The sequence below is a fragment of the Paenibacillus sp. FSL R5-0713 genome (genome assembly GCF_037973325.1).
Classification (GTDB): Bacteria; Bacillota; Bacilli; order Paenibacillales; family Paenibacillaceae; genus Paenibacillus.
The window spans coordinates 6,457,547-6,515,217 of sequence record NZ_CP150229.1; the positions used below are offsets into that span (position 1 = coordinate 6,457,547).

Annotated in this window: 53 protein-coding genes (2 of these 53 running past the window's edge); 21 read left to right on the forward strand and 32 right to left on the reverse strand. The window is 47.3% G+C overall.

The window, feature by feature from the left end; genetic code table 11:
* A protein-coding gene (locus MKZ12_RS28720) for an NADH:flavin oxidoreductase/NADH oxidase (RefSeq protein WP_339257899.1) crosses the window boundary here: on the reverse strand, nt 1-165 show its beginning. It extends 870 nt beyond the left edge of the window; the window shows 165 of its 1,035 coding nt (coding positions 1-165); it begins with the start codon at nt 163-165; the stop codon falls past the left edge of the window.
* A 44-nt stretch (nt 166-209) separates the two neighbouring features.
* Nucleotides 210-404, reverse strand: coding sequence for a 2-hydroxymuconate tautomerase family protein (locus MKZ12_RS28725; protein WP_253441854.1), 195 nt, complete (start codon nt 402-404; stop codon nt 210-212).
* Nucleotides 405-722: 318 nt separating this feature from the next.
* Between MKZ12_RS28725 and pepT the strand changes: the two genes are divergently transcribed.
* The gene (gene pepT / locus MKZ12_RS28730; protein WP_339257900.1) at nt 723-1,961 is read left to right on the forward strand and encodes a peptidase T; all 1,239 of its coding nucleotides are present in this window, start codon (nt 723-725) and stop codon (nt 1,959-1,961) included.
* Between the two features lie 144 nt (nt 1,962-2,105).
* Here pepT and MKZ12_RS28735 read toward each other — a convergent pair whose 3' ends face one another.
* The gene (locus MKZ12_RS28735; RefSeq protein WP_339257901.1) at nt 2,106-2,798 is read right to left on the reverse strand and encodes a cyclic nucleotide-binding domain-containing protein; all 693 of its coding nucleotides are present in this window, start codon (nt 2,796-2,798) and stop codon (nt 2,106-2,108) included.
* 283 nt (nt 2,799-3,081) lie between these two features.
* Between MKZ12_RS28735 and MKZ12_RS28740 the strand changes: the two genes are divergently transcribed.
* Complete coding sequence (locus MKZ12_RS28740; protein WP_339257902.1) at nt 3,082-3,921, forward strand: methyl-accepting chemotaxis protein; 840 nt, start codon at nt 3,082-3,084, stop codon at nt 3,919-3,921.
* A gap of 148 nt (nt 3,922-4,069) precedes the next feature.
* On the opposite strand, the gene MKZ12_RS28745 is transcribed toward MKZ12_RS28740, so the two are convergent.
* Nucleotides 4,070-5,506 (reverse strand): alanine/glycine:cation symporter family protein, encoded by a 1,437-nt coding sequence (locus tag MKZ12_RS28745; RefSeq protein WP_339257903.1) that lies wholly within the window; start codon nt 5,504-5,506, stop codon nt 4,070-4,072.
* A gap of 330 nt (nt 5,507-5,836) precedes the next feature.
* Here MKZ12_RS28745 and MKZ12_RS28750 point away from each other — a divergent pair, with 330 nt between their 5' ends.
* Nucleotides 5,837-6,766 (forward strand): response regulator, encoded by a 930-nt coding sequence (locus MKZ12_RS28750; RefSeq protein ID WP_339257904.1) that lies wholly within the window; start codon nt 5,837-5,839, stop codon nt 6,764-6,766.
* A gap of 839 nt (nt 6,767-7,605) precedes the next feature.
* On the forward strand, nt 7,606-8,004 hold the full coding sequence (locus tag MKZ12_RS28755; RefSeq protein ID WP_339257905.1) for a hypothetical protein: 399 nt from the start codon (nt 7,606-7,608) through the stop codon (nt 8,002-8,004).
* A gap of 408 nt (nt 8,005-8,412) precedes the next feature.
* Here the strand turns inward: MKZ12_RS28755 and MKZ12_RS28760 are convergent, their stop codons facing one another.
* Nucleotides 8,413-8,589 carry an aspartyl-phosphate phosphatase Spo0E family protein gene (locus MKZ12_RS28760; protein ID WP_339238663.1) on the reverse strand — a complete coding sequence of 59 codons (177 nt, stop codon included), beginning with the start codon at nt 8,587-8,589 and terminating at the stop codon, nt 8,413-8,415.
* Between the two features lie 435 nt (nt 8,590-9,024).
* Here MKZ12_RS28760 and MKZ12_RS28765 point away from each other — a divergent pair, with 435 nt between their 5' ends.
* A complete protein-coding gene (locus MKZ12_RS28765; RefSeq protein ID WP_091012490.1) occupies nt 9,025-9,648 on the forward strand; it encodes a GPR1/FUN34/YaaH family transporter in 624 nt (207 codons plus the stop codon).
* 208 nt (nt 9,649-9,856) lie between these two features.
* Nucleotides 9,857-10,369, forward strand: coding sequence for an acyl-CoA thioesterase (locus MKZ12_RS28770; RefSeq protein ID WP_339261552.1), 513 nt, complete (start codon nt 9,857-9,859; stop codon nt 10,367-10,369).
* 35 nt (nt 10,370-10,404) lie between these two features.
* Here the strand turns inward: MKZ12_RS28770 and MKZ12_RS28775 are convergent, their stop codons facing one another.
* On the reverse strand, nt 10,405-11,481 hold the full coding sequence (locus MKZ12_RS28775) for an anthranilate phosphoribosyltransferase (RefSeq protein ID WP_339238664.1): 1,077 nt from the start codon (nt 11,479-11,481) through the stop codon (nt 10,405-10,407).
* 18 nt (nt 11,482-11,499) lie between these two features.
* Nucleotides 11,500-12,093 carry an ANTAR domain-containing protein gene (locus MKZ12_RS28780; RefSeq protein ID WP_339238665.1) on the reverse strand — a complete coding sequence of 198 codons (594 nt, stop codon included), beginning with the start codon at nt 12,091-12,093 and terminating at the stop codon, nt 11,500-11,502.
* Between the two features lie 591 nt (nt 12,094-12,684).
* On the opposite strand from MKZ12_RS28780, the gene nirB reads away from it, so the two are divergent.
* The 4 genes from nirB to cobA are packed head-to-tail and all read left to right on the forward strand — an operon-like array spanning nt 12,685 to nt 17,145.
* On the forward strand, nt 12,685-15,126 hold the full coding sequence (gene nirB / locus MKZ12_RS28785) for a nitrite reductase large subunit NirB (protein WP_339257906.1): 2,442 nt from the start codon (nt 12,685-12,687) through the stop codon (nt 15,124-15,126).
* 15 nt (nt 15,127-15,141) lie between these two features.
* Complete coding sequence (nirD, locus tag MKZ12_RS28790; protein WP_074092734.1) at nt 15,142-15,459, forward strand: nitrite reductase small subunit NirD; 318 nt, start codon at nt 15,142-15,144, stop codon at nt 15,457-15,459.
* 37 nt (nt 15,460-15,496) lie between these two features.
* A complete protein-coding gene (locus MKZ12_RS28795; protein ID WP_339257907.1) occupies nt 15,497-16,378 on the forward strand; it encodes a formate/nitrite transporter family protein in 882 nt (293 codons plus the stop codon).
* Complete coding sequence (cobA, locus tag MKZ12_RS28800) at nt 16,375-17,145, forward strand: uroporphyrinogen-III C-methyltransferase (protein WP_339238668.1); 771 nt, start codon at nt 16,375-16,377, stop codon at nt 17,143-17,145. Before MKZ12_RS28795 ends, cobA begins: the two co-directional genes overlap by 4 nt.
* A 271-nt stretch (nt 17,146-17,416) precedes the next feature.
* Here cobA and MKZ12_RS28805 read toward each other — a convergent pair whose 3' ends face one another.
* Nucleotides 17,417-18,055: a TetR/AcrR family transcriptional regulator gene (locus tag MKZ12_RS28805; protein WP_339257908.1), complete on the reverse strand. Its 639-nt coding sequence runs from the start codon at nt 18,053-18,055 to the stop codon at nt 17,417-17,419.
* Between the two features lie 196 nt (nt 18,056-18,251).
* Between MKZ12_RS28805 and MKZ12_RS28810 the strand changes: the two genes are divergently transcribed.
* Nucleotides 18,252-19,019, forward strand: coding sequence for an SDR family oxidoreductase (locus MKZ12_RS28810; protein WP_076332059.1), 768 nt, complete (start codon nt 18,252-18,254; stop codon nt 19,017-19,019).
* Nucleotides 19,020-19,446: 427 nt separating this feature from the next.
* Here MKZ12_RS28810 and MKZ12_RS28815 read toward each other — a convergent pair whose 3' ends face one another.
* The 3 genes from MKZ12_RS28815 to MKZ12_RS28825 all read right to left on the reverse strand — a co-directional run bounded on the left by MKZ12_RS28815 (nt 19,447) and on the right by MKZ12_RS28825 (nt 21,984).
* The gene (locus MKZ12_RS28815) at nt 19,447-19,701 is read right to left on the reverse strand and encodes a hypothetical protein (protein WP_339261554.1); all 255 of its coding nucleotides are present in this window, start codon (nt 19,699-19,701) and stop codon (nt 19,447-19,449) included.
* A gap of 259 nt (nt 19,702-19,960) precedes the next feature.
* Nucleotides 19,961-21,307 carry a HAMP domain-containing sensor histidine kinase gene (locus tag MKZ12_RS28820; protein ID WP_339257909.1) on the reverse strand — a complete coding sequence of 449 codons (1,347 nt, stop codon included), beginning with the start codon at nt 21,305-21,307 and terminating at the stop codon, nt 19,961-19,963.
* Complete coding sequence (locus tag MKZ12_RS28825) at nt 21,307-21,984, reverse strand: response regulator transcription factor (protein ID WP_339243244.1); 678 nt, start codon at nt 21,982-21,984, stop codon at nt 21,307-21,309. The genes MKZ12_RS28820 and MKZ12_RS28825 overlap by 1 nt, the downstream gene beginning before the upstream one ends.
* Before the next feature lie 253 nt (nt 21,985-22,237).
* Between MKZ12_RS28825 and MKZ12_RS28830 the strand changes: the two genes are divergently transcribed.
* The 3 genes from MKZ12_RS28830 to MKZ12_RS28840 are packed head-to-tail and all read left to right on the forward strand — an operon-like array spanning nt 22,238 to nt 26,065.
* Entirely contained in the window at nt 22,238-23,062 is an 825-nt protein-coding gene (locus MKZ12_RS28830; RefSeq protein ID WP_091013215.1) for a polyphosphate polymerase domain-containing protein, read from the forward strand.
* Entirely contained in the window at nt 23,055-23,735 is a 681-nt protein-coding gene (locus tag MKZ12_RS28835) for a DUF4956 domain-containing protein (RefSeq protein ID WP_091012463.1), read from the forward strand. The genes MKZ12_RS28830 and MKZ12_RS28835 overlap by 8 nt, the downstream gene beginning before the upstream one ends.
* 26 nt (nt 23,736-23,761) lie before the next feature.
* Entirely contained in the window at nt 23,762-26,065 is a 2,304-nt protein-coding gene (locus MKZ12_RS28840; RefSeq protein ID WP_339257910.1) for a carbohydrate-binding domain-containing protein, read from the forward strand.
* A 163-nt stretch (nt 26,066-26,228) separates the two neighbouring features.
* On the opposite strand, the gene MKZ12_RS28845 is transcribed toward MKZ12_RS28840, so the two are convergent.
* Together MKZ12_RS28845 and MKZ12_RS28850 are read right to left on the reverse strand one after the other, a co-directional pair.
* Nucleotides 26,229-26,807 carry a class I SAM-dependent methyltransferase gene (locus MKZ12_RS28845; protein WP_339257911.1) on the reverse strand — a complete coding sequence of 193 codons (579 nt, stop codon included), beginning with the start codon at nt 26,805-26,807 and terminating at the stop codon, nt 26,229-26,231.
* A gap of 26 nt (nt 26,808-26,833) precedes the next feature.
* Complete coding sequence (locus tag MKZ12_RS28850; RefSeq protein WP_339238674.1) at nt 26,834-27,505, reverse strand: FHA domain-containing protein; 672 nt, start codon at nt 27,503-27,505, stop codon at nt 26,834-26,836.
* Nucleotides 27,506-27,919: 414 nt separating this feature from the next.
* On the opposite strand from MKZ12_RS28850, the gene MKZ12_RS28855 reads away from it, so the two are divergent.
* Nucleotides 27,920-28,075, forward strand: coding sequence for a hypothetical protein (locus MKZ12_RS28855; RefSeq protein WP_192135259.1), 156 nt, complete (start codon nt 27,920-27,922; stop codon nt 28,073-28,075).
* 328 nt (nt 28,076-28,403) lie between these two features.
* Here MKZ12_RS28855 and MKZ12_RS28860 read toward each other — a convergent pair whose 3' ends face one another.
* Together MKZ12_RS28860 and MKZ12_RS28865 are read right to left on the reverse strand one after the other, a co-directional pair.
* Nucleotides 28,404-30,992: a DUF2339 domain-containing protein gene (locus MKZ12_RS28860; RefSeq protein WP_339257912.1), complete on the reverse strand. Its 2,589-nt coding sequence runs from the start codon at nt 30,990-30,992 to the stop codon at nt 28,404-28,406.
* A gap of 192 nt (nt 30,993-31,184) precedes the next feature.
* Nucleotides 31,185-32,228: an LCP family protein gene (locus MKZ12_RS28865; RefSeq protein ID WP_339257913.1), complete on the reverse strand. Its 1,044-nt coding sequence runs from the start codon at nt 32,226-32,228 to the stop codon at nt 31,185-31,187.
* Nucleotides 32,229-32,561: 333 nt separating this feature from the next.
* Between MKZ12_RS28865 and MKZ12_RS28870 the strand changes: the two genes are divergently transcribed.
* Nucleotides 32,562-33,536, forward strand: coding sequence for an aldo/keto reductase (locus MKZ12_RS28870; protein WP_339261557.1), 975 nt, complete (start codon nt 32,562-32,564; stop codon nt 33,534-33,536).
* 144 nt (nt 33,537-33,680) lie between these two features.
* On the opposite strand, the gene MKZ12_RS28875 is transcribed toward MKZ12_RS28870, so the two are convergent.
* The 3 genes from MKZ12_RS28875 to MKZ12_RS28885 all read right to left on the reverse strand — a co-directional run bounded on the left by MKZ12_RS28875 (nt 33,681) and on the right by MKZ12_RS28885 (nt 35,342).
* Nucleotides 33,681-34,142 (reverse strand): MarR family transcriptional regulator, encoded by a 462-nt coding sequence (locus tag MKZ12_RS28875; protein ID WP_339238681.1) that lies wholly within the window; start codon nt 34,140-34,142, stop codon nt 33,681-33,683.
* 130 nt (nt 34,143-34,272) lie between these two features.
* A complete protein-coding gene (locus MKZ12_RS28880; RefSeq protein ID WP_339238682.1) occupies nt 34,273-34,950 on the reverse strand; it encodes a TIGR00266 family protein in 678 nt (225 codons plus the stop codon).
* Complete coding sequence (locus tag MKZ12_RS28885; RefSeq protein WP_017691613.1) at nt 34,947-35,342, reverse strand: winged helix-turn-helix transcriptional regulator; 396 nt, start codon at nt 35,340-35,342, stop codon at nt 34,947-34,949. The genes MKZ12_RS28880 and MKZ12_RS28885 overlap by 4 nt, the downstream gene beginning before the upstream one ends.
* A gap of 164 nt (nt 35,343-35,506) precedes the next feature.
* Between MKZ12_RS28885 and MKZ12_RS28890 the strand changes: the two genes are divergently transcribed.
* The gene (locus MKZ12_RS28890; RefSeq protein ID WP_339257914.1) at nt 35,507-36,721 is read left to right on the forward strand and encodes an MFS transporter; all 1,215 of its coding nucleotides are present in this window, start codon (nt 35,507-35,509) and stop codon (nt 36,719-36,721) included.
* Nucleotides 36,722-36,915: 194 nt separating this feature from the next.
* Nucleotides 36,916-37,773, forward strand: a complete 858-nt coding sequence (locus MKZ12_RS28895; RefSeq protein WP_339257915.1) for an aldo/keto reductase — start codon at nt 36,916-36,918, stop codon at nt 37,771-37,773.
* A 154-nt stretch (nt 37,774-37,927) separates the two neighbouring features.
* Here the strand turns inward: MKZ12_RS28895 and MKZ12_RS28900 are convergent, their stop codons facing one another.
* The 9 genes from MKZ12_RS28900 to MKZ12_RS28940 form a co-directional block, all read right to left on the reverse strand.
* The gene (locus MKZ12_RS28900; RefSeq protein ID WP_339257916.1) at nt 37,928-40,027 is read right to left on the reverse strand and encodes a glycosyl hydrolase family 18 protein; all 2,100 of its coding nucleotides are present in this window, start codon (nt 40,025-40,027) and stop codon (nt 37,928-37,930) included.
* Nucleotides 40,028-41,599, reverse strand: coding sequence for a glycosyl hydrolase family 18 protein (locus MKZ12_RS28905; protein WP_339257917.1), 1,572 nt, complete (start codon nt 41,597-41,599; stop codon nt 40,028-40,030).
* A 375-nt stretch (nt 41,600-41,974) separates the two neighbouring features.
* The gene (locus MKZ12_RS28910) at nt 41,975-43,036 is read right to left on the reverse strand and encodes a pectinesterase family protein (RefSeq protein ID WP_339257918.1); all 1,062 of its coding nucleotides are present in this window, start codon (nt 43,034-43,036) and stop codon (nt 41,975-41,977) included.
* Nucleotides 43,033-44,145, reverse strand: a complete 1,113-nt coding sequence (locus tag MKZ12_RS28915; RefSeq protein ID WP_339257919.1) for a glycoside hydrolase family 88 protein — start codon at nt 44,143-44,145, stop codon at nt 43,033-43,035. The genes MKZ12_RS28910 and MKZ12_RS28915 overlap by 4 nt, the downstream gene beginning before the upstream one ends.
* Before the next feature lie 71 nt (nt 44,146-44,216).
* On the reverse strand, nt 44,217-45,185 hold the full coding sequence (locus tag MKZ12_RS28920) for a LacI family DNA-binding transcriptional regulator (RefSeq protein ID WP_339257920.1): 969 nt from the start codon (nt 45,183-45,185) through the stop codon (nt 44,217-44,219).
* 39 nt (nt 45,186-45,224) lie between these two features.
* The gene (locus MKZ12_RS28925; protein ID WP_339257921.1) at nt 45,225-46,820 is read right to left on the reverse strand and encodes an extracellular solute-binding protein; all 1,596 of its coding nucleotides are present in this window, start codon (nt 46,818-46,820) and stop codon (nt 45,225-45,227) included.
* Between the two features lie 68 nt (nt 46,821-46,888).
* Entirely contained in the window at nt 46,889-47,770 is an 882-nt protein-coding gene (locus MKZ12_RS28930) for a carbohydrate ABC transporter permease (protein ID WP_124116782.1), read from the reverse strand.
* A gap of 29 nt (nt 47,771-47,799) precedes the next feature.
* A complete protein-coding gene (locus MKZ12_RS28935) occupies nt 47,800-48,717 on the reverse strand; it encodes an ABC transporter permease subunit (RefSeq protein ID WP_036612224.1) in 918 nt (305 codons plus the stop codon).
* Between the two features lie 353 nt (nt 48,718-49,070).
* Complete coding sequence (locus MKZ12_RS28940; RefSeq protein ID WP_339257922.1) at nt 49,071-49,874, reverse strand: helix-turn-helix domain-containing protein; 804 nt, start codon at nt 49,872-49,874, stop codon at nt 49,071-49,073.
* Nucleotides 49,875-49,991: 117 nt separating this feature from the next.
* Here MKZ12_RS28940 and MKZ12_RS28945 point away from each other — a divergent pair, with 117 nt between their 5' ends.
* Complete coding sequence (locus MKZ12_RS28945; RefSeq protein WP_339257923.1) at nt 49,992-51,218, forward strand: MFS transporter; 1,227 nt, start codon at nt 49,992-49,994, stop codon at nt 51,216-51,218.
* 75 nt (nt 51,219-51,293) lie between these two features.
* Complete coding sequence (locus MKZ12_RS28950) at nt 51,294-52,076, forward strand: ABC transporter ATP-binding protein (protein ID WP_339257924.1); 783 nt, start codon at nt 51,294-51,296, stop codon at nt 52,074-52,076.
* Nucleotides 52,077-52,265: 189 nt separating this feature from the next.
* Here the strand turns inward: MKZ12_RS28950 and MKZ12_RS28955 are convergent, their stop codons facing one another.
* From MKZ12_RS28955 to MKZ12_RS28975, 5 genes are all read right to left on the reverse strand, one after another.
* On the reverse strand, nt 52,266-52,994 hold the full coding sequence (locus tag MKZ12_RS28955) for a class I SAM-dependent methyltransferase (RefSeq protein ID WP_339257925.1): 729 nt from the start codon (nt 52,992-52,994) through the stop codon (nt 52,266-52,268).
* Between the two features lie 152 nt (nt 52,995-53,146).
* Nucleotides 53,147-54,442, reverse strand: a complete 1,296-nt coding sequence (locus tag MKZ12_RS28960) for a glycosyltransferase (protein ID WP_339257926.1) — start codon at nt 54,440-54,442, stop codon at nt 53,147-53,149.
* Nucleotides 54,443-54,597: 155 nt separating this feature from the next.
* Entirely contained in the window at nt 54,598-55,473 is an 876-nt protein-coding gene (locus MKZ12_RS28965; RefSeq protein WP_339257927.1) for a diguanylate cyclase, read from the reverse strand.
* A gap of 128 nt (nt 55,474-55,601) precedes the next feature.
* Entirely contained in the window at nt 55,602-56,708 is a 1,107-nt protein-coding gene (locus MKZ12_RS28970) for a glycosyl hydrolase family 8 (RefSeq protein WP_339257928.1), read from the reverse strand.
* 84 nt (nt 56,709-56,792) lie between these two features.
* Nucleotides 56,793-57,233, reverse strand: coding sequence for a MarR family transcriptional regulator (locus MKZ12_RS28975; protein WP_339261559.1), 441 nt, complete (start codon nt 57,231-57,233; stop codon nt 56,793-56,795).
* 224 nt (nt 57,234-57,457) lie between these two features.
* On the opposite strand from MKZ12_RS28975, the gene MKZ12_RS28980 reads away from it, so the two are divergent.
* Nucleotides 57,458-57,671: the beginning of a GNAT family N-acetyltransferase gene (locus MKZ12_RS28980; protein WP_339257929.1), read on the forward strand. The gene runs 227 nt beyond the window's last position; the window shows 214 of its 441 coding nt (coding positions 1-214); its start codon is at nt 57,458-57,460; its stop codon lies beyond the right edge, outside the window.

Below are 57,671 nucleotides of genomic sequence, written 5' to 3' on the forward strand. Positions count from 1 at the left end.
GAGTCCAGTACCACCAACCGCACGGCTTACATAGTGGACCTGGTGCCAATCGTTTGGAATGCCATCCTTCGCAGTGACAGAATATTGGCACATCGGTGCCATAACGACACGGTTATTCAATTGCAAGCTTTTGTATTGATAAGGCGAAAATAATTGCTCAGTCATTGTTGCTGCATCTCCTGTTCCTTGATCATGATATATATGAAGCCTTACTTATTGTCTAAATCCGAAAACAGTTTACCATTCTTGCCGTAATTGTCCTTCTCCAAATCCTCAATGAAGATAAAGACTTTGCTCGGATCAACATCCAGTGTCTCACAAGCCACCTGAGTCATACGTTCAATCAACTGACGTTTTTGCTCAACCGACTTGCCTTCCAGTACCTTAACCGTGATAAATGGCATGTCTAGAACCCATCCTTTCTTCATCATTCATTATGAACCTCAGTTATAGAAATACAAGTACGTACATTTTTGTGACCTAGTACCCTTTTTGATACCTAGTTATCCTCATATATCGCTCTGTCCCATTCTGGAAATCCCTGCAAAACGTGATATGATAACCTTAGAGAGCCACAATAATTAATATACCCAATTTACATAAGTTGCGACGAACGGATACACGATAAACAGCGATCACAAGGTTATTCTGGACTCGTAGTGGATCAGTGTAAAACAAAGTAGCTCAACTTATACACTACTCAAGCTAGGGAGAGAAAATAGATGAAAGATATATTAATTCAAAGACTGAGTACTTATGTTCAGATGGATACCCAATCCGATGAAAATAGTGAGACATGCCCTTCCACACCCGGCCAACTGGCCTTGGGCAAACTGCTCGTTGAAGAGTGCACCTCCATTGGTCTGCAAGATGTAACGATGGATGAGAACGGTTATGTCATGGCTACCCTGCCATCCAATACCGACAAGGATGTTCCCGTCATTGGTTTCCTGGCTCACCTCGACACAGCGACCGACTTTACTGGCAAAAATGTCAAACCACAGGTTATCGATAACTATGACGGTGCTGATATTGTGCTGAACTCGGAACTGGATGTCGTGCTGTCCAACAAGGATTTCCCGGAACTGCACGAATATAAAGGCCACACCCTGATCACAACCGACGGTACAACGTTACTTGGTGCAGACAATAAGGCAGGCATTGCCGAGATTATGACCGCGATGGCCTATCTGATTGAGCACCCGGAAGTGAAACACGGTAAGATTCGGGTTGCTTTTACCCCGGATGAAGAGATTGGCCGTGGACCGCACAAATTCGATGTAGGTGCTTTTGGAGCCAAATATGCGTACACAGTTGATGGCGGACCACTTGGCGAGCTCGAATACGAGAGCTTTAATGCAGCAGCCGCCAAAATTACCGTACGAGGCACCAATGTACATCCCGGAACAGCGAAGGATAAGATGGTGAATTCTTTGAAAATTGCGATGGAATTGAATCGACGCCTGCCTGTGGAGGAAGCTCCTGAATTCACGGACGGTTATGATGGTTTCTACCATCTGTTGTCTCTGGAGGGTGACGTTGAACTGACTAAGATGAGTTACATCATCCGTGATTTCAACCGGGAGAAGTTTGAAGAGCGCAAAACAAATCTGCTCCAGATCGCGAACGAACTGAAGACCAAGTATGGAGAGAAAAGCATTACGGTTGAGTTGAGTGACCAGTACTATAACATGCGCGAGAAAATTGAACCCGTACGCCAGATCGTCGACATTGCTCATGAAGCCATGACCCGACTGGATATCGAACCTGTTATTCGTCCCATCCGGGGAGGAACAGATGGTTCCCAGCTATCCTATATGGGCATGCCAACACCAAATATCTTCACTGGCGGCGAGAACTACCATGGCAAATTCGAATATGTATCGGTAGACAATATGGTGAAGGCAACCCATGTTATTGTAGAGATCGCTCAATTGTTCGAGCAGCGCGGAGATATCTAATCCACTTGACGTGCAGTGCACAAAGAGCACAAAGAGTACCCCTTCGTATATTCGGGAGGGTGCTCTTTGTTATGCCATATTGTATTTTGTTGTACCGCGTCATGTCGTACATATATGCTGGCTTGATCTTTATTTTAGATGCCATCACTCATATATATTGCCCCCCGCGATGGCACGCAACTGTTCCAGATCACAGATCAGAAGCTTACGCTGCACCTTGCGAATAATATTTCGATTACACAGATCTTGAACGACTCTATTAAGATGTCTATAGCTGGTACCCAGCATATCGGCGAGTTCGGTGAGCTTGGAGGTCTGGATTTCTTCCGAAGAGGAATCGTCCTGGCCCATTGTGGACAGCAGATAACTGGCAAAGCGACTCTCGACCGGGTATAACATATTCAGACTCGACAGGTTAGAAAAGGTATACAATTTGTGTGTAACTTGACTCAGCATGAAGTGGAGAAATTTAGGGTTCTCTGCATACGTATTCTGGAGAGAACGATAGCTGATACCCAGCAACAGGCTTTTACTCACAGACTCTACCGTATTCATAGCCTCCTTGCCATTCACCAGTTCCAAATCTCCCACGAGCGCAAGTGGTGTACTGAAACGAAGCAACAGAGACTTTCCGTTAGGCAGGGTAGTATAGATCTTGAGCTTGCCCTGCACGAGAAAATACAATCGCTCGGGTCGCTCACCTTTGGAACAGATCATCTCGCCCTTTGCAGCCTCAAGTAGTCGCAACTCAGCGAGTGCAGACTCGTCCAGCACCTGATCCAACCCATTCTCACGGGCGAGTTGTCGCACTAGTCCAAAGTCCATGATTTCTTTCATTCCGACGTCCCCTCCGTTATCGTATATAACGTACACAAAGGGACATATGTCCCATAATTGATATACACTCGTACAAATATCTTGATATAAAAATAGTTACAGCTAACACTTATATCCAGTAAATCATTTCAAATGGTAAATATTTTAAAATTTAATCATAAAATGTTCATTCATTCGTGCAAAATGCCGTTCACGAAACGCACTTTCTGTCCGATGAAAGATAGAGCATTCCATAGATCGTTATATATATTACATTCAAATATTGAAAGGATGGTCCTCTTCCATGAACGTTGTAGATGCCCTGCTTAAAGTAATGCCTTATATCAGCAAGATCCTTAGAGAACCAGCCAGTTTAACTGTATATGATCACGAAAAGGTATTGGAGGTTATAACCACCGACAAGTTTGACCTTGGTTTTGAAAAAGGAATGGCGCTCTTGGACTCATTCCAGAACTTCGCCGTCTTGAAAAACGGAAGAGAAGCCAGTCTTTCCACGATTCCCAAGGAGGTTTTTGGTATTGAACTTGATACCCTGAATATTCCGATCTTTGATGATAACCAAAATGTTGTTGCTGTTTTCTGTGTATCTTACGACCAATCCAATCAGAACCAGCTTGAAGACATTATACAAGAAAATCAAACCATCAATGGAAACCTCGTTGATATGGTGCAGCATGTCTCCGCCCATGCCGAAGAATTGCAAGCAACCAGTGAACAGATCTTGCAGAACACAAGACTTGCTGTTCAGAACTCTTCCCAAATCAACAAGGTAGCCGGATTCATTCGTGAAATCTCTGAACAGACCAATTTGCTTGGTCTGAATGCCGCTATTGAAGCTGCTCGTGTTGGTGAAGCTGGTGCCGGCTTCGGCGTGGTGGCTTCGGAAGTACGCAAACTCTCTGTGGATGCCAAACAGGCTACAAGTGATATCGATACCAGCCTGAGAGATGTACAACAGGTTATCAAACAGATGGAAGTTGAAGTCTCCCAGATTGCTGCCTCTTCACAGGAACAAGCAACGCTTGTATCATCCTTCACGGATGTGATTGAGCAGCTTAATGAAACAGGTGCACGAATGAAAGCTCTGTCCGAGCAACTGATCAGCTATTCGGTTAATAAATAAATTATATGTATATCCAGATGAACTTCAACTCGTGTGAAGATACATCTTATATGCAACAAACAGGACTCGGGTTGCCCATGATGGATAATCCAAGTCCTGTTTTTTGTTATGTCCATTTGTATATGACCAACGATATTCAGATGAAATCTTAATTGGCTACATGTATTGATTTATCTCCAATAACTTCTTCTTCCGACTGCCAGCACTCCACTTCACCCGGAATATGAATCCGGTCACGCGTAAAGACGGGGTCACGTCCTTCAGCCTTCTGCTTCTTGTAGTCCTTCAATGCTTCAAAGGTGACCTTGGACAGCATCAGGATGGCAATCAGGTTCACCACCACCATCAGCCCCATGAACAGGTCAGCCAAATCCCACACTAGCTGAACTTTGGCAACTGCGCCAAACACCACCATCGCGATGACGCAAATGCGGTATACCCACAGCCAAACTTTGTTGGATTTGATAAACTCAATGTTGGTTTCCCCGTAGTAATAATTTCCGATGAGTGTACTGAAGGCAAACAGGAACACCATAACCGCCAGGAATCCCGATGCCCATGAACCAATATGAACACTTAATGCAGCCTGAGTTAACTCAATGCCACCCAGACTGGAGCCTTTGTACACTCCTGATAGCAAAATAATCATGGCGGTACTTGTACATATTACCAACGTATCTGTCAGTACGCCAAACGCCTGAATGAGTCCCTGTTTCACCGGATGTGTTGTATCTGCTGTTGCAGCCGCATTCGGGGCACTACCCATACCTGCCTCATTGGAAAACAATCCGCGTTTCACACCGTTCATCAGTGCCGCGCCCAACGTTCCGCCAGCCACCTGTTCGATGCCGAAGGCACTTTTCACAATTAACGCAATCATGGCCGGAAGCTGGGTAATGTTCGCCAGCACCACAAAAGCCGCTACCCCAATGTACAATACAGCAAGCACAACGACGATGTATTCCGAGGCCTTTGCAATCCGTTTGACACCGCCCATAATAATCCCAGCAAATATCACAGCCATAATGATCCCTACCGTTAACCGATCCGTACCAAATGAGTTTTGGAATGCTACGGTAATGGTGTTGGACTGCACCGCATTAAAGACCAAACCGAATGAAAGCGTAATGAGAATGGCGAATAAAACCCCCATCCAGCGTTTGCCCAGCCCACGCTCCATATAATACGCCGGACCCCCACGGAATCCACCCTTATCCTTCACTTTATAGATCTGAGCGAGCGTACTCTCCACAAAACTGGAGGCTGATCCGATAATTGCAATGATCCACATCCAGAATATAGCACCAGGTCCCCCCAATGCGATAGCCAATGCTATACCGGTAATATTCCCTGTACCTACACGGGCCGCCATACTGATACAGAACGCCTGAAAAGGGGAAATTTTGCCTGGCTCCTTGCTTTTCCGCTCTAGAAGCACCTTCACCATATCTCCAAGCATGCGGAATTGCATGAATCGGGTCTTGGTGGTGAAGTATATACCACATACTACCAATAATATAATTAACACTTTGGACCATAGAAAATCATTGAAAATGCCGACAATATCTTGTATTGTTTGCTCCATCGGTATGCCCCTTTTATGGTGTATTTCAATTACAGAGATGGTTCACGCGAAAAGTTTGTACCATTCTGCACAATACTTGCCCCGGAGTTGGGGATGTTACTTATACTACAAGGGCATCTACGAAAATCGACAAATACCTACATGCAATTTCAATATTTAAATTTAAAAATGTTCTTTGATCGCCCAATCATTGTCATTTAACCTAACATGTCAGGTTCTATACAAGAGGGAACGGAACGATTACACTGGAACGAGAGTTCATGGCGGAGTTAACCGCCTTTACCATAGATTTATCAATCACACCATTCGCAGAGAAAGGGAATGACTGACATGCGTTATTTTATCGTGGATGATGATCCTGGCGTTCGTTCCATGCTGATGGATATTATTGAGGATGAAGGCCTTGGCGATATTGCCGGGGAAGCTGAGGACGGAGCACATATTCACGCGGAACTGATGGAACTGCATAAGGTGGATGTCCTGCTGATTGATCTGCTGATGCCACAACGAGACGGGATTCAGACCGTGCGGGCGCTCGAAGGAAGGTTCGAGGGCAAGATCGTCATGATCTCCCAGATCGAATCGAAAAATATGATCGGCGAAGCCTATTCGCTAGGCATTGAATATTATATTACAAAGCCCATTAACCGATTGGAGATCCTATCTGTTCTGCGGTTGGTCAGCGAAAGAGTTCGAATGCAGCAATCCATCGCAGATATTCAGCGGACGTTGCAGGGATTGTCCGGTTTGCATCTGAATGAGCGTACTACGGCTCCGGTTCCGGACAAAACAATCACGACAGCAGGACACTTCCTGCTGTCCGAGATGGGCATGATCGGCGAAGCGGGCAGCAGGGATCTGCTGGACATGCTGGAATATCTGGAGCAGGTAGAGACCGATGAGCATAAGCTGTCCCCCTATATGTTCCCGTCTCTCAAAGACATCTTTCATAACGTAGCGATCCGCAAGTTGGGAGAGAACGCTTCAATCGCAGAGATTAACAAGGAGATTAAGGCATCGGAACAACGGGTTCGCAGAGCCATCTTCCAGACACTGAGCCATGTGGTGTCTCTTGGATTAACCGATTATACACATCCCAAGTTTGAGAACTATGCATCCAAATTTTTTGATTTCACCGAAATTCGCAAGAAAATGCTGGAGCTGCAAAACAATGTGGAACCTTCCCTGTCCCAGACACGCATCAATACGAAAAAATTCGTACAGGTTCTATATTTGGAAGCCAAACGAATGCTGCATTAGACAGATGAGCTATTACCAAATAACAAAGAACACATCTTATCTTAAATGGCAAGCTTACATTGGTGAAAAAGTTACTGAACAAGACAATCTGTATTTCATAAATCGTAGGTTTACAAAGGAGAAATGGCTATTTACTCAACTTAGAGATACGTTATTCACCGGCTTCCGCTGGATGCCTCATATTACTTCTACCGGATATAAATGGAATGATGTTGTTCTCAAAGAAACTGAAGTACCACAATGTGCTTTGAAGGAAAGTTATATTATTGTCAGTATCGCAGAAGGAAGATAACTCATTTTATATGAGATCTGTAAATTCATTTCAAAGAATTTACAGATCTTTTTTTTGCATGAACGACTCTCTTGTGGAACAACGTTTATGATAATGCTTTGCTATGCCTCCCTCCTAATTTTATTCGGAACACCCTCGGCCTTAACTCCGTGCGGGGTACTAAGCAAGGCACAAATAGATAATCAAGATTATTTCCTAACCAAGCTCTATAGGATTTCCATAAACGCTTAACGTGCTGCTTTCAAGATTGACTAAAATATTGCTTAAAATCATTAACAACTACTTTGACTTAATACTTAAAATTTCAATTAATTGTAAAAATATTGATATAAATATCATTATATGATAATATTTACTTGTAAAATAAATACATATTTTGAAGGAGAGTGTGCTATGAAAAATAAACTTTAGTAGTTACATCTCTAATTTACTTTAGTTTCTTAGTGATTTGTTTATTGATTTTTTTAAATCAATTTGTGAAAAAAAACACATACTAATCATTACTAACTTCTTTTTGATACCAATATATTTAAAGGAGATGTTCACGTTGAAGAATATCAAAAAAATATCTATGTCTAGTTTGGCTACTCTATTGATGATTCTAACACCTACACAAGCAATTTTCGCTGATGAAGTTTTGACAAACACTACGGTACAGTCACAAGAAACGCAACTCTTAGGTAATGTTACTTTACAAGGAACAGAATGGGCGGCGGTTGGACAGGAAACCAAACCTATTTACATGAATGGGGAAATAAAAATTGTGTTTAATGGTTCATTTGGACAATCTTGCTATGCATACGCCGCTGATCAATATAATAATAAAATTTCCTTAGGACGAATAGATTATGATGGTTACTTAAAAGTTAAACTGTATGGTTACTACAAAATCGGATTAGACTTTATCACCCCTTCAAGTGGATCTTCTTTTTACGTCATTTATTAGTAATTTAATATACCAAAAAGACTTTAGGAGACAAACTGGCGTCAGTACTGTACCGACGCCAGTTTTTTAGATTTTGTTGTGACCGTTTCGGTTGTTATAACATCATTTTTCGATTATTCTTTAAATTTTGGTACGTTACCTATTTCTTGTTGTTCGTATTCTCTTATTATTTTGTAAAAAGTATTTTGAAAGGTCCCAAGTGAGATTAGCCCCTACATGACTCAAATACCATCCCATAGCAAGATGTATACGATGCAAAAACAAACGGACATGAATATGACGCCGGTAGGATACCGCCTCTTCAACTGAGGCTGTTTATACCGGCTATATTCATGCCCGTCTGTACGATCAAGTGTCACTTATCTATGTGATTCGTTCTGTATATAAAATTAAAATCCCTTCGGGGGTTCAGGCCCGTGAATGGTTTCGGCTAATTCGGTTATACTCATTAATCAATTCGTCCAATGCCATAGACTGCCGAATCACATCGGGATGTCCAAGACCACCCTTGTTATGCTCTACCAGCATATAAAGGTTATGTCTGGCCTTTTCTATTTTATTTTTCAAATCCAAACTCATAACCATAACCCCTGATACCTCCTTATTCTGTGAACCATTTTAGTTTTTCCTGTCAATCTATAGTGGGATTAACATATGGCATAGGAGACAAGGATGTTTTGTATTCTTCTCCATTTTTTGATAAAGAATATTTTATCATACAAGTGCTTATCCGAAAATGGCTGATATGACGCAATTTTAGCGGTAATCACGAGGGCTTTATTCTTATATCCGACCTCATCATTCACGGCCAGAATGGATTGTGTCGTAAATGTGTATATTAGAAAAACAAAAAGTCTATTGGTTCAAAAGGTAATAAAATCCCTTTCCATAATGGGGTCATTCAGGTACAATAGGGCGATGTGTGTGTCCGGACCCGGCGGATACAAATGATGTAATTTAGAGGACGGCCAACGACGGCCATTGATCCTGATTTGATATTATTGGAGGCTTATCATCAACATGCAGACCGATTCACAGACTAAAGTCAAAATTGTTAACGCCGATCCCAGCGCAATGGGATTATTTGGGTTGGCTATCGTAACCCTGGTCGCTTCTTCCCAAAAGCTTGGCATCACAGATGGACTTAGCTACGCTATTCCTTGGGCAATCTTCCTGGGCGCCTTTGCCCAGTTATTTGCATGCATTCAAGATTCCAAACGCAACAATACCTTTGGCACAACAGCTTTTGGTGCGTACGCATTCTTCTGGTTCGCCATGGCGGCCAACTGGATGATCAAAATGGGCGTATTTGGCTCCACGCTTGCGGAACAGGCCGATGGTAAGCAGCTCGGATTTGCTTTTGCCGGATACCTTGTATTCACCCTGTTCATGACTATCGGTGCGATTGAAGCGAATAAAGTATTGCTGATCATCTTCATTCTGATTGACTTCCTGTTCCTTGGCTTGACCTTTGACGCTTTCGGCGTAGCTCCTCACATTTTCCACACCATTGCAGCATACGCTGAAATGGCGATCGGAATTGTGTCCCTGTATGGTACAGGTGCTTCGGTACTGAACGCTCACTTCGGCTATGCGTTCTTGCCAATCGGCAAACCGTCCGGCATTTTCAAGCCCAAGGCTTAATATACAGCAGTAAACCGCCAGCGCGCCGGTCCGCGCCTGGCGGTTTTTTTGTAGTCCAACTTCATTTGAATATGGTTCTGACCGACACCTATACTAGGGATAACAGATCAAAAAGACCCTGCAACACCTCAAATGAAATGTCACAGCAGCCATACTGTAAGGAGGAACAAGCATGAGAGAAATACCGAAACCTACGGAGATGGATCAGGTGGAGAAAAAGTATGTACGCGAAACGCGTTGTTTTAAGACGGCACGGGTGTTCCCAACCGATGTCAACAATCACAACACCCTGTTCGGCGGGAAGCTGATGTCCTACATCGATGATATCGCATCCATTGCCGCTTCCAAGCTATGCCGGGTCAATACCGTTACCGCATCAACCGACTCGGTAGACTTCCTGTACCCGATTAACCCAACAGATTCCGTTACGCTGGAATCGTTCGCGTCGTGGACCGGGCGCAGTTCCATGGAGATTTTTGTGAAGGTGGTTCGTGAGGATCTGAAGACCGGAGAGAAAAAAATCGCGGCGACTGCATTTCTGACCTTTGTGGCCCTGGACGAAAATAATCGCAAACTGATCGTACCCCGCATTATCCCAGAGACGGAAGAAGAGAAGAAACTATACGAGACCGCTCCGGATCGGGCGGCCATGCGGAAAAGGCGGCGGGAAGAGAGCAAGAAATTCGCTGACTTCCTGACCGTTACTTATCCTTGGGAATAAGAATACGCTAAACAAGCACAAGCTTGAACCAAGGGTTACCTGGACGATGCCGGATAAATGGATACCGCCCTGTTATCCGGCAGTTCGCCACCCATGGAGACACACCACTGTTGATAAATACGATATGCCGCACCACTCTCCAGCAATCCCTGACAAGTGTATATGCCCTCTTCGATGGAATTGACACGCCCCGCTGCGTACAAGCGGAATCCTCCATTTAACAGAACCTGATTCACAAAAGCAATATGACCGTCACCGCTTAATACACTTTCCGCCACTTCCAGCTGCTTCGCAGCCGTCCAGACCAGTTCCGGTACGGGCATATCCAATTCATAGGCTGCAGGATCAACCAGTTCCAGCTTCATATCACCATCTTCCACGGCGTATACGCGGGTTGGCCGATCAATATACAGATCCTCAGAACCTTCCATTCCCTGCACCACATAAGCACGACGATAATTAAACCGGGTAAGCAGCTTCGCAATCCGATCCAGAAAGGTATTATGAAACACACCAAACACCAGATACGGTGAATGGTTATAATCAATGAGTTTCTCTGCTGTGTTAAACACCGTGCGGAATCCCAGCTCTTCCCGTAACGGACGAAGCTTGCGAAGAGGCTCACACCACTCCTCGGAGGATACATACATGACACCTGAATGGAGCGCAGCGCCTTGGGCATCTGCCCGATCCATCTTACCCGTATCTATTCCTGCTTCCTTCAACAGTACCGACAGCGTAACGCCCCACTTGGGCGGTAAAGGATCACTCCCGTGCAAAGTCACAGGCAACCCGGCTGCCGCGAGTACAAATGCAACCGGAAACGTGGCCATGAACGACTTCGTCCGCCCGTCATAGGGACCAGCACAGTCCAATCCGTCCTGAAAAACGGAGAAACGTTCCGCACTGTTACGACATGCATGAACAAAGGCTTCCAGTTCCTCGACGTTTTCCATTTTCATTCGTTCAGCCATGAGAAAGGCAGCCGTCTGGGCAGGGGAAACCTCCTGTTTCAGGATTTTCTCTGCAACGGTCAGTGCCTCTGTATAATTCAGATCACGCGAGCCTCGTTTCCCACGTCCGACCTCTCGGAGTATCTGAGACATATCCATGGAGAATCCTCCTTCCAATTAAGACTGGAGCAGTTGATGCGCCTTCACAATGGCTGTGGCTACATCGACCATCCGTTTGCGTTCATCCATCGCTTTCTTGCGTAACAGGTCATAGGCTTCAGCCTCGGAAATCTGCTTCAGATCACTAAGGATGGCCTTCGCCATATCAATCCACTTCCGATCTTCCAGCCTGGATTGCAACTGCTTCCGTTCCTGTTCCCACTGCTTGCGTTCCATATAGCGCCGGGCTGCAAAGTGAAGCGTCCAATGTATCTCCGACCCGGTCATGGAAGGGGTAAGTATTCCATCAAATGAAGTTTCGATCTCGCAGGAGTCTGCGGAGGAAGAGGCTGTGTCTGGCGCGCACCACCAGAGCAGCGGGGAATCCGACTTTCCCTTTCCCAGGCAGTTCACCCAGTACTCCACGTCAGCCAGCGACAGATGCAAGATGGATGCTTCCGCCGCACGAGCCAGCTTCACCGCTTCCGCCTCACTGCCTGCCACCTGTACATGGTACCCGTTCGCTCCCAGCAGCCTCTCCGGTGTCAGAGGGATTGCATCGGACGAATCAGCTATCGTTGATTGTATACGGATGACCAATAAAGATCGCATGATGGAGCAATCCCTCCCTGATTACGTATAATTAGAATCGTATTATTTAAGACATTAACACATGAAAGCGCTATATATGTTATATTACCTGACAAAAGCGCAAATCAATCTGATTTTATAAATGATTCCGAAGTAATAAATACAACAATCATGACGGATCGTCCTAGTGGCCCAAAAGAATGAAACACTAATCATGACACGTTTTCTATGCTTTTTGTAGTTACTGCCACACTATTTGCCACTAAAACATTCATTTTCATGAATATATACCCTTAAAACCTCTTCGATCATTCGTGTTCCAATAAACTCATGTAAACATAATTAACTTTAAATTTCAAATACTTTTTTGTGTCAACTATATTGACATGGTTAGATCGATCTTTTATAGTTAAGCCATAACAACTCCATATTTGAATCAATCACAGTTACAACGGCGTAGCTGGTTGAAACGGCAATGAAGCCTGTTTTGCAATCTCGGAGCAAGGGATGCGTATGTATATGCGCAGTCCTCCGAGGCATAACAGGCTTTTTCGATTTTAGAGACAAGATTTTGAGGCAATTTGCACAATGGACCTAAGGGGGCTAATCATAATGAGTACAACGAAAAAGCTGGTATTGGTCGGTAATGGCATGGCGGGAATTCGTACAATCGAACATATCCTCAAGCTCGCTCCGCACGCTTATGAAATTACAGTCTTCGGCGCAGAGCCGCATCCCAACTACAACCGCATCATGCTCTCCTCTGTATTGGCTGGCGGAACATCCATCGAAGATATCGTCATCAACGAGTGGAGCTGGTACGAAGATAACGGCATTCAGGTATACCCGGGAGACCCGGTTGTTCAGATCGATACCGAGCGCAAGGAAGTTGTATCTCAGAACGGTGTACGCGCAGCCTATGATGAGCTGATTATGGCAACCGGATCACAAGCGTTCATCCTGCCACTTCCCGGTGCCAACAAGGAAGGCGTGATCGGTTTCCGCGATATTAAAGATTGCGAGACCATGATGGCAGCCTCACAAAAATATCGCAAAGCTGCCGTCATTGGAGGCGGATTGCTAGGACTTGAAGCAGCGCGTGGGCTGCTCAATCTGGGCATGGACGTCACGGTCATCCACATTAACGGTCATCTGATGGACCGGAATCTGGATCTGCCAGCAGGGCTGATGCTCCAGCGGGAGCTTGAAGAGCAGGGCATGAAGTTCCTTTTGAATAAACATACCGAAGAAATCACAGGCAAGCATCGAGTGAAAGCCATTCGTTTCACGGATCAGACCGTACTTGAAGCTGACCTGGTTGTCATGGCTGTCGGGATTCGTCCTCAGATCGAACTGGCTCGAAATTCCGGCCTGGATGTCAATCGTGGTGTCATCGTAGATGATTATATGCATACCAGCATTCCTGGGATCTCTGCCGTCGGCGAATGTGCAGAACACCGTGGTATTGCCTACGGACTGGTTGCTCCATTATATGAACAAGGTATGGTGCTCGCGAAACGCTTGGCTGGTGCCGCCACCGAAGGATATGCAGGCTCAGTAACTTCCACCAAACTGAAAGTATCCGGAGTCGACGTATTCTCTGCCGGACAATTCAAAGACGCTGCAGATACGCGCAGCATTCGCATTCAGGATGATGTCGACGGTGTGTACAAAAAGATGGTGATCAAGGATGGGCAGCTGATTGGGGCCGTACTTTTCGGGGATACCACAGATGGCGCATCGCTGTTTTCCCTCATTAAAAGTGGCGAGAACATTAGCGGCCGTGAGAAAGAAATTTTGCTCGGCGTGCCTTCCGGCGCTTCAGGCTCTGGTCCATCTGTCGCAGAACGTATGGCCAGTATGCCAGATGACGAGATCGTCTGTGGTTGTAACGGTGTTACCAAATCTTCCATCGGAGATGCCGTTCTGAATAAAGGCTGTAATACGCTCGGTGCCATCAAGTCCTGCACCAAAGCTTCCGCGTCTTGTGGTGGATGCAAACCGATTATCGAAAACCTGCTCACGTATTATGCCGGTGATAATGTAGGCGAACAGACCAAAGAAGGCATCTGTGGCTGCACCTCCTATGATCGGGATGAAATTGTTGCACAAATCAAGGAAATGGGACTCAAAAGCGTGAAGGAAGTGATGAACGTTCTCGGTTGGAATGAACCGGAAGGTTGCTCCAAGTGTCGTCCGTCCCTGAATTATTATCTCGGTATGATCTGGCCGGCTGAATACAGGGATGAGCGTGTATCCAAATTCACCAATGAACGTTATCACGCCAACATTCAGAAGGACGGTACCTATTCCGTTATTCCACGGATCTATGGTGGTGTTACTTCCCCGGCTGAATTGATCAAGATTGCAACTGTCGCAGAGAAATACGATGTTCCGATGGTGAAGTTCACGGGTGGACAACGGCTCGATCTGCTCGGAGTACAGAAAGAGAACCTGCCGAAGATCTGGGAAGAGCTCGATATGCCTTCCGGTTTCGGTTATGGTAAAGCACTGCGTACGGTGAAGACGTGTGTAGGCAACACATTCTGTCGATTCGGTACACAGGACTCCATCGAAATGGGCATTCGTCTGGAGAAAAAACTCGATAAAATGGTTGCTCCAGCAAAAGTGAAACTTGCTGTATCTGGATGTCCGCGGAACTGTGCGGAAGCGACCATCAAGGATCTGGGTGTTGTCGCCATCGATGGTGCATGGGAGATTCATGTTGGTGGTAACGCCGGAGTTAAAGTTCGCACAGCCGAGCTGCTCTGCACAGTGAAGACCGATGCGGAAGTGGAGGAGTGGACTTACTCCTACCTGCAATATTATAGAGAGAACGCAAAATGGAATGAGAGAACAGCGGCTTGGATTGAACGGGTAGGTCTGGAACATGTGAAGGAAGCATTGGCGGATCGGGATGTACGTCTCGCTCTGGTCGAACGTCTGGAAGTTACGCTGGGTCACACGGTTGATCCTTGGAAAGAAATCATTGAAGACGAGAAATTGCGTAAAAACTTCACCCCACTGTCCGGTGCCGAGCCGGTAACTCACTAAAGAGGAGGAACAGCGATGAACAAATTCCGGATTGGACACTTGGCGGATATTGATGAAAAGGGAGCACGGACTTTCCTGATACAGGATACCGAAATTGCAGTCTTCAAACTGAGCGACGGGAGTCTGCACGCCGTCGAGAATCGTTGCCCTCACAAGGGCGGCAAGCTGTCGGAAGGCATGGTATGCGGGACAGCGGTTCATTGTCCTTTGCATGATTGGAAGATTGATCTGCGTAACGGTAAGGTACATGAGCCGGATGAGGGCTGTCTGAACACCTACAAAACAGAAGTAGACGGCAACAGTGGAGAAATCTATATCACAATTGCGGGTTAAATGCTAAAGATACTCTGACATCAAGGAGGCGTGCGCTATGGATTTTGTTAAACCTGCAGAAGTGCTGCAATCGATGCTCGAAGCTGGTGAGAGCAAAGCCAGAATGAATCGGGTACAGATGCTAATCCGCGGTTTTCTGGCAGGGGCTATCCTTGCTTTTGCAACCACATTGGCATATACCGCTGTAACTCAAACTTCCGTTGGTTTGGCAGGTGCACTGATATTCCCCGCGGGATTCGTCATTATTGTTCTGCTGGGCCTTGAATTGGTGACAGGAAACTTTGCGATGCTCCCACTCGCACTGATGAAACGCAGAATTACATGGATGGATATGCTCCGAAATTATTTTTGGGTGATCACAGGTCATCTACTTGGATGTGCATTCTATGCTCTTTTATACGGACTGACCATTACGAAGATGGGTACGGATATGAGCAACCCACTCATTCAAACGCTGATTCAGACCAGTGAAGCCAAAACATTAGGATATCAGCATTTGGGCGGAGCAGGCATTGTTCTGGTGATCATCAAGGCCATTCTATGTAACTGGATGGTCACACTCGGGGCCGTGATGGCGATGACATCCACATCAACTCTAGGCAAAATCGTAGCGATGTGGCTGCCTATTACGATATTTTTCGCCCAAGGTTTTGAACATGCTGTAGTGAACATGTTTGTCATTCCGGCAGGCATGATGCTCGGTGCACAGGTCAGTGTCGCTGACTGGTGGCTGTGGAATCAGATCCCGGTGTTGGTGGGTAACCTCATTGGCGGAGCTGTATTTACAGGCCTCGGCCTATATGCTGCCCATCACTGGGGGAAACCGGTGAAGCTATCAACCAAACTGGCAACCATTCAGGGTGGTCGTTCCGGATTGGCAAGTTCCGATGCGGCACCGAAATTGGGGACACGATCATGAGCCGGGGCTTGGTTAGTATCGTTGGCGCTGGCCCTGGAGATCCGGATCTGATTACGGTAAAAGCCCTGAAACGTATTCAGTCCGCAGATGTCATTATGTATGATCGGCTTGTGAATGATCAATTGCTCGCTGAGGCTCGCGTCGGAGCACTCCGCATCTACTGCGGCAAGGCTCCAGGGCTTCACTCCATGAGTCAGGAGATGATTGGACGGATGCTTGCTGCACATGCAGCGGAAGGCAAACAAGTCGTACGACTCAAGGGTGGCGATCCGTTCATCTTTGGCCGTGGTGGTGAAGAAGCGCTTGTGCTGGCAGAAGCAGGGATTGCATTCGAGATCATTCCCGGCATCACTTCAGCTGTAGGTACATCCGCTTCCTCCCTTATTCCGTTAACCCATCGGGGGATTGCTTCATCGTTTGCATGTGTCACGGGAACCGGCAGTGACGGAAATGTTTCATCCGTTCGCTGGGACCTGCTCGCCCATAGCGTGGATACACTGGTCATCTATATGGGCATTAGCCAACTGCCCCAGATCCAACATGAATTGCTTCACCATGGGAAAAGTGGACACACCCCTGCGGCTCTAATCGAACGGGGAACCACTTCGGAGGAACGCATTATTACCGGCACACTTGCCGAACTCCATTCCCTCGCCCTGTCACATCAAGTGAATAACCCGGCATTAATTATGGTCGGCGAGTCCGTCCTGATCCGCGAACAGTTGCTTCAGATGCAACAGGCCGCTAATGCCTCCATGACCGGATAATCGAATTGGATTCCTTCATCTATATCAATTGAACTAAACATTTACACAAAACGGAGAGGACAGAAAGGACCTGAAGAAGCGGAGCATTCGCCTACAAGCTTTCTGTAAGAAAGCTACATCGGAAGCATACGCTATCCCCGGATTTAACCTTTATAAAAGAAATCAAAAAAATCTGGGGATAACAGCGATCGGAAGGTTGTTCTGTCATCGAAGTGTGCAGTGTAAATACTCTTTAGTTCAATTTATATAGAACAAAACTTCTATTCGACCCTTAATCCAACAGCATACGCTCGTGAATCGTCCGACCCTTCTGCCCTGGTTCAATCAGCAGACGGGTCGGTTTGATGTTGATCAGTGCCGTAAGCTGCTCTCCCATATAATGCGCAGAATATTTGAATCCAATCTCCGCCCAGTGCATAATCACGCCCACCGTAGCAGATACCAGATAACTTAACATGATGTCGTAATTAATGGTGTGCTCGCTATCTTCGGTCACCAGTACAAAATCCTCGGTTAAATAGGTTCTAAACATATTGCACAGACGGGAACCCATATCGGAATGAATCGTCATTAATGCGCGGAAAATATCCTGATGCGCTTCAATATATTCAAATACCGGCATCGTGGATGGCAGCAATGCAGTCATATCCACTTCTTTGAGCTGTGCGTATGGTGCTGCATAAGCCTGTCCTACCCCCTGCATGAAATCATCCAGAATGAACTGCAACAACTCCGGTTTGCCAGGAAAATGTAAATAGAAAGTTCCGCGGTTGTAATCCGCCCGCTCCGTAATATCCCGGATGGTGAGGGCATCCGCTCCCTTCTCCAATATCAAAGAAACCGCCGCAGCGATGATGGCATCCTGCGTTCTTCGTGCTCTCCGGTCCTGAGGATGTTCAATAATCAACATTTTCGCCTCCTTTGTTCATTATTGTAAACTAAATGAACACCGCTTACATCTCTGTCCGATAGCTGACATATGCGCTGTCAATGATTATTGTCACATGGCTATGTATATCTTAACATTGAGACAGGAAAGATAGACGACAGGTTGAAACTTTTTTTAAAAAAATACCTGCCAATAATGAATAAGGAGCGAATCATTCATGAGTACATCGTATACACATACAGCCGTTATTACAGGAGCAGCCGGAGGCATTGGTAAAGAATTGGCACGCCGTCTCGCAGAGCGCAAAATTAATCTGGTTCTGGTTGACCTGAATGAAGAAGCCATCCAGCAGACGATCACTGATCTGAACCTCGACAAGGAACACGTCATCGCTGTAAAAGCGAACGTATCCCAGGAAGCAGACGTGAAAAACTATGTGCAAAAAGCACTGGATGCGTTTGGACGAATCGATTATTTTGCCAATAATGCCGGCATTGAAGGCCCAACAGGACTGATCGAAGACCTGAGTGTTGAAGCACTCGACACCGTGTATAACGTCAACATTCGTGGCGTATTCCTGGGTCTGCAAAATGTCATTCCTGTTATGAAAAAACAAAAATCTGGTGCGATTCTCAATACCTCTTCCCTTGCGGGTCTGATGGGCGCACCTGCCGTATCTCCATATATTATGTCCAAACATGCCGTAGTTGGCCTCACACGTACCGCTGCCAATGAACTGGCACCTTACAATATCCGCGTTAACGCTGTATTACCAGGCACAATCAATACCCGCATGATGCGCCAGATCGAAGCCAATTCCGGCAACGTGGAAGATTATCAATCTGCTACGGTATCTGCCATTCCAATGGGCCGTTACGGTGAACCGGAAGAAGTCGCTGCGGTAATGAACTTCCTGTTGTCCGAAGAAGCATCCTATGTAACAGCTTCCCTCTACACCGTAGATGGCGGTATGATGGGTCAATAAGAAGCTGTAAACTGTAGGAGTTATACCGACAAGTATCTCCCAAGGGATGCCTTGTCACTACAATCTAAAAAAAGGCCTCAACACCACAGTAACGTGGAGTTGAGGTCTTTTTTACAGTACGATACTTAAACTTAACATGTTTAAGGCTGCGCATGTGAAATGTTACTTTGGGAACAGCCATTTAACGCCTCGCCGTTGCCCTTGTGATCACTCACGCTAACAAACCCAGAACACCTTATTTCGGCTAAAAGTGCTTATTCCCCGAACTAACGAATCTCAGACATGCTAATTCCGCACAAATGCTGCAATTGCACCGAAAAGCCCTAGAATCCAGAGAATAACGTATCTGAGATTCGTTAGATTTCCAATCGAGCGAGAAATACCTGAATAAGGCGTGTCAGGTTCGTTAAACTTTGCCTACGATCACTTAATCGACGTACCCCGCGTGACCCTTGTCCATCAAGTAGTCCATCTCAGCATCCAAAATGCTTTCTACGGTCAACTCATCCAGCTTCACATCTTTGAGACTAAGGATGTAGTCAGCCAGATCATCGCCGTCAATATCCACATCGTTACCTTTGGCATTTTCATGCGCCTTGTTGATGTACGCTTGCTCATGCTTCAGTACAAGGGCGATATTTGCCTGGCTTGCCTTCGTTTTATCTGCAATATACTGCATCATTTCTTGTTCATTAATTGCGTTTGCTTCTGCCACGTTCAGTTCATCTCCTTGATTCATACATACTGTTGCCATTGTAGCATAGGTTAACCCATTACAGGCAGAACTTATGCCTAACGAATGATTATAGAGCGGCAGCGAGGGTTAGTGTGGGAAACCCCAATGCAGGTAAAATACTCTATTCTCATCTAGGTGAAAATAAGACGTTGATGCATCGTAGTGAGTTGAGAGTTCAACTCTACGCCAGCGCCTCACTCCATCCCTACGACAACCGTACGTAAAATGTAGCGCCCTCTCCGACCACACTTCTGGCGTATAGCTCTCCTTTGTGCTGATCCACAATGGACCGAGCAATCGCCAGTCCCAGACCGTGTCCACCATGTGTGCGGGCTCTGGAAGAATCCGTACGATAGAATCGATCGAAGATCCGATCCAGATGTTCGGGTGCAATGCCTTCACCTGTATTGGACACGGCCAGCATGACATCATTATTCTGTTTCTGGAGCGTAACGTTTACGGACCCTCTGGGCCCGGAATACTTCACCGCATTATCGAGCAGGATCAGAATGACCTGTTTGATCTGCTCAATGTTCCCATGAACCGTAAGATTCGGCTCAATGTTGTAATCAAGTGAGATGTTTTTCTCAAAAATAACAGCTTCCATTGGCAAAATAATACTCTCTACCGCATCACTCATATTAAACTTCGCATGAATCATCGTCGAGCGCGAGTCGTCCATCTGTGTCAGATAGAGCAGATCATTCGTAAGTCCGGTCATGCGCTCGGTTTCCGACTTGATATAGTGAAGCCACTTCGCCTGGTTCGCTATGGTATCCTCCTGATTTGCAAGTAACACGTCAGCATTAGTATTGATGATCGCCAGAGGGGTCTTCAGCTCATGTGAAGCATCACCGATGAATTGTTTTTGTTTCTCAAATGCTTCTCTAACCGGTGCAATGGAGCGATTCGCAAAATAACGGCTCAGGAAGTATATTCCAATCAACATGATTAATCCAACAACAGCAAATGTATAGATCAGATTGGTCAGAATACCCTGTTGTGCCGTCACATCAATGAATACGATCATATGGCCATCACCGCTCGGATCAATTACATAGGCCCAGTCCGTTCCATCCAGTGCAAATTGTCCAGTCTGCCGTTCCGAATTACCAACTTTATTCTGGTCAACCTTTTGCAACGCCTCGGTGTAGAACGTATCTTCCATATCAAATCGGGATTGCGTATCCGTAATCTTCCACTGGTCATCCGTTTTGATCATGAATGAAATGGAACGCGCCGGAGGTGCATTGGGGTCTCCACCGGGTCCTTCATTGTTACCACTCATGGCATTGGAAGGTAGCGAATCTGAACCGGAAGCACCTGTACTAGCGCCTGATCCAGACCCCAGACCCCCACCTTCCCCGCGCGGCATCTTGGATGAATTATAAGGACTATGATAGAAATCAGAAACCTTGTACAACTCCATATTTGTCTCCCGTTGCACATTCTGATACGTAATCGTATAGATCGTCGCAAATGCCACCAGCATCATAATCGATATGGACACCAGATTCACGATCAGGAATCGATTTCGGAGTTTATTGAACATCAGGACGTCACCTCAAGCACATACCCCACACCCCGAATCGTGTTAATGCGGACAGCCGAGTTCAGGAACGTTAATTTTTTGCGTAAAAACGAGATGTACACCTCCACATTGTTATACTCCACTTCCGAATCGAATCCCCACAACTTCTCAATAATCTGCTCTTTGGAGGTAATCGCCTGTTTGCGCGTAATCAACAGCTCCAGCAGTTCATTCTCCTTCAGATTCAGCTTGATTTCCTTCCCCTGAACGCTCAGCTTCAACTGAGTTGTGTTCAGCTCCATGTCGCCGAATTTCAGTCCGTCCTCCGGAACCACTTCGCCCTTCCGCCTTAAGGCTGCACGAATCCGGGCCAGCAATTCTTCTGTGGCGAAGGGCTTGGCGATATAATCATCGGCACCATAATCGAGGCCTGTGACCTTGTCTGAGAGTTCACCCTTGGCCGTAAGCAGAATGACAGGCGTATGATTGCCTTCACTGCGAAGTTTCTTCAGGACGGTGATTCCGTCCATCTCTGGCATCATGATGTCGAGCAGTAACAGGTCGTAGATGCCGCTCTGCGCATAATCAAATCCTGATCTGCCGTCGTGGACCATGTCCACGGAGTAGTTGTTTTTTTTCAAAATCTGAGATACTGCCTCTGCCAAATGAACCTCATCTTCCGCAATTAATATTCTCATCATCTATTCATTCCTCTGCTTGAATTATTCGTCTTCATGAACGCTGTATGATATCTCCCATTCTATCAATTAAACCTTGAATCAATCTTAATTCATTTTGCGGATGCGAACTATTATAGGAAGGTAAAAAAATGTTAACGCAATGTAAAACCATTTAAGATTCATTCAAGGTTGGCCCTCTAAGATACAGACATGGAAGCAATACACGATGGAACAAAACATACAACCCACCAACGAAAGGACTGAACCCCACATGGCAATTGAAGTATTCAACCGATATGAGAGCAAATACCTTCTGACGGATGAACAGTACGCCCATTTCTACAACGACCTGCTGAAATACATGGAGCTGGATGCCTACAACAAGAAACATGAATACTACTCCATCAGTAACCTGTACTTCGACACTCCACAGGATTCCCTAATTCGCGCCAGTCTCTCCAAACCAAAATACAAGGAGAAGCTGAGACTGCGGGCATATGGAATACCTGAAGAGAATGCCAAAGTGTATCTGGAGATCAAAAAGAAAGTCTTTGGCCTGGTGAACAAGCGCAGAACCGCCTTGAAGCTGGATGAAGCGTACGAATTCGTTCGTTCAGGACAGGCACCGGAGCTGGCAGATTATATGAACAAACAGGTTGTGGAAGAGATCAAATACTTCCTTCGCCTCTACGATCTTGAACCGAAAGTGTATCTGGCGTATGAACGCAAAGCACTCTTTGACAAGAACAGCCGGGATCTCCGCATTACCTTTGACACCAACATTCGCAGCCGCAGATACGATCTGAAGCTGGAACAAGGAGATTATGGTGAACCGCTCGTGAAGGACGGAAGGTGGCTGATGGAAGTGAAAGCCGAGAAAACCGTTCCGCTGTGGCTGTCGCAACTGCTCTGTGAGCATGGTCTCTACCGCACTGGATTCTCCAAATACGGCAACGAGTTCAGACATCTGGTGAGAACAACCAACCTGAATTACCAGTCGGAGCGCATTCTTGTACCAGGCACCGATTTCAACCCATCCATAGAACAAGAACAAGATAAAACGATTATAGAAAGAGAGCGTGTCCTATATGCTTGATTCACTATTCAGTTCCGCCCTTACCGATACCAACTTGACGTTTAACAACGCAGTCATCACCATTGGTCTTGCCATCATCCTGGGATTAATCATCAGCCTCACGTACATGAAGACCAACCAAGCCACATACTCCCAGAGCTTCACCCTAACGATGGTGGTCCTGCCCGTCATTGTCGCCATCATCATCCTGCTCATCGGCAGCAACATTGCTCGAGCATTCAGCTTGGCAGGTGCCTTCTCGATCATTCGTTTCCGCAGTGCACCTGGTGATCCAAAGGATATTGCTTATGTGTTGTTCACGATGGCTTCCGGTCTTGCCTGCGGTGTAGGTGCTTTTGGATACGCAGTGCTGTTCACGATTATCCTGTGTGTGCTGATGTTTGTCCTGAGTCGCTTCAACTTCGGCGGCAAGAAGAGTCAGCTGAAAACACTGAAAGTCACCATTCCTGAGAATTTGAGCTATGAAGAAGCGCTTAACGAAGTGTTCCATACATTTAATGTACCTTTTGACCTGAAAAAGATCAGAACGACCGAGCTCGGCAGTCTGTATGAGCTGGTCTACAGTGTAACCATTCACGAAAGTGTTAGCCAAAAGGAATTCCTTGATGCCATCCGCACACGGAACGGCAACCTGGATATCTCGTTAACCATGAGTCCAACAACGGAATATTAATTCTTAATTCGAAGGGAACGATCTATATGAAGAAAAACGTTATAACAGGCAGCAAACTTTGGTCTATCGCCATGATTACCAGCCTACTCGCCGCATGCAGTTCACCAGCAACCACAAGCACAACCGCCAATGCCGCAACGTCAACGACAGGAACAACCAAAACGGTATCGGTCAGCGAGCAAACCTCTGTGAAATATGCAGATCTGGTCTCTCTGGATGCTGACGATACCAACATTAGCTGGAGCGAGGCAGATTCCACAGCGATTAAATTGAACGGCACAACGGCAACGGTAACCGGTTCGGGCGCCAAAGCAGCCAATGGCTCAGTAACAATTACGGAAGCAGGTACTTATGTACTTAGCGGTGAGCTAACCGACGGTCAGATCGTGGTCAACGTTGCCGATAAGGGTACCGTACATCTCGTATTAAACGGAGCTACGATCCATGATAATGACAGTGCAGCGATCTATATTCAGAAGGCCGGTAAAGCGGTGATTACACTCGAAAAAGGAACCAAAAATATTGTATCGGATGGTAAAACGTATGTGTACGCTGACGCTACAACAGACGAGCCGGATGCTGCAATCTTCAGCAAAGCGGATCTTACGTTCAACGGTGCAGGTCAATTGACCGTCACAGGTAACTATAATGAAGGGATTACGAGCAAGGATGATCTGAAGATCATTAGCGGTAACATCAGCGTCAAAGCAGCCGATGACGGCATCAAAGGTAAAGACATGGTCGCCATTCAAGCGGGTACGATTACCATTGAAGCCGAAGGCGACGGTATTAAATCCACCAATGACACGGATACCACCAAAGGTTTCGTTGCCATCGCAGGAGGTACCTTCGATATTCAAAGTGGTAACGACGGTATTCAAGCCGAAACCGCACTTGTTACGGATGGCGGCACATACAACATTGTGACTGCTGGCAGTAGCGCCAATGCTCCAGCCAAAGTCGAAGAAGGTCCATTTGGTGGCGGTGGCGGCGGATGGGGTGGCGGAACACCTCCAACCGATATGGGCACACCACCGGATGGCGAACCTCCTGCAGATATGCCGGAGATGCCTAATAACAGCGGCAATGCAGGTACTAATACAAACAGCGCAGCAGCGTCCAGCTCTGCCAACACAGCAGCAACAACCGATACCGAAACCAATGCCGATGCGGACACTGCTGCAACAGCAACCGAGTCCACAAGTGCCAAAGCACTGAAAGCAGGTACAGACCTTACGGTGAATGGCGGTACGTATACCATTGATTCCATGGATGATTCCCTGCACAGCAACAATAACGTGACAGTCAACGACGGAACATTCAACATTGAATCCGGTGATGATGGCATTCATGCCGATCAGGAACTGACGATTAACGGTGGCACCATCACCATTGCGAAGAGCTATGAAGGACTTGAAGGAGCAATCATCACCCTGAACGATGGGGATGTGGATGTAACGGCATCCGATGATGGCGTCAATGCTGCAGGTGGCGAGACGGAAACAGCGGCAAATACAGCGGCAAGTACAGATAGCGCTACTACAGCAACCGATGCTGCTACGACATCCAACATCTCTGTAACCGAGACGACGGGTACAACATCGACTACCGATCAGGCATCCCAAGGTACAGCTGCTACTCAGCAAGGACGTGGACCGGGCGGAATGGGAGCAGCGAGTAATAACGAGTTCCACATTAACGGCGGTACACTTACCGTGAACGCAGGTGGTGACGGACTGGATTCCAATGGTTCCATTAATATGACTGGTGGTACGGTTATTGTGAACGGACCAACGGATAACGGTAACGGAGCATTGGATTATGACGGTACATTTGTAATCAGCGGTGGATATCTCGTAGCTGCCGGAAGCTCTGGTATGGCACAAGGAACATCCGATGCGTCCACGCAAAATACCATTGTAATGACGTTCCCTGCAACGCAAAAAGCTGGAACACTTGTACATGTACAAGATAGCGAAGGCAATAACATCCTGACCTTTGCTCCGGCAAAAGATTATCAAACTGTGGTTGTCAGCTCACCGGATCTTGCAAAAGATGGTTCATACGTGATTTACTCCGGTGGTACGTCTACAGGTAAAGCGGTGGATGGGCTCTACACAGACGGTACTTACAGTGGCGGAACACAAGTAGTTGCATTCCAATCGACCAGTAATGTGACTTGGGTGAATGAATCTGGTGTGACCACAGCCAATACAGGTATGGGTGGTCCAGGAGGAGGTCGTGGTCAAGGCGGCTTCGGAGGCGGCAGAAACAGATCACAATCCAGTACAACATCCGACAGCACAGGCACTACCGATTCTGCAAAATAATCATCATGTCCTGAGACATAGCGCATAACTCGCTTCTCAGGCGCAGGCGAAACAAAAAAGGCTCCGAATTCACGTTATGTGAGTTCGGAGCTTTCTTTCGTTATTCTTCTGGAACCAGAATTACAGCATTCTGCTCAAGGGGAAGTCCAAGTACTCCTTTTCCTCAAAAGCTATATACATACACCTTGGTACGCAAGGCATCACGGCATGTAATCGTACGTAGTGGTTCCTTACCCGGGAGCGCAAAACAGACACTAATCACCTTGGCGCCCGGCGGAAGCTCCCGACTGAATTTGTCCAGAAGTCGGGCCATTGCTCCCGGAAACAGATAACAGATCACACAATCCGCATGTTCATAGGAACTGGTGTAGATATCCCCGCGCATGAAGCGCAGCCTGCCCTTGAGAGAGTGCTTTTCCCCCTTCGCTCGACGTAAGCGAACACTGAGATAGGCAATTATTTGGGATGACCATAAGGGAATGACTGAATTCTCGATTCCAGTCAGCCTCTTACCAGGACAATGCCTTACAACATCCAGTCCCAGTGTGCCCCATCCGGAACCTGCTTCAAGCACGTCACCGTACCCGGGTATACGGTTCACCTCTTGAATGACCACCTGCCTGACGCGGCCGGATGTGGGCATCGGGGAAATCCCGTTTTTCCAACTAATAAGTACGATGGATATGACACCGATCAATGTCACCACAGCAATCAGCCATGGAATCAGGTAAATGATGAACATGAACTCATCCCTTTGTTATGACTCATTCAATCCGGCACATGAGACTTCATATATACACCCTTTTTATAAACAGACTTGATGGTAAAGTGTACACCCAGCTTGCGATTCGTCCGATAGATGAGCGAGTTAATCTCGTCAATCCCTACCGCTTCACTCTCCAGCATGCTCCGCTCCGGCCACACCTGAGCCACAATCTGTTCCCTTGTCACAAAGTGGTCAAGTTCGCTGTACAACAGCTTGAACAGCTGATATTCCTTCTTGGATAATGGAATTTCCACCTCTCCAATCTGCACCGTTTGCAGGTGATCCTGCAAGCGTACACCCTCACCCAACAGATCCGACACCCGATATTCCCTTGTCTCTCCAAGATCCCCTTCAGCGCGAAGCTGGATCAAACCGTTGACGAGCGTCAGGCTGTCTCCTTCGCCAAATGGATATTTCTCATAGGGAACGAGACGCTGCCCATTCAGTTCGGTTCCATTTTTGCTATCCAGATCCTCAATCCATAACTGTTGCTGTACATCATAATGAATGCGGCAATGCCGCTTCGATATCATCTGATTATAAACAGACAAGTCCAATTCACTACCGCCTGTATAACGTCCCACCGTAATGGAGCGACCCTGGCTTACATAAGCGAACGAGCCGTCACTTTCCTGCCCTGGCGTACGAATGACGATTTTTGCCGTCTCCCGCATATTATTCTCCCACCTTCAACGATCACTCGATCTCTATAAGAGGTTGTTCAAAAAACCGCTTTTGATTACAACGGATGCCTAACGGCATCATCAACATCGAATATGGAATTCAGCCGAAATGTCCGTTGCTCACGTAGGTTTGCCTACGCTCCGCTACTCCATTTCTAGCTTCATCCCATCTTCTCGGTACTGAAAACCTGTCTTTTTGAACACGTACTATAAACATATCTTGAAGCAATAATGATAAATTCATCAGATTTGTTCCATTGTTTGTACCGCCATACATCAATATAGTGGTATACAGGAACGATTTATATTTGGTTCTGCTCACTCTACTATACCAGACGTTGTGCTTTTTTTCTCATGACGGCCGGATATCTACTATAGCTCATTCAACAAGAGAGGTACCTTCCTATGAATAAAAAAAACATTTTCATATACGTATTGCTCGCCTTCGCCTTGTCCATGACATTAACCGTGCTCTCCCGTATGAATGATGATGGCGGAGAACCACTGAAAGGCACCTCTGCTGCCGAAACCTCATGGTTACAAATGAAGATCCAGCCCTGAGTCTACTTTATTATAACGTGATCTCCGCGCAAAACGTTTCACGAATGTCATATTAGGCTATTGCATCGAATCCATATTAAAACAGATCAAAGGCCCCAGATTGCTGGTCACAGCAGCCCGGAGCCTCATTTTAATATAAAAATCTATATTACACGCAAGATCGTCTATCCGTTGAACAACAGAGGTAACGAGTTATTTCCCATAGCGAAGTGAGGTGGACAGCAGATTCCCACTATCCCACCAACACTCACGTCAAAGTCGCTTCTTTCTTGCGCCGTATTCCCTCCCCATATGATCGCAAATGCGACTTCGGTCGTTCAAAATCAAATCAATCTTGTTCATCCTCCGGCATAGTGGGTTCGTCGTCAGGCTTCGCTGTCTCTCTGGACTGAATTTCCTCCATCCGACTCGACACCTTCTGATACAGGTAAGAGATGCCAAGCAGCAGCACACCGAAGCTGAAATAGGCAAAGATTTTGCTGCCCGAGGTAAGCATACCCACATCGTAGAACACCATTTTACCGGTGGCGAACAACGTTAGGCCAAGACCCAGACGCCGAATCATGACATATTTTCTACGGAATCCATAGGCAATATAGAGAATCGCGAGCAGCAGATAGATCAGGCTGAACATCAGCCCCACATCACCCCACTGGAACTGGATCGTCAGGAATACGGTGATGACCCCTAGCAGATATACCCCTGCGATAACCGGGTACCATTCAATGCTCTTGAACTGCCTGCGGATGCCTGCAATCAGCAGATCCCTTCCTGCAAAGAACACCCCTACGTTAAAGATGATTAGCACCAGCAAACCCACAATCTCTGCCGCTGTATGCTGCTGAACTTCCGGCTGAAGCGCTGGCATGGTTAAGGTGACAGCCAGTGCAATACAGCAACCAATGGCATGCAGGAAAGTCGTATACATCTGTACGTATGGATCACGCAACAACTTCACTTTGCTCAATCCATAGGCCAATGCAATGGTCAGCGCTGCAAACATGAGCAGCTTGTAGAACATGTATAACAGGAACGTCCCATCCACAGCTCTGGTATACAATTCATTCGATTCATACAGCACGTATAACCACAGATTGGCGAGTGTCACATACTTGAATCCGTTCAGGAAGCCCAGCTCCAGCGGGCTGTAGTTGAATCTCTCCCTGGCAGATGAGCTGCTGTGAACTGCCCAGGCATAATACAGTGTAATCAGCAGGGTTCCCAGCGTGATGCTGGAGTATTTTAACATGAAGTAAGAACGTTCCCCGATAAAGAACAGCGTGAGCAGGTCATAGTACACGAAAGTGATTAGACATAGCAGCACAATACCCCATCCGGCTCGCTCCACCGACTTGAACCGTTTCAGATGTCCAAGCGTAACCAGCAGAACCCCTTCAATTAACCAGCCCATCGATAACCACTTGGCCCCGAACTGGAACGGAATAATCAGAATGGCAAAGGTCAGGGAAGTGATATAGAAGAGCAGAATGGTCTGTTTCTCCTGAGCCATATTGCGCTGAACGAATCGTGCGAGACCCAGATATACCACGCAGAAGATTAATGCCAACAAGCCCTGAGCATCATTCCAATCTGCCACATCAAATAACACGTATAACATCAGGCAACTAATGGTCGTATTCATAGCAAGCAGAGCGAAATCCCACCAGGTTAACTTCATCCGATGTTTGAACGGATATGCCAGTGTAATGCCCAGATATAATGCAAACGTCACAATGGAATACAACATGCCAATCTTCTCACTTGGCGACAGCCACAAGAGGATAAGCATGGATGGTGTGTTGAACAGGAAACTGATATAGTGCACTACCGGCCATCGTTTGCCGAATGATATGAACACAATAATGCCGTTTAAGAGCAGCAGATAGATCATGGCTACATAGACAGCAGTACCCTCAAGCCCGAACGAGAACATATAGGAGAATAGCGGGAGATATCCGCCCACCAGACCGAGTGAACAGATGGTCTTCGACTGATACCTTAGGGACAACAATACGGAGATTGCCGATACCAATACAGACAGGGCAAGTCCCGTATATAACCCGATAATATGCAGTAAAAAGTAGCTATAGAAGATGGACCCGAATAACACGGAGATCCCGCCCCCTAGCAGCCCCATTGCAAACGTCTGCTTTTTGCGGCGGAACAGCCACTCTCCTCCAGCGAGCATTAGAGCACCCAGCAGGAAAAAGGCTCCGCTCTTCATCTCGTCATTAAACCAGGTCGAGTACGAGTATTGGAACGCTGCTCCAACCCCCAGAATGAGGAGCAGGATGGCTACTTTGTTGATCCAGCTAAGTCCAATCTTCATCTCCATGCGATTCTGCTTGATCCGGCGCTGAATGGTCTCTTCGCTCAATCCCTCCTCCGCCATCTGCTCATATCCATGTTCCATATGCCCACGTAGAGCCTCTTCTCGTTCCCATACGGCTCGCTTGTGTGATTCAATGCGCTCCTTCACCTCTGCCGCCAGGTAAGCAATCCTCTCCTTCATTTGTTGGGAATCCTCTTGTAACTCCTGTGCTGCCTGGTTGTACAGCGCGTTCAGGTTGGACTTGGTTCGATGTTCATGGAAGGCAACTCGATCATTATGTACCGCCGTTTTTCCTTGAAAATACGTTTCCATCTTCTCCCGCGATACCCGGATCAGATTAAGCTTCTCATCCAACATCTGTTCAGATAACGCGATGCGAAGACGTGCATTCTCTTCTTCCATCTTGCGCGAGCGAAGTTCAAGCTGGTGCAGCTTGAGCTTCTGGGCTTCATACTGTTCTTGTAACTGTTCATTCTTAACGATCAGGTCATCGGACTGGTATTCCTGGAGCAAGGCGTGATACTCCTTCGCCAGCTGTTTCTGCTGCTCCTGAACCTGTTCAAGTCGATCCTTAAACTCCTTCATGTACTTCCTCCATTGGTTGATGTTTAATCTTTTCCCTGTATTTTACTATATGTATGCCATAAAAAGAGCTTTAAACATTAGATATATCCGTACAACGTTTCATCAGTGGGATCTCAAACGCAAAAAAAGCCGGGAAGCAAACGCTTCTCCCGACTTTTTATTCATATGAGCATTTTGTACAAGAATGGATGCTTAGGCTGCATCCGGTGTATCTGTCTGATCCGCTGTTTCCGGTTCAATAATCTCGGTCGCATCCGGGTCCAGCCAACTGGCGATCATGCCACGCACATATTGCAGATCGTCCTCTGACAGGTCATAGTACCATGTACCACTGCGCATGGCGCCATCACCCTTCAGCATATAGTTGCTGATTGTTGGTGTGCTGTCTTTCATATATAGAGCTTCGGCAAACTTCACGATGAAGTCCGAAGTCATGTTGGTTGTAAAATTCGATCCGGCAATCTGGATGACGTCCGGGATCTTGGTCAGATTTTTGACCTCCAGCGCACGATTCATGAAGGCACTTAGGAAAATCCGGTGACGCATCGTCCGATTGAAATCGGAATCTTCCCGGTAACGCACATAACCAAGCGCTTCTTCGCCGCTATAGATCGGTTTGTTGGCTTCAACGAACAGTTTCTCATGCGCTTTTGATTTGTTCTCGATGTTTTTCTTGATCGGCAGTTCAACACCACCCACCGCATCAACAATATCCTTGAGCCCATTAAAATTAATCGCGGCATAGAAATCCACTTTGTTCCCGAGCAAATTCTCCACCGTATCCATCGCCATCTTGGCTTCACCGTGGGCGTACGCTGAGTTAATCTTCGACTTCACATCCCGCCCAACAATCTCGGTATAGGAATCACGTGGAATGGACAGCAGCAGCACTTTATTGTCTTCTGGACGCACGACGGAATAGATTATCGTATCCGAACGGCTTGGTTCGTTATCGCGTTGATCAATACCGAGCAACAACAGCGAGAATGGGTCCGTATGTTCCACGACAGGGGCATCCTTATCGCCAGCTGGTTTAAAGGAGTCATCCAAGGCTTCCTTCACCGTACCGGAGGCGAACATATTAAAGGCAAACACGACGAGTTGCTTTTGATAAATAAATCCGAGCCCTCCGAGCACAAGCAGCACACTTAGGGTGATGATTAATGGCTTCTTCCATTTCTTCTTCGGTTTCTTCGGCTTCCGTCTTGTTAAATGTGCAGCACTGTTTTCCATCATATCTCCTTTAATAACGGGTTCTTAGAATCATTTAACTATATTAATAACACGTTGACAATAGATTACGTTATAATCTGCTATACAAATACGTGTTCAAAAAGTTTGGTTTTCAGTACCAAGAAGATGGAATGAAGCTAGAAATGGAGTAGCGGAGCGTAGGGAAAACTACGTGAGCAACTAAAATGTTTCCGAAGGAAACATACTTCGTAAGCATATGCTTATTCGGCTGAATTTCATATTCGATGCTGATGATGCCGCCAGGCATCATTCGTAATCAAAAGTGGACTTTTTGAACTACCTCTACATAAATGTACATAAAGGGAGCGATGAATGATGGAATATCGACGTTTGGGCAATAGTGGTTTACGGGTATCGGCACTGGGGCTCGGCACCAATGCATTTGGCAAACGCGCGGATGAAGCAGCTTCTACCCGCATTATTCATGCAGCGATGGATCAGGGCATCAACTTTATCGATACCGCCAATATCTACGCAGGTACGGAATCAGAACGCATCATTGGACAGGCCCTCACAGGTCGTCGGGAAAACGCGGTGCTTGCGACCAAAGCCGGACTTCCCCGGCATGACGGTCCCCATGGGCGCGGTTCATCCCGCTACCATCTGCAACAAGAGCTGGAACATAGCCTGCAGCGTCTGCAAACCGATTATGTGGATCTGTATCAGATCCACACCTTTGATCCGCATACACCGCTGGATGAGACACTCCGCACGCTGGACGATATGGTCACTTCCGGCAAAGTTCGGTACATCGGCGCCTCCAATTACGCAGCCTGGGAGCTGATGAAAGCTCTCGGGATCAGTGAACAGAAAGGTTATGTGCGCTACATCTCTACCCAAACCAGCTACTCCCTGGCAGACCGTACGCCTGAACTGGAATTGGTACCGATGTGTCTGGATCAGGGTGTAGGCATTATCCCGTATTTCCCGCTCGCAGGCGGTATTCTGACGGGTAAATATAACGGACAGGCCAGCATACCTTCCGGCTCCAGAGCCGACACCGACCCGACCTTCAATCGTTTTCTGCTGGAGCATAATCTTCAACTGAGTGAACAAGTGAGTGCCAAAGCTGCTTCATACGGGTGTTCCCCAAGTGTGCTGTCTCTCGCATGGCTACTGACACGTCCAGCTGTATCCACAGTCATTGTTGGTGCTACAGGCACCGAACAGCTGGAGCATAATCTGGCTAGTCTGGATATGTCACTGCCCGATGAGCTGTTGACCGATCTGGATCAGATCAGTGACTCTTTCCGTCGCCGCGAGCCATTTGCGTCCTACCGAATCGATTAAAGTAAATGAAATGAACCTCCCGACGGATAAAGTCAGGAGGTTCATTTTGATTTTTGTATAGACATTATAATCATAAGTATTCAGAAAATTCCCAATTCCACTACAATATGTAGTTTAATAAATTAAAAAAAATCTTATTATGGATTAGCCCTCTGTTTTTTGGCGAAGAAACTCCTGCATGATCTGCATATACTCTTCCTTACGGTCATCCAAAGTTTCGAAAAAAGCCTTGTCCGACTCCTCAACCAAGTGGATTCCTTCAATGGCCAATCGGGTCCCTTCTTCCGTTGTGGTAATTATATTGGCACGTGTATCCGTCTGATGACGAGCACGCGTAATCAAGCCTCTCTTTTCAAGAGCACGCAGAACCTGAGAAGTCACATTAACATCTACTTTGGCAAATTGTGCAATCTGAACCTGAGTGACTCCCTTGCCTTCCTCATCACGTTCATTGAGCCACAGACAGGCATGCAACAATACAAATTGGGGCTGTGTCAGTTCGAGTGGCTCCAGCACCCTGCGTACTTCCTTTTGCCACATCGCTGTAACCTGCCATAACAGATATCCCGGGCTTTCTTGTGCGTTTTTATACCGTGAGCTTTTCATCTCATACCTCCATGATGTGCGACCTTATGCAACAGATTATGTACCCACCAGTCAATGAAGTAAATCCATTATTCATATAACGATGATGGAGATACATCCGTTGCAACCCTGTGTGTTCTTTTGAATAAAATTAGCGCGTTGGGATGAACTGCTTCACCCATTGTCCGAATCCTTGCGGATTACGGCTCTGTATAAGAATGGTCCCTTCTCCACGGAACCGGCATACCAATCCTTCTCCACTTGTAACACTGGATAACCAGCCCTGTGAAGCCTTCTCTATACGGTAATCTACATAATGAGGCCATGCCACCAGATGAGCGTTATCCACGATCATTTCTTCACCTGCTGCCAGATTTATCGCATGGATTGCTCCGTAGGAAGACAAAAATACAGTTCCACGTCCACTGATCTCAATAATGAAGAAACCTTCTCCCGAAAAGAGACCTTTCTTCAGGTTTTGCATTTTGGTATTCACCTGTATGCCCTCGGTCCCCGCTAGAAATCCGTCTTTCTGCACATAGAGTGAATAGGAACCGTCCAATTCGACAGCTTCTACATCGCCCATGCTTGAAGGTGAGAGCAGAATCTCTGCCGGCCCGCCCGCAGCCGTTAGTTCCTGAAAGAAGAACTTCTCTCCGCTCAGCATTCGACCGAACCCGGCAAACATTCCACCTTCTGCTGAACCCTTCAGTTCAACCGTTGGCGTCATGGATACCATCGCACCGCTTTCGGCCTTGAAACGCTCTCCCCGCTGCAAATGTACCTTAAGCATCGCAAAAGCACCATCATATAGAATCTCATAGTTCACGGCTGCACCAGCTCCCTATTGTCAGAGTTAAAATCATTGAGCCCATTGTCTTCCAGAACTGCTGATTTGTCTCCGTATTCCTTCACAATATGTTGATCTCCCCAATTACAGAGCGCATTGAGAATCGGTTCAAGACTCCGCCCGTAATCACTTAATTCGTATTCTACTTTGGGAGGGACCTGATTGTATACGATTCGGTTAACGATCCCGTCGTTTTCAAGCTCTCTCAGTTGTTGTGTTAACATTTTCTGTGTAATTGCGGGCATAATACGCTTGAGATCACTGGTTCGTCTTTTCCCATGTGTCAGATGACAGAGAATGACGCATTTCCATTTGCCACCGATCACCTCCAGAGTAGCTTCAACCGAGATGTTATATTTCTTTCTGACCATAACTTGTTACCTCCCTGATGAATTGGATTACATCCGTCGCATGCTGTATAGGCACCAAAAAGTACGTAGGGTACTAAAAAGTACGTACTATTCAATCTATACTGAATAACTCATAATAGCATTTGCCGGTACGTAAATCTACATTCGGGGGAGTTGAGCAAGAAATGTTACAAGATTCAAAACGCAGCACATGGGCGCTGCTGGCACTGGCCATTAGTGCGTTCGCCATCGGTACCACAGAATTTATCAGCGTTGGGCTCCTGCCCCTCATTGCAGATGACCTGGGCATTTCCGTAACTACAGCGGGACTGACCGTTACTTTATATGCATTGGGCGTTACCTTTGGGGCTCCTGTTCTGACCTCACTGACGTCTACCGTATCACGCAAAACGCTACTGCTTGCCATCATGATTGTATTCATCGCAGGTAACACGATGGCTGCGCTATCGACAGGCATTACCATGTTACTCATAGCACGAGTGATATCCGCGCTGGCACATGGCGTATTCATGTCCATCGGCTCCACCATCGCAGCGGATCTGGTACCTGCCAACCGTAGGGCGAGTGCCATTGCCATCATGTTCTCCGGTCTAACCATTGCCACAGTAACCGGTGTACCTCTCGGTACACTTATCGGTCAACATATGGGATGGCGCGCAGCATTTATCCTGATTGTTGGGGTTGGCATCATTGCGATGATTGGAAACCTCATACTCGTGCCATCCACGTTGAAGCGAGGAACACGAACGGCATTTCGGGATCAGCTGAAGCTAGTTACAGGTGGGCGCTTGCTGCTTGCTTTTGCCATTACTGCTGTCGGGTACGGAGGAACATTTGTTGTCTTCACGTATCTGTCCCCATTGTTGCATGATATCAGTGGATATTCCGAGAAAACAGTCGCGTTCATTCTGTTGTTGTACGGAATTGCCATTGCTGTCGGCAACATCATCGGTGGCAGAGCAGCCAATCGTAACCCGCTCAAGGCGCTCTTCTACATGTTCATCATTCAGACCATCATTCTAGGTGTGATGTACTTCACCGTTCCGTTTAAGCTGGCAGCACTGCTCACCATTATGGGGATGGGGCTACTTGCCTTCATGAATGTGCCTGGTCTTCAGATGTACGTTGTAACTTTGGCTGAACGATATGCACCACAGGCCAAGGATGTAGCCTCTGCCTTTAACATCGCCGCATTTAATGCAGGCATCGCCATAGGTGCCTATTTGGGCGGAGTAATCAATGACTCCATTGGTTTGATTCACACGACATGGGTCGGAGCCTTGATGGTTCTCGTAGCTGTGATCCTGACCGCATGGGCTAAAATGCTGGAAAGCAAGGATCAACATGGGTCCGTCAACACGGAGAAAGCTTCATTCTAATTTCCATTCTGATTTTGGGTCTCACTCTGATATATTTCCATGTCAGTCTTCAAGGGGAACCGGTTTCATATCGTATTTTATTATACTATATACGTTGAACCCAATTTGATCTACTATGATTTAATTTTGTATGATAAAAAATGATAATTCAGCTTGAAATCACTGATTTTTACACACTTTAAGGAGGAAATCTCATGACAACAGCTCAAACCGCACAACATTTACAATCCACAGTAAGTCTGCATAACGGTGTTTCTATGCCTTGGTTCGGATTAGGTGTATTTAAGGTAGAAGAAGGAACTGAATTGGTTGATGCTGTGAAAAATGCAATTAAACATGGCTACCGCAGTATCGATACTGCTGCAATATACGGTAATGAATCCGGTGTTGGACAAGCGATTGCAGAAGCTTTGCAAGAAAACAATTTGAAGCGCGAAGAACTGTTTGTTACATCTAAAGTATGGAATGCAGACCTCGGATATGAAGAGACACTTGCTGCTTTTGATACCACATTGAACAAACTAGGATTGGAATACCTGGATCTGTATCTGATTCATTGGCCTAAAGCAGGCAAATACAAAGCAGCCTGGAAAGCCATGGAGGAGCTGTACGCAGCCGGCCGCATTAAGGCCATCGGTGTGAGTAACTTCCAGATTCATCACCTCGAAGACCTGATGCAGGATGCCAAAGTGAAACCGATGATCAATCAGGTGGAATACCACCCTCGCCTGACTCAGGTAGAACTCAAGGCTTTCTGCGAAAAGCATGGTATCCAGCTCGAAGCATGGTCACCTCTGATGCAAGGTCAGCTGTTGGACAATCCAGTACTCACGGCTATTGCTTCAGCCAAAGGCAAATCCGTTGCACAAGTCATCCTGCGTTGGGATCTGCAAAATGGAGTCATTACCATTCCGAAGTCCACCAAGGAACACCGGATTATTGAGAATTCCTCCATCTTCGACTTTGAACTTTCCAATGAAGAGATGGATCAGATCAGTGCTCTGAACGAAGATGTACGCGTTGGACCTGATCCGGACAACTTCGATTTTTAATGAATAACCTTTTGCGAGCCTGCGTTGTTTGATATAACATAACGAAAAACCACCGGACCAGGAGCCGGTGGTTTTTCGTTATACTCTCTTCCCTATAGCCAAACCTCGCTAACACTGCATAATTCAATTCAAAATGAGGTATTGCATATTTTAACTATTGAACCTGCCACAATGCAGGGACATTGGAAGGTTCCCACCCAGGCAAGGAAGTGTGGGACTGCAAACATTTATACGTCTTGCCGCTATACGTGACCAGTTGTCCTACAGTATAGGCTGTATTCGCCTGCCAGGCGGAAACGCCCGGGTTCGTCGTCCCTGCTGCCGTTTTCACAGTCAACGCATTGCTCGCAACAGAACTATTCCCCGCCGCATCCTTTGCTTTTACCGTAAATGTATACGAGGTATCCGCAGCGAGCCCACTGATCGTTGCTGTCGTTCCGGTGACAGATGTCGCCAAAGCCGTTCCATTGTACACATCATAACCCGTTACACCCACGTTATCCGTAGATGCCGCCCAGCTCAGCGTTATGCTGGATGCCGTTTGCGCTGTCGATGCCAGGTTCATCGGTGCAGTTGGCGCTTGCGTATCACCTCCAGGCTGAGTCGTGGTGCTTACAGTTACAGCATTACTGGCTGCAGACAGATTACCTGCCGCATCTTTTGCTTTGATCGTAAAGGTATAGGAAGTACCCGCGGACAGACCGCTGATTGTTGCGGTCGTTCCGTTGACGGAGGCAGCAAGATTGGCACCATTGTAGACGTTATACCCGGTAACCCCGACATTATCCGTTGAAGCATTCCAAGCGAGCGTCACCGAGTTGACCGTCACACCTGTCGAGCGGGCATTTCCCGGTACGCTTGGCGCCGTCGTATCTGCTGGAGGTACTGTACCTCCGGTAGGCAGATCAGCTTTCAGTTTATTTTGGAGTGTTTTGTTACGGTCACCGCTAAGCTCCCAGAACATCGCACCGCCGAGCCCCTTGCTCTTGATATAAGCGGTTTTATATCCAATCGACTCCGCATCATCATAGCTAATAAAACGCTTGTTGGATGCATTATAGAGATATGGCACTTTGGCCGTATCATTCCAGTAACGCGTGTACCCGTTTTTGTTAATGTAGTTGGTCTCCAGATCATAGAAGTCAAAGGAACCTGCTTCCCATGTTCCAACGGATGAACCTCCCGTGCAGGTCTGATACTGGCCATTGCCCTCCTGTGCGCATCCATCCCAGCCGCGGCCATAGAATGGAACACCAAGCACAAGTTTGGCGGCTGGTACTCCGGCATTCAGATGCCCTTGTGCTCCGGCAGCCACATTAAATGTATTGGCATCCGGCACCCCGGCAGCCGAAGCCGCAGAGTCATAGTTCAACGGCGCGTTATGCGCGCTGACTTTTTGCCAGGCCCCGTTAAAATCGTATGTCATAATGTTAATCCAATCGACGATGGAAGCTATGTTGGCAAGCTCAGTATTTGCAGCATAGGTCGTCGACGCTCCGCTTGCAATCGTAAGCAGATACTTCTTGCCGTCCACAGCTCCAGCGGCATCCAGCTTCTCACGGATTTTGCTCAGAAGCAGCGTGTAATTTTGCTTATCCTCCGGACGTTTGCTGTTACCATCCAGCCCGCCTGATACCGGGTACTCCCAGTCCAAATCTATCCCGTCAAAATTGTATTTGCGCAGGAAGTCGACGGCAGAGTTCGCAAATACCTCCCGTGTTGCAGCAGTCGCAGCCACATCAGAGAAGCGGTTGGACCATGTCCATCCTCCGACAGAGATGATCGTCTTCAGATTAGGATTGATCTGTTTCAGCTTGTTCAGCTGATTGATATTGCCTGCAATGGGCTGATCCCACGTATCCCCTGCAAATGTCTTGCCGGTATCAATCCATGGATCGCCAAGTACGATTGTTCCATTCGGTACATTGATTGTCTGGCTCTTTTCATTCTGGCATGTCCAGGTCACCGGATTAGGGCCCGAAGGGTCCGGATTCCCATGAACACCGTTCCAGCAGATATCGGCAAAAGCATAGTTGATATGCGTAACCTTGGTTGGGTCGATATCCGTTACGTTATAGTTTCTCCCGTACGCAGCCCAAGACGGGTAGTAACCGACAATTTTATAAGCATCGGCTGCTGACGCCGTAGCGGGTTGGAGCACAAAAGAAGGAACAATGATGGATAAGAGCAGGGATAGACCCAGTAAAAACGTTGCAGTCTTCTTGAAAGCAGTGTGTTTATTGAAAGGTATCATCTAATACACAACCTCCTTTGTCGTTTGCGTACTCAGTCCATTCAGGAACGGACGATGTGCGCTCGAAAACTGGTTATTCGTATATGCGTCCCAATTGATTGACCAGGTCATAATCCCTTTTATCCCCGCATAACCCGCAGGCTGGCGCAAAGTATAGGAACCGCCGTACGACACACCTTTGATTAGGTAATTCAGCGCCTTCTGCAGTTCGGCTGGCGTGGTATACCCGCCCCCGGCAGCCTGTTGGGAGGCTGGTACGCCGATCGCAATCTGGTCCGGTCGCAGGGCACTAAAGAACGGGCCTGAACTGCCGCCTACATGGAAGCCTTGAAGCAGCATCTCCGCCATGGCCACATGGAAATCAGCTGTTCCTTGCGCGTAAGAGCGTCCATCCAACCCCACCATGGAGCCCGTGTTATAGTGCTGCACATGAAGCAGGGTCAGGTCATTACGCAAGGCATGGATGACTGGCAAGTAAGCTCCCCAAGGGCCGCCGTAGCTCAGATATCCACCCTGTACATAGGCCGTCTCCGGCGCAGCCGTCAGGATGAAATTGGCGCCGAAGTGTGACTTAACCGCTTTCACGCCTTGGATGAGGTTAATAATTTTCGGTGTAGTTGGACTACGGAAATCGGTATCCCCTGCATTCAGAGAGAGGGAACTTCCTTCCAGATCGATATCAAGACCATTGAAACCATACGTGGAAATGATTGATTTTAACGAATCTTCGAATTGCTGTCTCTTGGTCGCGTCGGTAAGCTCAATGGTACCGTTGGCTCCCCCCATGGAAAGCAGTACTTTTTTCCCCTGGCTTTGCAGGTAGGCAATATCAGATTTGAATTCGGCTACCGTTGCATTGTATGGAGTAAAAGCAAGCGTTCCGCTGCCATGTGAAATCGGTTCGGCAAAGGAGACATTAATGACGTCATATGCTGTTGATACGTTACGAAGTCTGATATTCGTTGAACCATTATCGAAGTTGTGCCAGTAGCCGATCAGCCATTTGCTGCCGGTTGGCCCAGGATTGGAAGACCCGTTGGAAGTCGTTACACTGAGGGAGGTGCTCGCAGCGGATATATTGCCTGCGGCATCTTTGGCTTTTACCGTAAAAGCATAGGTCGTGCTAGCTGTCAGTCCCGTGACTACAGCTGTTGTAGTTGAAGTACTTGTCACAAGAACGCCGTTCCGGTACACCTCATATGCCACTACACCCACATTATCCGTGGATGCATTCCAGGCAAGGCTAACGGAGGTGTTCGTTATGGCGGATGAAGTCAGACCCGCAGGAACAGAAGGCGGTGCCGTATCTGGCGTTGGCGTTTCCCCTCCCGAACCTTCCCCGACGTATTTCCACAACGCGGGTACAACAGAGGGCTCCCATCCGGTCAATGCCGTGTGGGCCTGAATACACTCATAATCTTTATTTTGATAAGTGACGAGGTCTCCTTTCTTGTATGCGATGCCTGCCTGCCACTGGGCGGCGGCATCGGCTCTCGGTGCAAACCACAAAAGAAGTAGAAGAAATGCCAAAGCAAATGTAATAACCGGGCGGAATCGAACAGCTTGATTCAAGCAAAATCCCTCCTGTACTAAGGATACGTTCACCTTGCAAACAAAGATATCCATCGTCCACCTGCATCTGATCTGTGATCGATTAGAGCCAGCCTCATTCAGCCATCTGATGTTGCGTGTCGCTTCACTCCCTTCCCTTATCAAAATGGACCTTCCCTCTCGTTTTCTCTTTCAGCAGACATCACCAAATTTTACAGGGAATTTACAGATCCTCACCCTGTATTTAATCAGTAAAATGCCTGGGAGATAAGGGATAAAATAGTTCTATTGGGGGCGAAAAATGTAATATGGCACGCCGAAAAGGCTTTCCGCCAAGTCCTCAGGAGACTTGAAAGAAAGCCTGTGTTATATATTGTGTAGAGAATAGGGCGAATCTTACCGCTGCTCCCCTTCCCCTTCAAAAGGCTGCCAACCATCCATGCCGGATAGAATCAGAGGTATAGCGTACTCCGCCGCTTCCTGTTCGGTCAGCATTTTGGCCCAGGCCACACGATCAGCAGCACGTCCGGCACCAGGCCCGGCACTGTTATATTCCGCATACTGAACGGTCTGCTCCGCATCTGTCTTGTTCCAGTTATGCCATCCCTCCCGCTTCACATGAGCGCCGATCCAGCAGTTCAGAAAACAGACTTTGGCATGATGACGCCACGGCCTGCCCAGATACACCGACTGCGGCGGAGCATTGCTGGTCAGATCACAGTCCAGAAACACATAGCCGTATCGTACATCCTCCGGAGTAGACGCTGCGGTAATCCAGCCGTTCACTTGTCCATCCGCAGCCTCCGCTTCGGTCAGGCGATTCTTCGTAAAAATCTCGCAGCCCTTAAATACCACCGTAGCCGAGCCAAAAATAAAATCGATATCGCCTTCAATGTAACAGTCTTCGAAATACTGCCGCAGTTTGCGCCGCTCGGCACCATCACGTGGCCCGCCAAAGTAACTTCGATCCATGGGTTGCTCCGGCAATGGGCCGGTGAAGATCGTATCCTGGTGGCCGATCAGACGACAGCGGCGAAAGACCGCCCGGTCTCCATCTACGTAAACGGCCAGCGCCTGACCAACCTCCTTGCCCGGCCCGGCAGCATTTACGAAGGAAATGCCCTCTGCCGTAAAATCATCGGCACCGATGAAAGCGGTATAGGAATGAAACGTATGATATGGCGACCCGTCCGGGAACTTCTTAAGTGCATAATCATCATACGTAATGATCGTCTGCTCCGCCCCGTCACCAATCAGATGGATGCCCGGCTTCTCCATATGCAGCTTCTCATAATAGACGCCAGCTTTTACTCGAATCGGAACGTTTCCGATGCCATTCTCCGGCAGCGCATCAACTGCCGCCTGAATCGTCACATAATCCCCCGTCCCATCTGAAGCAACAGTCAGACAGGGAGTCGATGGTTCCAATGCTGTATTCGGCAATTTCTGCTGTGTCATGGCAATCGCTCCATTTCCAGCGCTGCCAGCAGGAGCGGAGCCACCCCCATAAAGGAATCGCTTACAACCGCTTCGCTCACATAGTAGCTGTACGAGCCATCCCGGTCCAGACTTAGTCCTGCGCCATGACAGATCCCGTTTAACCGAACGCCATCAGCCGTCTCCTCCACCAATCTGGAGTAAAGCCCCTGCCATCCTTTCTCCGCCGCAGCTCTGAAATGCGGCTCCAGATACTTCAGCCGCACACCCTTGGCAAGTGCATATACAAACATGCTTGACCCGGATGCTTCCAGATAGTTGCCTTTGCGGAAGCCCTGATCCAGCACCTGAAACCATAACCCGCTCTCCTGCTCCTGCACGCGCACCAAAGCATGGCACATCCGTTCGAAGATACCGATGATGGTGCCGCGTTTTGCATGATTCACGGGGAAATGCTCCACGCTGTCCACAATCGCCATAGCATACCAGCCCATCGCCCGGCTCCAGAAGTGTGGCGAGCACCCTGTCGATGAATCGGCCCAGACCTGTTCCTTCGATTCATCCCAGCCATGATAGAGCAGTCCGGTCCGGGGATCACGGGTCTGGCGTTCGATCAGCAGAATCTGGTGCGCTACTTCATCCCATAACTCGGGGTGATCAAATGTCTTCGCATACTCGGATAGAAAGGGAGAGGACATATACAGGCCGTCCAGCCACATCTGGAATGGATAGATTTTTTTGTGCCAGAAGCCGCCCTCCGACGTTCGAGGTTGCCCTGCGAGCTGTGCGGCCAAGAGATGTGCCGCTTCTGCGTAACGCTGATCTTCAGCACCCTCCAGTAATGCAAACAGGTTTTTCCCCTGATTAATCTGATCCAGATTATATTCTTCCAAAGTATACGTGCCAATAGAACCATCTGGCTGGATATACAAGTCCATATGTTTTTTCATAAAATCAACATACTCTTGCTTGCCATAATATCGCCCAGTTCGAGCCATCGCCATCAATGTCATGCCTTCCACGTATGCCCATCGTCCCGAATGGAACGCATGATAACCGTCCCCGTCACATTGCTGGATGATCGTTGCTGCAATTCGCTCAGACCAGGATAACTGCGTCTGTACCTGCATAAGCAATTCCTCCTTGAATGTTGTACTTACCTAATACATGTATGACTAACGGATAACCGCTTCACTCTTGCTTATTGTCGGCACATTGCCGTTGAATTGCGAAGGTTCAGCTTGGGCTGAACGACTACCGGAACATCGACCTGTTCATCACGAATCAACGATACAATCAGCTCCGCTGCCTGCACGGCCAGTTCATCCAGAGACGGGCCAATTGTCGTCAAGGCCACTTCGGCATACTGCATATCCGGCAGATCATCATACCCGATTAACGAGATATCGCGCGGAACGCTGTAACCTGCCTCAAGCAAAGCCCGAAGTGCACCTCGGGTGACCAGGTTGTTCAGCCCAATAAAAGCTGTCGGCGACTCCGGCCCAAACGCATGATTACGTATGGCAAAATACCCGTCTTCCCAGGAGGAATACGCTGGCAGCACATGGTCTTCATTAAAAGCCAGACCCGTACGCTGCAACGCTTCCCGGTATCCCTCCAGTTTAATATTCTGTGAGTTGCCGATGAACCCGATTCGGCTGTGCCCCAGCGATTTCAGATGCTCCACTGCTTTGAACAGTCCTTCTTTGCGATCAATCTTAATGTAAGGAGAGTTCGGCGCTTCATCTGTACCCAGCACAAAACATGGCATGTTGAGTGTCGCGAACTTTTTCCAGAACATCTCCCGATTGTCCAGTGCATAGTCCCACAGAATACATCCGTCCACACGCAGCTGGCTGAAGACATCCACACCATCATCCGCTACAACCAGGATCATCTGATACCCCCGCTTCTTCAGCTCGGTGTGCAGACGGCCGGAGATGTTCGAGAATAACGGATTGCTCAGTTCATCCAGCACAAAGCCGATGATATTGCTTCTGCCGGTGGAAAGTTGCCGGGCCAGCATATTTTTCCGATATTGATGTTTCTCCGCGACCGCAAGCACCTTCTGCTTCGTAGCCGGTTTGATTCGGGGATCATCATTCAGCGCCTTGGATACTGTGCTATAGCTCACCCCCGCCAGTTTGGCAATGTCTTTAATGGTTATCAAAATCAATCAACACCTCTCATACGCCTGAAACCCTATTTCCTATTTCTGTGCAGCCTTATAACGATCATATTGTGCCTGTCTGCCCGCAATAACCTGCTCTATATTCATCTTCTTCAACGTCTCAATATAACTGTCAAACTGATCCAGACTGGCATCACCGCTAATAAACTTGAAGTTCATCTCTTCCACATATGTGGTAATGTCAGGCATCGCCATGCTCTCCACGCTCGCTTCATCTGGCAGGGCATAGACAAACGGGAACGGTTCACGGACATACGGCTCCAGTTCCTTATCCATCTTCGCATGCCAAGGGGCCACAACGGAATCGGCAGAATCGGTCGATTGAATGTTCGGCAGATTCACCGGTCCGATGCCGAGCTTCTGAATGTATTCATTGTCCTTGCCTTTGTCCGTAAATGTCTTCACGCCATTCTCTTCCGTATACGTGTCATCCTTGATGCCCCACGTATAATATGTCTGTGCCTCTTCACTTACCGCATAATCCAGGAAGCGGAAAGCCAGCTCCGGATTTTTGCTATCCCGCGTGATACCGAAGATGCCGCTAACCGGGGTACGTCCTACGTAAAACTGATCGCCATGCGGTCCTTTCAGTGGCAGAATGCCTTTGATGATTGGCTCTTCCGGATTGTAATCCTTGAACAGCGGGCTGTAGACCATCGACATGTACCAGCTGAAATTAAACGTTGCGCCGGTCACATCCTGAGAGATCCGCGATGTGACCTGATCACTCGTGGTACTCGCATAATCTACCCCAAGCAGACCTTCCTTGTACAGTCCATTCAGATAGGTCAGGTACTCCTTGTATGTCGGCTCATAATAGCTGAAATGCACCTTGCCCTGATCGTCTGCATAAAACTGATTGGACAGATCAAGTCCAAATGCAGGGCCAAAGGCCATGGACACAAATTTCGCTTCCATGGACAGCGGAATCTCATCGGCTTTTCCGTTGCCGTTCGGGTCGTCTGTCTTGAACTTGCGCAGCATCGCCGTAAACTCATCCAACGTGGTCGGCTCGCTTAATCCAAGCTTATCAAGCCAGCGAACATTGACCATAAATACCGGCATGTAGTTACGGGTTAGCGTCTGCTGCGGGACATAATACATTTTACCATCTGGCGTCGTTAAACTGGCTTTGACCGAAGGCGACTTTTCATATATTTTTTTGAGATTCACGCCGTATTTCTCCACCAGATCATTAATCGGAATGAATAGACCGCTGTTAATGTACTTCATCAGTTGATCCTGATCCGGCAGGTACACGATATCGGGCAAGCCGGTACCGGCAGCCAGCCTCGGATTTACGGCATCCGCATAGTTCTGCGGCGGTATGAGATCCCAATCCACCGTAACGCCGGCGTTGCTCTCAATTTTCTTAACGATAGCTGCGGTGGAGAGATCCACGTTGGTCGTCCAGGCGTTAGTGCCGAGAATAGACAGCTTGGCATCCGGTTGATCCGTTACCGGCCCTGCCCCGGTATAATTGAAGGCCGGCTCCGAACTGGACGGAGTGCTCCCCGCATCGGTTCCTGCCCCTGTTCCACCACTACATCCCGCCAGGCTGATTGCCAGTATCGCTGCCATTACACTTTTTCTTCCTGCCCCTTTAAATCTCATCCATCATTCCTCCTTAGGTATGAACCATTTTGAACTCCCTTGAATGACATGACACTTAATAATAAAAGCTATCCTTTCACGGCTCCGAGGGTGATGCCCTTAACGAAGTACCGTTGGATAAACGGGTAGATCGTAACAATAGGTAGAATGCTAACTACAATGGATACATAACGGACTTGCAGGGTCGATACCGCCAGCGCCCCAGATGTCATCGTGCCGCCCATCTTCTGCATCACTTCCGGCGATGCCATGATCAGCACCCTTCGCAGGAACATCTGTAAGGGCTGCATATCCTGTTTGCCCAGATATAATAGGGCCGAGAAAAAGTTGTTCCAATGGAATACAGCATAGTACAGCGTGAGCACAGCCAATGTCGGCTTGATGATGGGAACCGCCAGACGATACAGCATTGTCATCTCATTGGCCCCGTCTATACTGGCACTTTCAAAAATCTCATTCGGAATGCCTTCAAAGGCCGAACGGCAGATCATGACGTTAAACGTAATCACCAGCACAGGCAGCACCATGACCCAGCGGGTATTGTACAGCCCAAGCGAGGTAATCAGCATGTAGACCGGAATGAGTCCACCCGAGAAATACATGGTGAAAGCGATGAAAAAGTTCAGCTTGCGACGCAAGAAAAACTGCTGTCTGGATAACGGAAAAGCGGCAAGACATGTTGCCACAATATTCAACAGTGTGCCTACCACGGTGTACCAGAGGGTGTTGTAGAACGACACCCATAACTCCTTGTATTGTAGTACCATTTGGTAACCTGACAGGGTAAACCCAACGGGCCACAATACGACTTTTTGTTTGTCGATGGCATCCACCGAGCTGAATGAAATGCTGATGACGTACAGAAAGGGATACAATGTGACGACAACCGCCAGTATGGTCAGCAGGTAGACACATCCGTAGAACAAACGGTCACTTCTTGATTTTTGCATACAGGTCTCCTTTGGTCCGAGTTATAGTCTTACCAGAGTGACATCTTGGTCAGGCGGCGGGTCATGGAATTGGCAGCAAACACAAGCACAAATGTGATAATGGAGTTAAACAGGCCGACTGCTGTGGCGAAGCCGTAATTCTGGCCTTCAATCCCCATCCGGTATACATAGGTGGACAGGACATCCGCCGTTTCGTAGGTGGCTCCGTTGTAGAGCAGATATACTTTCTCGAAGCCTACGCTCATAATGCCGCCAAGCGACAGAAGCAGAAGAATGACAATGGTTGGTTTGATACTGGGAAGGGTCAGGTGCCATAGCTCCTGGAATTTGTTGACGCCGTCGATTTTGCCGGAATCATACATCTCGGGGTCGATCCCCATAATGGCTGCAATGTAGATGATGGAGCTGAAGCCAAAACTCTGCCAGATGTCGGAACTTGTGAAGATGGTACGGAACCAGCTGGCATCCATCATGAAGTTCACTTTTTCCATGCCCAGACTCGCGATGAGGGTATTCACAATACCGTCTGTTGGTGACAGGAAGTTAATGATCATGCCGGCTACAACGACAGTGGAGATGAAATGAGGAAGGTAGGTAACCGTCTGGGCAAATCGTTTGAATGTCCGATTCTTGATCTCCACAATGCAGACCGCGAACAGAATGGGGATCGAGAAGCCAAACAGGAGTGGCAGAAATGCAAGCAAGAACGTGTTGCGCAGCAGTCGCCAGAAGTAAATGGAATTCACGAACTGTTCGAACCAGCGCAGTCCCACCCATTCCCCGCTGAGCATGCCCTGACCCGGCAGGAAATTACGAAATGCCAACAACACGCCAGGCATCGGAAGGTACATGAAGATGAGGTAATACAGGAAGATAGGTGAAAACATCAGCAGTAAATACTTATCTCTTCTGATCAGGCTGAACAGCGTAGACATGCGTTTTTTCAACGTGAAACACTCCCCTTCGCCACATAATTACAACGTTTGAATTTTTGAATAAAAGTGAACTGTCATTTCACTGACGTATTTGTTATTCATCCCATCCACTTTGGTAACAACCTATAATATTCTGCGTAAAAAGAGATCCTTGATCGAAATAGTCCTCCTTACAATGTAGTTCTTTCTTTTGAATCAATTGTTAAAACCATAATTACAACGTTGTAATTTTAAATTAAATGTATACGCTTACATAAACTTTTTCCCATCTTAGCAAAGTCTCCATTGTTTGGCAACAACAAAAATCAGTGACATGCTGTAACGCACTAAATACAGCCTCGCATACGCGAGACTGTATTGATAATCTACACTTGATTCCGATACTCCATCGGTGTCATAACATATACTCGCTGAAACGCTCTGTAAAACTGACTGACGCTGGAAAATCCCAGTTCATAACTGATGGTGGTTACCGAATCCGTCGTAAGGCGGAGCCTTCTGGACGCTTCTTCTACACGCAAATTTAATAAATATTGATACGGTGTCTTTCCCGTAAGAGTCTTGAAAGAGCGCATGAAATGATATCGGCTCTGATGCGCAACCATCGCCATCGAATCAATATCCATTGGACCCGTATAGGCACTGTGAATGTAATCCAGCACGCGGCGGAGATGAGGGTCCATACATGGACCATTATCTGCAATCGTTTTTCCATTTTCCTGCCCCATCAACATGCGCCTTAGATACATCTCGACCGCCATTTCTGTTTCCTGTACTTGGAGCGAATCCGGCATGTCATCTAACAAAATGGAGTTCCAGCCTCGGAACAGACTGCTGATCTCCGTTGGATCAAAAGTATGGGTGGGTCGAAACTCAGCTTGTCCGCTACTAATCTCCGCACCTTCTAAACTACCTAAAGGCGGCTTACGGAACTTGATCACGATGACAGCCGAATCCGACCCTATCTCAAAATAATGCTCAGTCTGAGGATGAGCAATAATCCCCTTGCCTGCGTTCAGAGGGTATGCGTGCCGTTCCTGTACCAGATGACATTGGCCTCTGACCGGCAACGTTAGCTGATACCAGTCATCATGCACATGAGGTTCATTCGCGAACCCTCCGGTAGCTTTCCATAATTCCAACCCATTTAACGTCATGTTTAATTCCATCGTTTCCTCACCTGCTGACATTATAGCAAATCGTGCTCACTTTCCAAGCACTTTTCACAAAGACAATGCCTGACCGTATCTTTTATCATAGAAAAAAATAATTCGAGGTGATCTCCCATGGCTCAGGCCACTTTAAGCAAAATGCAAATCAACTCTTCCGCCAATTGGGCACTCGCCGGAGTCAGCTTCGCCCATTTGCTGAATGATGCGATGCAGACCGTGGTTCCATCTGCTTTTCCGCTGTTTCAGCAAACCATGCAGCTCAGTTTCGCCCAGATGGGTTGGATTGCCTTCACCCTGAATATTACTGCATCCGTCCTTCAGCCCCTGGTCGGTTATATGTCAGATCGCAAACCCATGCCGATTCTGCTTCCCGGAGGCATGTTATTCTCACTGATCGGTGTGCTCGGCTTAGCCTTGTCTTCCGAGTTATGGATGCTGCTTGTTTCTGCAGCATTGATTGGCATAGGCTCATCCATCCTCCACCCCGAGTCCTCACGCGTGGCTCATATGGCAGCTGGCCGTGGACGTGGAATGGCGCAGTCGATTTTCCAGGTGGGAGGTAACACAGGACAGGCCATTGCTCCATTACTAGTCGCTTTCATCCTGCTGCCACATGGGCAGCGTAGTTTTCTATGGCTAATGGGCTTTGCCCTGATCGGCATCTTTATTCAGTCTTATGTCAGTCGTTGGTACAGAGACAAACTTGCCGAGACTCGCATTCGTCAGCAACAACCTTTAAAATCAAGCGGCTCAGAGCCAGTAGCTCGGCCTGTAAGCCGGGGATTCATCGCTTTTACAATGGGCATTCTTATCCTGCTGCTGTTCTCCAAATTCGTATATATTGCTGGCATGACCGGGTACTACGCCTTCTATTACGCTGATGCGTATCACTTGCCTCTCTCGCAGGCACAGATCTGTCTGTTTATTCTGCAATTTGCAGGCATGGTCGGAACTTTGCTCGGTGGCCCGCTCGCTGATCGCTATGGACGCAAACCGATGATCTGGCTCTCCATTGCAGGCACTGCACCGTTCTCCCTGTTGCTGCCTTATGCAGGACCCGTCTTGTCCATGGTGTTGTGCGGAATGATTGGACTAATCCTGATGTCCGGCTTCAGCGTCATCATTGTCTATGCACAGGAGCTGCTTCCTCGTCATATTGGAACGGTATCCGGGTTATTTTTTGGCTTGTCATTCGGAATGGCTGGACTTGGCTCGGTGGTGCTGGGTTCCTTAATTGATGTGACCAGCGTTGCGTTTGTTATCAAGTTATGTTCGTTTTTGCCACTGCTTGGTGTGTGTGCTGTATTTCTGCGCAAGGACCAACCAAGAACAGCGGGATAACCGTTGAAACCTCACTGATGTTGTGACTACAATACACCTAGGACAATCGAGGATAACAGAAGGAGGGAATAACGCATGATTATTGATGTACAGCATGTCACTTGGAAAAGGGGACCTCTTACCCTGCTGAACGATGTAAGCTGGCAGGTTAATGACGGAGAACACTGGGCGTTGCTTGGCCTGAATGGCTCAGGCAAAACAACACTCCTGAACATGATCACCGGGTATCTCTGGCCGACGGAAGGCAAGATATCCGTGCTGGGCCATGAATATGGCGATGTCGATCTGAGACAGCTCCGCAAATCCATCGGCTGGGTCAGTTCATCTCTGCAAGAGAAATTGTACGGCACGGATCGCACACAATATGTCGTAATCAGCGGCAAACATGCCACCATTGGCTTGTATGACAAGCTATCGGATGATGATCTGGAACAGGCACAGGAATTGATGCGAACGCTGGGCTGTCAGCACCTGTGGGATCGCGAATATCGTACCTGTTCTCAAGGTGAGAAACAGAAACTCCTTATTGCCCGAGCACTCATGGCCAATCCGCGCGTACTCATTCTGGACGAGCCTTGCAATGGACTGGATCTGTTCTCAAGAGAGCGATTGCTGGATAGCATCCGTGAATTATCACAGCGTCCAGACACCCCTTCACTCATCTATGTCACCCATCATACCGAGGAAATATTGCCCGTGTTCGGTCATAGTCTCCTGCTTCGTAGGGGTGAAATCGTGAATAGCGGACTAACGAGCGAGCTAATGAACACCGAAGTGCTGAGCAACTTCTTCGAGGCCCCTGTGGAAGTTGATCGGCACGGGGAACGTGTCTATGTCAGAGCTGCGGCGAATTCATAATTACGTGGTTATACACAGCACAGGCAGCATAGGTGCAGAAACTTAACAGTAAAAGCCCAATATCTTATCCACATGTGGATAGATTTTGGGCTTTTCAATGCTATATCTAGTGTTATCCACCGTTTTCTGTGTAGAACTTTCTACTTTTTGAGTATAACTCAGCTATTCCATCTGTTTCTTCACCGCGATCTATTTCCGGGCAGCCAGGAACAGAAACAATGGAATACGCTGCCTGCGCAGATAGGTTTCCTCGTTTATGAAATGGGCACGTTGTGGTGTTGACTCGCGCAAATGTTCTACACGGAACCCCGCCCGCTGCAATGCCATAAAGTAGGATTCAATGGACCGATGCATCTTTTTCACAGAACCGCCCAGCCACTGCTGCTCACGGAATCCTTCCACAAAATACTGATCAACCACCCAATCCGTTCGTGTCCCGGAAGGTTGCAGTGTCGACGTGATCACAGGATGTTCTACGGAGAATACGACTGTCCCGTTCTCTTTCAACGTATCGTATATATTGCGGAACAGGCCCTCCACATCCTCAATATAATGGACAGCCAGTCTCGATATCACCAGATCGTACACTTCGGCCGGGTAGGTCCAATCTTCCATGAACGCTTGTTCAATCCGGGCATTCAATCCTTTTACAGATTCGTTAGCTGCCTGAATCATATTCACCGAACCCTCAATTCCCGTATACGTCGCACCTTCGCGCTCCCGACTCAGCAATTCTGCCGCGAACCTGGCATCCCCGCAACCGAGGTCCAGTATATTCTTGCCAGTTACATCTCCGATCAACTCCAGCATCACTGGCTTTTCCAATGTATCATTGGCGTTCTCCTGCCATTTGCGACGTTCCATATACTTCTCGAAATTCGCCTCATCATCGTAAAAGTCTGATCCTCTGTCCTTCATTCCGTGACCCTCCGTTTCGGATAAGCATGATCCTCTTTACAGCCTGTATGAGTATACAGAATATGGATGTTCCTGGCTATAACAAAAAAGGCTGTTGTCTGGAATTATCCAGCAAACAGCCTTCTGCCTTATACTTCTACCATTTTCGCAGCTTAGCCAAAACGTTCTGTTTTGTACCATTTGCTCTCGCGTTTCCGAATCTTGTCCGTAATCAAGGAATAGAATGCCTTGATCGAGATCAGGATGAATAGCTGTGCATACGTGAAGTAGGACACGCAGGCATAGATGAAATTACGGGTATTGCTCTGTCCAATATCTGCGGCAAGTGCCAGATTGATCTGCAACACGTAAATAAAGTACATGAGCGCCCAACCAATGACAAGGAACACATACGCATCGCCAGCAAACTGAAATGGTGAGCTTACCTCCGGTTTAAACAGGGCAATGACCTGATAAACCAGATTCACGAGAAAAATAATATCCGATACAATGATCGCAAGCATAAACCAGAAATAACTGACGGCATAATAGATAACCAACAACTTGTTACGCCAACTGGAGCGGTTAAACAGGTTATGGATATTATCCAACACCACCTGATAGTTCCCCTTGGCCCAACGTTCGCGTTGCTTCATGTATACACTAAGCTGTTCCGGCTCCTGCTGATAGGCTTCCGCTTGAGGCGCCAGTGCCACAAACTGTCCGCGGTTCAAAATCTCGAATGATAATGCTGTATCTTCTGTGATGGCTGTCACATCCCAACCACCAATCTCCCGAATCAACTTGGTTTTGATAATGTAATTCGTTCCCGGAATGGAACCAAGCTGGAACAATTCCCACAGGCCCGTGTGATACACACGTTGGGATGTAATAATCTCCAGATTGATGCATTTTGAAAGGAAATTCTGCCCTCTGTTGCGTGCTTTGTTTCGGCCAAAAACCACGCCATATTGTTCAGGGTTTTCAAGCGACTTTTGCGCCAAAAACATTAATGAATTCCGTTCAGGTGCGGCATCTGCATCGAAGATACAGATCCAATCACCCGTGGCCATTTCCAGTCCATCATTTAAAGCCCCGGACTTGCCACCTGTTCCTTTTCGCTCCATTACCGTCACATTGCGATGCATATAACTGGTCTGACTGAGGAATGATCTTAGCTTCTCTGCGGTATCATCTGTGCAGTTATCCGCGATCACGATGACCTGAACTTTATCCTCCGGATAATTTAGGCGCAGAATATGCTCTACCGTCGCGACAATGACCTTACCCTCGTTGTGCGCAGGTACCATGACAGTGACTGTTGGATAATGGTTCATATCTTCAGGAATCTGAATCCCTTTTTTGTCCTGTTTATTAATAAAACGAATCGCACCTGCCATAATAACAATCGACTCGAATACGGCAATCCAGATACTAAATATCGATAATATTAAAATAAAATCAGCCACTTACTTTCCTCCGATCATACTTGCGAATAACTCTCGATCGAAAGCGAAGGGTTGCAATCGTTAACCAAATCGTAAATACCGCAAATATACAACTTACGGCGATACAGATCGGAATGAACCAGGACATATAGTCCACTGTGCATCTCTCCTTCCTGTTATATATATTCTCCGATAAGATCGGTCTCTGTGTTTCGTTCAAGGGCGGCAATCACTGCGTCTATATCATCGTACTTGCTGAACTGCTCCTTCTGAAATACCAGAGCACCGGAGCGTATCACCGTCTGTAGCTCAGTTCCCTTTTTATCAATCACGTGAAGATCCATGATGGCTTTTTTGATCCGCTGTGTCAGAAGTGGCAGGTATTCCACATTCACCAGAGGACATAAGATAACAAATCGCCCACGATCCACGAAAAATTTATAATCCTCATACCGAATCTGCTTCTGGATCGTACCCGAGATTTCAAGCAGGAACTGTGCATATCGGGCAGAACCGAGAGATTCCATCACCAATGGCAAGAATTCAATCTTGAACATGGCAATGCTGAATCCATACTTTTCGGAGTATCGACGCGCAAGGTTACTCTGTTTGATTAACGTATCTGCCAGAGCGCCTTTATTCCCAAGCGAGGTATCCAGATCGATTTCCGGGTTACGATCCTGCATATCCTGAAGGCGTTCCACTACACGCGCACTGCGCAGCAGGCTTGCCTTGATGAATGCAGCCACAGCCACGTTGGCCGGGATGAGCAACCACCAGGAGAAAACAAGCACATTCGCATCAGCGTAAGTAACCAGCCACACAAAATAAGAAACTAGATATACAAATCCCGTTACAACGGATATGCCAACAGGCAGCATAAGACCAAAAACCAATGCAACCAGTGACACGATACTAAAAATCATATCTCCTGTTGTGTAGCTCTGATCCATGTACACTTTAAGATAGATCAACAGTTGCTGCATGAGGGCAAGTCCAATTAAAAGGGCATATCCCCATGCAATACGGCGAGTAGGCGCTTTATTCTTCATAGTTCCTTCTTTCCGTTGAATTTTTAGAACACTTGTACATACTCAATTCTCTTAAATTGCAACAATTTATGACATGATTAGACAAAACTATGCTAACACATTGAAGAATTTATTAAATGACAAAATCATCACTTTTTAATGCTTTTCTGTAAATTAATTTCTCCCAACAAAGGAAAAAGATTATCAAACAGATGCGTGTTACCGTCAAATACATATCCACCTGGATAACGAGAGTCCTGACCACGCAATGTAATCATATGGTTATACAGCTGTTTGGCCCACTTCGGATCACCTGAACATACAGCCAGTAGGATGGCCAGGCCGTATACCGATGAAGATTCGTACGAGACGGCAGGTGTGTGTGATTTTCGCGTATACTGTCCGGGCAGCTGATGACGGGCGCTGAACTCCTTTTTCAAAAAAGAAATGAGCTTATCCGGTTTGCGGTCGGTCACCGTTAGATGATTCGCCACGATCAACTGGTCGATCAAGTTTACGGTGTCATCATACGTATATTCTTTACGGACCACATCGAAGGTCTTCGGATAGAACAATTCATCGTCAGGCATCTTCTTCAGTATTGCTTCGTATTTCGCGTAGGTTCCGGGTTCCACCACTTGATGCTCTTCCATCGCTTGAAGAGAAAGGAGATCAACATAAACCAGACTTAACGTATCTGTCGAGTGACCACTTGAAAAATCATGGAAATCCACCAAATATCCTCGCTGCTGAGCTGACTGTGTTAAGGCACGGGAAATGGCGGCTGCGGTCGTAAGCTTCGCCTCTCTCCCTTGTTCCCACTGATCTGCAGCCTGCAACAGGGCACCAATGATACGAAGATCGTCGCCAAGTGCATTGGTTGTTACATGGGAATTACCTTCGGCATCCAGCTTCCAGGCTATATAAGGATCTGGCGGCGTGAGAAAATAGGTCTTCAATTGCTCGTAGCTCTGCTCGAACAATGCTTGATCATCACTCGTTACAGCATACTGCATCCACAGGCCAAGAGACTCGGACAATGCCTCTCTGCCTGCAACAGTATCTGCCCTCTTCGATGTTGCATCCTGCAAATATGTGGCCAGTGTACCATTCGGGTTGGTCATATGATCTTCAATGAAAGACACGGTCGGGGATACTCCATTCATCAGGAACCGCTCCCTAAGTAACAATATGCTGGCTACGGTAGCAGTAAGCAGCAGCAATACAAGCCAAGTTCGTTTTTTTCGGAATATCATCCTTACGCCATTCCTCCTGCTTGTGTACGACAAAGAAACTACAACGCCTCTGGTTGAGGATTTCAACCTATCTAAAGTGTGCACTTATTCTTCACTATCCATGTAGGATCTTCGTCCACCTTTTTTGACAAACTTCCAATCCACTTCAATGTTATGACGCATCCGTCTGAGCAGATGAATGGCAGTCTCGATCTCTTCCTCGGTCAGACCATCCAAAGTCACCTGATCGGAATGTACGCCCTCTTTACGAATGAATTCCCATGCCTCAAGTCCAGCTTCGGTGGGATACAACACCTTATTCTTCTTATTACCCATTGCCGGCTGTTTAATAATGAATCCATCGGATTCGAGTTTGCTAATGGCTCTGGCGGCAGTCGTGCGATCCACTTTGATCAGTTCAGCGAGCTGATTCGGAATGATTCCCGGATTCTCACAGATGCGATACAGATAGAGATATTGTCCACGGGACAGGTTCAGATGCTGAAACTCGACATTACTGATGGAATCCAGACAGCGGGCAATCATACCAATCTCACGCAGCACTTCTTTTTTTTCGGTCAACACATTCACGCCCCTATAAAATTGTTGCATTCGCAACATAATTGATGGTATAACTACAGTTGAATTGGTTTCAATTTTAAACATATAGCTCAAACCGTATACATGGAACGAAAATGGTTCCACGTTCCTGTTATGTACCAGTTTATCACGTCAGGATCACATTACGTTCACCCAAAGGAGAAACATTCATGAATACAACGATTGTTGAAGTTAATAATCAGGAATTGCTCGATGCCTGCTTCGCCATCCGTACCGCTATTTTTGTCGAAGAACAAGGCGTATCCGCAGCGGATGAATTCGACGCTTATGATACATTAGACGCCGAGGCACGCCACATTCTGCTTTACGTAGACGGTGTACCTGCTGCCTCCTCCAGACTGCGCGTTGTTGAGCAGGTCGCCA

Bases quoted from the DNA above. Each gene is read 5' to 3' on its own strand.
- MKZ12_RS28725 (WP_253441854.1), bottom strand. From the start codon at position 404: ATGCCATTTATCACGGTTAAGGTACTGGAAGGCAAGTCGGTTGAGCAA.
- pepT (WP_339257900.1), top strand. From the start codon at position 723: ATGAAAGATATATTAATTCAAAGACTGAGTACTTATGTTCAGATGGAT.
- MKZ12_RS28735 (WP_339257901.1), bottom strand. From the start codon at position 2,798: ATGAAAGAAATCATGGACTTTGGACTAGTGCGACAACTCGCCCGTGAG.
- MKZ12_RS28740 (WP_339257902.1), top strand. From the start codon at position 3,082: ATGAACGTTGTAGATGCCCTGCTTAAAGTAATGCCTTATATCAGCAAG.
- MKZ12_RS28745 (WP_339257903.1), bottom strand. From the start codon at position 5,506: ATGGAGCAAACAATACAAGATATTGTCGGCATTTTCAATGATTTTCTA.
- MKZ12_RS28750 (WP_339257904.1), top strand. From the start codon at position 5,837: ATGCGTTATTTTATCGTGGATGATGATCCTGGCGTTCGTTCCATGCTG.
- MKZ12_RS28760 (WP_339238663.1), bottom strand. From the start codon at position 8,589: ATGGTTATGAGTTTGGATTTGAAAAATAAAATAGAAAAGGCCAGACAT.
- MKZ12_RS28765 (WP_091012490.1), top strand. From the start codon at position 9,025: ATGCAGACCGATTCACAGACTAAAGTCAAAATTGTTAACGCCGATCCC.
- MKZ12_RS28775 (WP_339238664.1), bottom strand. From the start codon at position 11,481: ATGGATATGTCTCAGATACTCCGAGAGGTCGGACGTGGGAAACGAGGC.
- MKZ12_RS28780 (WP_339238665.1), bottom strand. From the start codon at position 12,093: ATGCGATCTTTATTGGTCATCCGTATACAATCAACGATAGCTGATTCG.
- nirB (WP_339257906.1), top strand. From the start codon at position 12,685: ATGAGTACAACGAAAAAGCTGGTATTGGTCGGTAATGGCATGGCGGGA.
- nirD (WP_074092734.1), top strand. From the start codon at position 15,142: ATGAACAAATTCCGGATTGGACACTTGGCGGATATTGATGAAAAGGGA.
- MKZ12_RS28795 (WP_339257907.1), top strand. From the start codon at position 15,497: ATGGATTTTGTTAAACCTGCAGAAGTGCTGCAATCGATGCTCGAAGCT.
- cobA (WP_339238668.1), top strand. From the start codon at position 16,375: ATGAGCCGGGGCTTGGTTAGTATCGTTGGCGCTGGCCCTGGAGATCCG.
- MKZ12_RS28805 (WP_339257908.1), bottom strand. From the start codon at position 18,055: ATGTTGATTATTGAACATCCTCAGGACCGGAGAGCACGAAGAACGCAG.
- MKZ12_RS28810 (WP_076332059.1), top strand. From the start codon at position 18,252: ATGAGTACATCGTATACACATACAGCCGTTATTACAGGAGCAGCCGGA.
- MKZ12_RS28815 (WP_339261554.1), bottom strand. From the start codon at position 19,701: ATGATGCAGTATATTGCAGATAAAACGAAGGCAAGCCAGGCAAATATC.
- MKZ12_RS28820 (WP_339257909.1), bottom strand. From the start codon at position 21,307: ATGTTCAATAAACTCCGAAATCGATTCCTGATCGTGAATCTGGTGTCC.
- MKZ12_RS28825 (WP_339243244.1), bottom strand. From the start codon at position 21,984: ATGAGAATATTAATTGCGGAAGATGAGGTTCATTTGGCAGAGGCAGTA.
- MKZ12_RS28830 (WP_091013215.1), top strand. From the start codon at position 22,238: ATGGCAATTGAAGTATTCAACCGATATGAGAGCAAATACCTTCTGACG.
- MKZ12_RS28835 (WP_091012463.1), top strand. From the start codon at position 23,055: ATGCTTGATTCACTATTCAGTTCCGCCCTTACCGATACCAACTTGACG.
- MKZ12_RS28840 (WP_339257910.1), top strand. From the start codon at position 23,762: ATGAAGAAAAACGTTATAACAGGCAGCAAACTTTGGTCTATCGCCATG.
- MKZ12_RS28845 (WP_339257911.1), bottom strand. From the start codon at position 26,807: ATGTTCATCATTTACCTGATTCCATGGCTGATTGCTGTGGTGACATTG.
- MKZ12_RS28850 (WP_339238674.1), bottom strand. From the start codon at position 27,505: ATGCGGGAGACGGCAAAAATCGTCATTCGTACGCCAGGGCAGGAAAGT.
- MKZ12_RS28855 (WP_192135259.1), top strand. From the start codon at position 27,920: ATGAATAAAAAAAACATTTTCATATACGTATTGCTCGCCTTCGCCTTG.
- MKZ12_RS28860 (WP_339257912.1), bottom strand. From the start codon at position 30,992: ATGAAGGAGTTTAAGGATCGACTTGAACAGGTTCAGGAGCAGCAGAAA.
- MKZ12_RS28865 (WP_339257913.1), bottom strand. From the start codon at position 32,228: ATGATGGAAAACAGTGCTGCACATTTAACAAGACGGAAGCCGAAGAAA.
- MKZ12_RS28870 (WP_339261557.1), top strand. From the start codon at position 32,562: ATGGAATATCGACGTTTGGGCAATAGTGGTTTACGGGTATCGGCACTG.
- MKZ12_RS28875 (WP_339238681.1), bottom strand. From the start codon at position 34,142: ATGAAAAGCTCACGGTATAAAAACGCACAAGAAAGCCCGGGATATCTG.
- MKZ12_RS28885 (WP_017691613.1), bottom strand. From the start codon at position 35,342: ATGGTCAGAAAGAAATATAACATCTCGGTTGAAGCTACTCTGGAGGTG.
- MKZ12_RS28890 (WP_339257914.1), top strand. From the start codon at position 35,507: ATGTTACAAGATTCAAAACGCAGCACATGGGCGCTGCTGGCACTGGCC.
- MKZ12_RS28895 (WP_339257915.1), top strand. From the start codon at position 36,916: ATGACAACAGCTCAAACCGCACAACATTTACAATCCACAGTAAGTCTG.
- MKZ12_RS28900 (WP_339257916.1), bottom strand. From the start codon at position 40,027: ATGATACCTTTCAATAAACACACTGCTTTCAAGAAGACTGCAACGTTT.
- MKZ12_RS28910 (WP_339257918.1), bottom strand. From the start codon at position 43,036: ATGACACAGCAGAAATTGCCGAATACAGCATTGGAACCATCGACTCCC.
- MKZ12_RS28915 (WP_339257919.1), bottom strand. From the start codon at position 44,145: ATGCAGGTACAGACGCAGTTATCCTGGTCTGAGCGAATTGCAGCAACG.
- MKZ12_RS28925 (WP_339257921.1), bottom strand. From the start codon at position 46,820: ATGAGATTTAAAGGGGCAGGAAGAAAAAGTGTAATGGCAGCGATACTG.
- MKZ12_RS28930 (WP_124116782.1), bottom strand. From the start codon at position 47,770: ATGCAAAAATCAAGAAGTGACCGTTTGTTCTACGGATGTGTCTACCTG.
- MKZ12_RS28940 (WP_339257922.1), bottom strand. From the start codon at position 49,874: ATGGAATTAAACATGACGTTAAATGGGTTGGAATTATGGAAAGCTACC.
- MKZ12_RS28945 (WP_339257923.1), top strand. From the start codon at position 49,992: ATGGCTCAGGCCACTTTAAGCAAAATGCAAATCAACTCTTCCGCCAAT.
- MKZ12_RS28950 (WP_339257924.1), top strand. From the start codon at position 51,294: ATGATTATTGATGTACAGCATGTCACTTGGAAAAGGGGACCTCTTACC.
- MKZ12_RS28955 (WP_339257925.1), bottom strand. From the start codon at position 52,994: ATGAAGGACAGAGGATCAGACTTTTACGATGATGAGGCGAATTTCGAG.
- MKZ12_RS28965 (WP_339257927.1), bottom strand. From the start codon at position 55,473: ATGAAGAATAAAGCGCCTACTCGCCGTATTGCATGGGGATATGCCCTT.
- MKZ12_RS28970 (WP_339257928.1), bottom strand. From the start codon at position 56,708: ATGATATTCCGAAAAAAACGAACTTGGCTTGTATTGCTGCTGCTTACT.
- MKZ12_RS28975 (WP_339261559.1), bottom strand. From the start codon at position 57,233: ATGATTGCCCGCTGTCTGGATTCCATCAGTAATGTCGAGTTTCAGCAT.